This is a genomic window from Lentzea sp. (assembly GCF_036380075.1).
Classification (GTDB): domain Bacteria; phylum Actinomycetota; class Actinomycetes; order Mycobacteriales; family Pseudonocardiaceae; genus Lentzea.
In genome coordinates this window covers 1-45,271 of sequence record NZ_DASVFL010000181.1, presented here as the reverse complement: position 1 = coordinate 45,271, position 45,271 = coordinate 1, and the positions used below count along the sequence as shown (strand labels likewise).

The 45,271-nt window shown below is 70.7% G+C and carries 46 protein-coding genes and 1 rRNA gene; 37 read left to right on the top strand and 10 right to left on the bottom strand.

The window, feature by feature from the left end:
• Window positions 1–36: 36 nt before the first annotated feature.
• The 13 genes from rrf to VF330_RS20630 all read left to right on the top strand — a co-directional run bounded on the left by rrf (window position 37) and on the right by VF330_RS20630 (window position 11,527).
• Window positions 37–153 (top strand): 5S ribosomal RNA (gene rrf / locus VF330_RS20690).
• 95 nt (window positions 154–248) lie between these two features.
• Window positions 249–2,639: a hypothetical protein gene (locus VF330_RS20685; RefSeq protein ID WP_330853278.1), complete on the top strand. Its 2,391-nt coding sequence runs from the start codon at window positions 249–251 to the stop codon at window positions 2,637–2,639.
• Window positions 2,636–3,430 (top strand): HAD-IIA family hydrolase, encoded by a 795-nt coding sequence (locus tag VF330_RS20680; protein ID WP_330853277.1) that lies wholly within the window; start codon window positions 2,636–2,638, stop codon window positions 3,428–3,430. The genes VF330_RS20685 and VF330_RS20680 overlap by 4 nt, the downstream gene beginning before the upstream one ends.
• Window positions 3,431–3,434: 4 nt before the next feature.
• Window positions 3,435–3,602: a hypothetical protein gene (locus tag VF330_RS20675; protein ID WP_330853276.1), complete on the top strand. Its 168-nt coding sequence runs from the start codon at window positions 3,435–3,437 to the stop codon at window positions 3,600–3,602.
• Between the two features lie 6 nt (window positions 3,603–3,608).
• Window positions 3,609–4,406, top strand: a complete 798-nt coding sequence (locus VF330_RS20670; RefSeq protein ID WP_330853275.1) for a TlyA family RNA methyltransferase — start codon at window positions 3,609–3,611, stop codon at window positions 4,404–4,406.
• Entirely contained in the window at window positions 4,403–5,293 is an 891-nt protein-coding gene (locus tag VF330_RS20665) for an NAD kinase (RefSeq protein ID WP_330853274.1), read from the top strand. Before VF330_RS20670 ends, VF330_RS20665 begins: the two co-directional genes overlap by 4 nt.
• An 80-nt stretch (window positions 5,294–5,373) precedes the next feature.
• Window positions 5,374–7,155 (top strand): DNA repair protein RecN, encoded by a 1,782-nt coding sequence (gene recN, locus VF330_RS20660; RefSeq protein WP_330853273.1) that lies wholly within the window; start codon window positions 5,374–5,376, stop codon window positions 7,153–7,155.
• Between the two features lie 171 nt (window positions 7,156–7,326).
• Window positions 7,327–7,917 (top strand): hypothetical protein, encoded by a 591-nt coding sequence (locus VF330_RS20655; RefSeq protein WP_330853272.1) that lies wholly within the window; start codon window positions 7,327–7,329, stop codon window positions 7,915–7,917.
• Entirely contained in the window at window positions 7,910–8,482 is a 573-nt protein-coding gene (locus VF330_RS20650; protein ID WP_330853271.1) for a hypothetical protein, read from the top strand. The genes VF330_RS20655 and VF330_RS20650 overlap by 8 nt, the downstream gene beginning before the upstream one ends.
• Window positions 8,479–8,910, top strand: coding sequence for a hypothetical protein (locus tag VF330_RS20645; protein WP_330853270.1), 432 nt, complete (start codon window positions 8,479–8,481; stop codon window positions 8,908–8,910). The genes VF330_RS20650 and VF330_RS20645 overlap by 4 nt, the downstream gene beginning before the upstream one ends.
• Window positions 8,907–9,344, top strand: coding sequence for a hypothetical protein (locus VF330_RS20640; RefSeq protein WP_330853269.1), 438 nt, complete (start codon window positions 8,907–8,909; stop codon window positions 9,342–9,344). Before VF330_RS20645 ends, VF330_RS20640 begins: the two co-directional genes overlap by 4 nt.
• Before the next feature lie 63 nt (window positions 9,345–9,407).
• Window positions 9,408–10,592, top strand: a complete 1,185-nt coding sequence (steA, locus tag VF330_RS20635; protein WP_330853268.1) for a putative cytokinetic ring protein SteA — start codon at window positions 9,408–9,410, stop codon at window positions 10,590–10,592.
• Window positions 10,589–11,527, top strand: coding sequence for a copper transporter (locus tag VF330_RS20630; protein ID WP_330853267.1), 939 nt, complete (start codon window positions 10,589–10,591; stop codon window positions 11,525–11,527). Before steA ends, VF330_RS20630 begins: the two co-directional genes overlap by 4 nt.
• A gap of 168 nt (window positions 11,528–11,695) precedes the next feature.
• On the opposite strand, the gene VF330_RS20625 is transcribed toward VF330_RS20630, so the two are convergent.
• Window positions 11,696–12,379 (bottom strand): hypothetical protein, encoded by a 684-nt coding sequence (locus VF330_RS20625; protein WP_330853266.1) that lies wholly within the window; start codon window positions 12,377–12,379, stop codon window positions 11,696–11,698.
• A 178-nt stretch (window positions 12,380–12,557) separates the two neighbouring features.
• Here VF330_RS20625 and VF330_RS20620 point away from each other — a divergent pair, with 178 nt between their 5' ends.
• The 3 genes from VF330_RS20620 to VF330_RS20610 are packed head-to-tail and all read left to right on the top strand — an operon-like array spanning window position 12,558 to window position 15,265.
• Window positions 12,558–14,243, top strand: coding sequence for a CTP synthase (locus VF330_RS20620; protein WP_414675414.1), 1,686 nt, complete (start codon window positions 12,558–12,560; stop codon window positions 14,241–14,243).
• Window positions 14,240–14,860 (top strand): NUDIX hydrolase, encoded by a 621-nt coding sequence (locus VF330_RS20615; RefSeq protein ID WP_330853264.1) that lies wholly within the window; start codon window positions 14,240–14,242, stop codon window positions 14,858–14,860. The genes VF330_RS20620 and VF330_RS20615 overlap by 4 nt, the downstream gene beginning before the upstream one ends.
• 9 nt (window positions 14,861–14,869) lie before the next feature.
• Entirely contained in the window at window positions 14,870–15,265 is a 396-nt protein-coding gene (locus VF330_RS20610; protein WP_330853263.1) for a DUF2752 domain-containing protein, read from the top strand.
• On the opposite strand, the gene VF330_RS20605 is transcribed toward VF330_RS20610, so the two are convergent.
• On the bottom strand, window positions 15,262–15,882 hold the full coding sequence (locus VF330_RS20605; protein WP_330853262.1) for an NINE protein: 621 nt from the start codon (window positions 15,880–15,882) through the stop codon (window positions 15,262–15,264). The two genes, VF330_RS20610 and VF330_RS20605, sit on opposite strands and share 4 nt — an antisense overlap.
• A 155-nt stretch (window positions 15,883–16,037) precedes the next feature.
• Here VF330_RS20605 and xerD point away from each other — a divergent pair, with 155 nt between their 5' ends.
• From xerD to VF330_RS20545, 12 genes are all read left to right on the top strand, one after another.
• Window positions 16,038–16,925, top strand: coding sequence for a site-specific tyrosine recombinase XerD (gene xerD, locus VF330_RS20600; protein ID WP_414675413.1), 888 nt, complete (start codon window positions 16,038–16,040; stop codon window positions 16,923–16,925).
• 24 nt (window positions 16,926–16,949) lie between these two features.
• A complete protein-coding gene (locus tag VF330_RS20595) occupies window positions 16,950–17,279 on the top strand; it encodes an ArsR/SmtB family transcription factor (RefSeq protein WP_285644500.1) in 330 nt (109 codons plus the stop codon).
• Between the two features lie 101 nt (window positions 17,280–17,380).
• On the top strand, window positions 17,381–18,304 hold the full coding sequence (locus VF330_RS20590) for an AAA family ATPase (RefSeq protein ID WP_330853261.1): 924 nt from the start codon (window positions 17,381–17,383) through the stop codon (window positions 18,302–18,304).
• Window positions 18,301–18,612 (top strand): hypothetical protein, encoded by a 312-nt coding sequence (locus tag VF330_RS20585; protein ID WP_330853260.1) that lies wholly within the window; start codon window positions 18,301–18,303, stop codon window positions 18,610–18,612. The genes VF330_RS20590 and VF330_RS20585 overlap by 4 nt, the downstream gene beginning before the upstream one ends.
• A gap of 41 nt (window positions 18,613–18,653) precedes the next feature.
• Window positions 18,654–19,460: a segregation/condensation protein A gene (locus VF330_RS20580; RefSeq protein ID WP_330853279.1), complete on the top strand. Its 807-nt coding sequence runs from the start codon at window positions 18,654–18,656 to the stop codon at window positions 19,458–19,460.
• Window positions 19,460–20,392, top strand: coding sequence for an SMC-Scp complex subunit ScpB (gene scpB, locus VF330_RS20575; RefSeq protein ID WP_330853259.1), 933 nt, complete (start codon window positions 19,460–19,462; stop codon window positions 20,390–20,392). Before VF330_RS20580 ends, scpB begins: the two co-directional genes overlap by 1 nt.
• A complete protein-coding gene (locus VF330_RS20570; protein ID WP_330853258.1) occupies window positions 20,385–21,119 on the top strand; it encodes a pseudouridine synthase in 735 nt (244 codons plus the stop codon). Before scpB ends, VF330_RS20570 begins: the two co-directional genes overlap by 8 nt.
• Window positions 21,120–21,248: 129 nt before the next feature.
• Entirely contained in the window at window positions 21,249–23,981 is a 2,733-nt protein-coding gene (locus tag VF330_RS20565) for a helix-turn-helix transcriptional regulator (RefSeq protein ID WP_330853257.1), read from the top strand.
• 81 nt (window positions 23,982–24,062) lie between these two features.
• Complete coding sequence (locus VF330_RS20560; RefSeq protein WP_330853256.1) at window positions 24,063–24,806, top strand: ABC transporter permease; 744 nt, start codon at window positions 24,063–24,065, stop codon at window positions 24,804–24,806.
• The gene (locus VF330_RS20555) at window positions 24,803–25,570 is read left to right on the top strand and encodes an ABC transporter permease (RefSeq protein ID WP_330853255.1); all 768 of its coding nucleotides are present in this window, start codon (window positions 24,803–24,805) and stop codon (window positions 25,568–25,570) included. The genes VF330_RS20560 and VF330_RS20555 overlap by 4 nt, the downstream gene beginning before the upstream one ends.
• Window positions 25,554–26,351, top strand: coding sequence for an ABC transporter ATP-binding protein (locus tag VF330_RS20550; RefSeq protein WP_330853254.1), 798 nt, complete (start codon window positions 25,554–25,556; stop codon window positions 26,349–26,351). Before VF330_RS20555 ends, VF330_RS20550 begins: the two co-directional genes overlap by 17 nt.
• A 7-nt stretch (window positions 26,352–26,358) precedes the next feature.
• Window positions 26,359–26,769 carry a DUF5956 family protein gene (locus VF330_RS20545; RefSeq protein ID WP_330853253.1) on the top strand — a complete coding sequence of 137 codons (411 nt, stop codon included), beginning with the start codon at window positions 26,359–26,361 and terminating at the stop codon, window positions 26,767–26,769.
• Between the two features lie 185 nt (window positions 26,770–26,954).
• On the opposite strand, the gene VF330_RS20540 is transcribed toward VF330_RS20545, so the two are convergent.
• Window positions 26,955–27,692, bottom strand: a complete 738-nt coding sequence (locus tag VF330_RS20540) for an IniB N-terminal domain-containing protein (RefSeq protein WP_330853252.1) — start codon at window positions 27,690–27,692, stop codon at window positions 26,955–26,957.
• Between the two features lie 158 nt (window positions 27,693–27,850).
• On the bottom strand, window positions 27,851–29,020 hold the full coding sequence (locus VF330_RS20535) for a 4-hydroxybenzoate 3-monooxygenase (RefSeq protein WP_330853251.1): 1,170 nt from the start codon (window positions 29,018–29,020) through the stop codon (window positions 27,851–27,853).
• Between the two features lie 200 nt (window positions 29,021–29,220).
• On the opposite strand from VF330_RS20535, the gene VF330_RS20530 reads away from it, so the two are divergent.
• The 5 genes from VF330_RS20530 (at window position 29,221) to VF330_RS20510 (ending at window position 35,055) form a co-directional block, all read left to right on the top strand.
• A complete protein-coding gene (locus VF330_RS20530) occupies window positions 29,221–30,216 on the top strand; it encodes an ABC transporter substrate-binding protein (RefSeq protein WP_330853250.1) in 996 nt (331 codons plus the stop codon).
• A gap of 299 nt (window positions 30,217–30,515) precedes the next feature.
• On the top strand, window positions 30,516–33,233 hold the full coding sequence (locus VF330_RS20525) for a nitrate- and nitrite sensing domain-containing protein (RefSeq protein ID WP_330853249.1): 2,718 nt from the start codon (window positions 30,516–30,518) through the stop codon (window positions 33,231–33,233).
• Window positions 33,230–33,652 carry a roadblock/LC7 domain-containing protein gene (locus VF330_RS20520; protein ID WP_090051261.1) on the top strand — a complete coding sequence of 141 codons (423 nt, stop codon included), beginning with the start codon at window positions 33,230–33,232 and terminating at the stop codon, window positions 33,650–33,652. Before VF330_RS20525 ends, VF330_RS20520 begins: the two co-directional genes overlap by 4 nt.
• A 26-nt stretch (window positions 33,653–33,678) precedes the next feature.
• Window positions 33,679–34,269: a GTP-binding protein gene (locus VF330_RS20515; protein ID WP_330853248.1), complete on the top strand. Its 591-nt coding sequence runs from the start codon at window positions 33,679–33,681 to the stop codon at window positions 34,267–34,269.
• 273 nt (window positions 34,270–34,542) lie between these two features.
• Window positions 34,543–35,055, top strand: a complete 513-nt coding sequence (locus tag VF330_RS20510; protein WP_330853247.1) for a snapalysin family zinc-dependent metalloprotease — start codon at window positions 34,543–34,545, stop codon at window positions 35,053–35,055.
• A 46-nt stretch (window positions 35,056–35,101) separates the two neighbouring features.
• On the opposite strand, the gene VF330_RS20505 is transcribed toward VF330_RS20510, so the two are convergent.
• The 5 genes from VF330_RS20505 to VF330_RS20485 form a co-directional block, all read right to left on the bottom strand.
• Window positions 35,102–36,934 carry a diguanylate cyclase domain-containing protein gene (locus VF330_RS20505; RefSeq protein ID WP_330853246.1) on the bottom strand — a complete coding sequence of 611 codons (1,833 nt, stop codon included), beginning with the start codon at window positions 36,932–36,934 and terminating at the stop codon, window positions 35,102–35,104.
• On the bottom strand, window positions 36,934–37,734 hold the full coding sequence (locus VF330_RS20500) for an SAM-dependent methyltransferase (protein WP_330853245.1): 801 nt from the start codon (window positions 37,732–37,734) through the stop codon (window positions 36,934–36,936). The genes VF330_RS20505 and VF330_RS20500 overlap by 1 nt, the downstream gene beginning before the upstream one ends.
• A 97-nt stretch (window positions 37,735–37,831) precedes the next feature.
• A complete protein-coding gene (locus VF330_RS20495; RefSeq protein WP_330853244.1) occupies window positions 37,832–38,275 on the bottom strand; it encodes a hypothetical protein in 444 nt (147 codons plus the stop codon).
• Window positions 38,253–38,885 (bottom strand): sigma-70 family RNA polymerase sigma factor, encoded by a 633-nt coding sequence (locus tag VF330_RS20490; protein ID WP_330853243.1) that lies wholly within the window; start codon window positions 38,883–38,885, stop codon window positions 38,253–38,255. Before VF330_RS20490 ends, VF330_RS20495 begins: the two co-directional genes overlap by 23 nt.
• 54 nt (window positions 38,886–38,939) lie before the next feature.
• Complete coding sequence (locus tag VF330_RS20485) at window positions 38,940–39,827, bottom strand: S8 family peptidase (protein ID WP_330853242.1); 888 nt, start codon at window positions 39,825–39,827, stop codon at window positions 38,940–38,942.
• On the opposite strand from VF330_RS20485, the gene VF330_RS20480 reads away from it, so the two are divergent.
• The 3 genes from VF330_RS20480 to VF330_RS20470 are packed head-to-tail and all read left to right on the top strand — an operon-like array spanning window position 39,798 to window position 44,402.
• A complete protein-coding gene (locus VF330_RS20480; RefSeq protein ID WP_330853241.1) occupies window positions 39,798–40,220 on the top strand; it encodes a hypothetical protein in 423 nt (140 codons plus the stop codon). The genes VF330_RS20485 and VF330_RS20480 overlap by 30 nt on opposite strands.
• The gene (locus tag VF330_RS20475) at window positions 40,217–42,805 is read left to right on the top strand and encodes a CHAT domain-containing protein (RefSeq protein ID WP_330853240.1); all 2,589 of its coding nucleotides are present in this window, start codon (window positions 40,217–40,219) and stop codon (window positions 42,803–42,805) included. The genes VF330_RS20480 and VF330_RS20475 overlap by 4 nt, the downstream gene beginning before the upstream one ends.
• Before the next feature lie 43 nt (window positions 42,806–42,848).
• Complete coding sequence (locus VF330_RS20470) at window positions 42,849–44,402, top strand: FAD-binding oxidoreductase (protein ID WP_330853239.1); 1,554 nt, start codon at window positions 42,849–42,851, stop codon at window positions 44,400–44,402.
• Here the strand turns inward: VF330_RS20470 and VF330_RS20465 are convergent.
• On the bottom strand, window positions 44,365–44,667 hold the full coding sequence (locus tag VF330_RS20465) for a YggT family protein (RefSeq protein ID WP_330853238.1): 303 nt from the start codon (window positions 44,665–44,667) through the stop codon (window positions 44,365–44,367). The genes VF330_RS20470 and VF330_RS20465 overlap by 38 nt on opposite strands.
• A 55-nt stretch (window positions 44,668–44,722) precedes the next feature.
• On the opposite strand from VF330_RS20465, the gene VF330_RS20460 reads away from it, so the two are divergent.
• Window positions 44,723–45,052 (top strand): TfoX/Sxy family protein, encoded by a 330-nt coding sequence (locus VF330_RS20460; protein WP_330853237.1) that lies wholly within the window; start codon window positions 44,723–44,725, stop codon window positions 45,050–45,052.
• The last annotated feature ends 219 nt before the right edge of the window (window positions 45,053–45,271 follow it).

The window sequence follows — 45,271 nt, the reverse complement described above, 5'->3', positions numbered from 1 at the left end:
GCTGGTTCGGGGTTCGGGTTGTGAATTCCATAGTGTTTCGGTGGTTATAGCGTTGGGGAAACACCCGGTCCCATTCCGAACCCGGTAGTTAAGCCCTTCTGCGCCGATGGTACTGCACTGGTTACGGTGTGGGAGAGTAGGTCGCCGCCGAACTTTACTTCCCTGAAGGGGCTTGTGATCGCGGGGCACAATTACAGTGCTTTGCTCACAGGCCCCTTTCAGCGTGTCCACAGTAGTAGGAGGAATTGGTGTCCAGGTTCGGGGATCGTCCCGGCGACCGTCAGCGTGGCCAGGGAGACCGACCGCGCCGTTCCGAGGGTGGCCGTCCCGCAGGCGATCGGAAGTTCAGCAGCAACTCACAGCGTGGTGAAGGCTCCGGCGACCGCACCAGTAGCGGTGACCGTCGAGACAACCGCGCCGGCTCCGGTGACCGCGGTGGCTACCGCGGGCAGGGGGCCAGCGACCGCGGCAGCTACCGCAAGGACGACTCCGGCGATCGCGGTGGATACCGCGGTGACCGTTCGAGCGACCGCGGTGGCTACCGGAAGAGCGACTCGGACCGCGGTGGCTACCGCGGCCAGGGTTCCGGTGACCGTCCCGGTTACCGCAAGGACGACTCGAACGACCGCGGCGGCTACCGCAAGAGCGATTCGGGTGACCGCGGTGGTTACCGCGGTGACCGTTCCGAAGACCGTGGCGGGTACCGCAAGAGCGACTCCGGCGATCGTGGCGGCTACCGCGGCGAGCGTTCCGGTGACCGCGGCGGGTACCGCGGCCAGGGTTCCAGCGACCGCGGCGGCTACCGCCGTGACGACTCGAACGACCGCGGTGGTCGTCCGGGCGGGTTCCGCAGGGACGACTCCGGTGACCGCGGCGGCTACCGCGGTGGTGACCGGTCCAATGACCGCGGTGGCTTCCGCAGGAGCGACTCCGACCGTGGTGGCTTCCGCGGCGAGCGTTCCGGCGAGCGGTCGAACGACCGTGGCGGCTTCCGCCGTGACGACTCGAACGACCGCGGCGGCTACCGGCGCAGCGAGGGCTCGGGCGGCGGTTTCCGCTCCGACCGCGGTGGTGACCGCGGCGGGTTCCGCCGTGACGACTCGGGTGACCGCGGTGGGTACCGCGGGTCCAACGACCGCGGCGGCTACCGCGGTGACCGTTCCGACGACCGCGGTGGCTTCCGCAAGAGCGAGTCGAGCGACCGGGGTGGCTACCGCGGTGGCGAGCGGTCCAACGACCGCGGTGACCGCGGTGGGTTCCGCGGCGAGCGCTCGGGTGAGCGCGGCGGCTACCGCCGGGACGACTCGAACGACCGGGGCGGGTACCGCAAGCCCGACGACCGCGGTGGCAACCGGGGTCAGGGCTCTGGCGACCGCGGCGGGTACCGCAAGAGCGACTCCGGTGACCGGGGTGGCTACCGCGGTGGTGACCGGTCCAACGACCGCGGTGGCTACCGCAAGGACGACTCGAACGATCGCGGTGGCTACCGGCGCGACTCCCGCACCGACGACCGTCGTGACTCGCGTTCCGACGACCGCCGCGACTCGCGCACGGACGACCGTCGTGACGAGCGCAGCCGTGAGCGTGCGGCGCGCTTCCAGGAGCGTCGGGCCGACCAGGAGAACACCGGCCAGGCGGCTCCCGCCGAGGTGAGCTCCGAGGCGCCGACCGGCGAGCGCGCCGGCTACCGCCTCGGTGACGGTGCCGCGGCCAGCCGTGCCGCCGCCGGTCGCGAGCAGGTCTCCGCGGACGAGTCCGACGAGGCCGAGGTTCGCGCCGACGAGGACGCCGACGCCACCACGGCCACCGAGGCCCCGGCCGCCGACGACACCGACGACGAGTCCGGTGACGACGAGGACGGCGCCGCCCAGGAGGCCGGCGACGCCCGCGGTGACGCCGACGAGCCCCAGGCCGAGCGCGACGAGGCCCCCGCTCCCCGCGGTGGTCGTCCCGAGCTGCCGGAGGAGGCCGACCTCTCCCTGCTCGACCCGGAGATCAAGGCCGAGCTGCGCAGCCTGCCCAAGGGGCTCGCGGAGATCGTCGGACGGCACCTGGCCGCGGCCGGGCTGCTGATCGACGAGGAGCCGGAGCTCGCCCTGGAGCACGCCCGGTACGCGCGCAGCAAGGCGGCGCGGGTCGGTGTCGTGCGCGAGGCGGCGGGTCTCACCGCCTACTTCGCGGACGAGTGGGCCGAGGCCCTCAGCGAGCTGCGGGCCGCGCGCCGGATGATGGCCGGACCGGGCCACCTGGCGATCATGGCCGACTGCGAGCGGGCGCTCGGGCGTCCCGAGCGGGCCATCGACCTCGCCAAGGACCCGTCGGCCAAGGAGCTCAGCCAGGAGGACGAGATCGAGCTGCGCATCGTCGCGGCCGGCGCTCGTCGCGACATGGGCCAGCTCGACGCGGCCGTCGTCGCACTGCAGGGGCCGGACCTCGACCCCGGGCAGCGCACGCCCTACTCCGCGCGGCTCTTCTACGCCTACGCCGACAACCTGGCCGCGGCCGGCCGCACCGAGGAAGCCGTCAAGTGGTTCCTCAACGCCGCCGAGGCCGACGACGAAGGGGAGACGGACGCCGCCGAGCGCGCGTTCGAGCTGACCCAGGACGACACCGTCCCCGAGGAGAACGGGCAGCAGTGAGCGAGACGTTGGTCGACCGGTACGACGCCCTGCTGATCGATCTCGACGGCACCGTGTACCGCGGCGAAGAGGTCGTGCCGGGCGCGGTGGAAGCCGTCGCGAAGGCGAGAGAGCACGGCGTCGGGATCCGGTTCGTCACCAACAACGCCTCCCGCTCCCCGCAGGCGGTCGCCGACCACCTCCTCGAGCTCGGGTTCGACACGAGCGTCGAGGAGGTCAGCACCTCCTCGCAGGCAGGCGCGGCGATGCTCGCCGAACGCCTGGACCGGCGGTCCACCGTGCTCGTGCTCGGCACCAAGGCCCTCGAGGCCGAGGTGCTCAAGCGCGGGCTCGTCCCGACCGACACCGCCGACGGCGCGGTGGCGGTCCTGCAGGGGCTGTCCATGGACCTCGGCTGGCGCGAGCTGGCCGAGGCCGCGGTCGCCATCCGCTCCGGCGCGCTGTGGGTGGCGTGCAACGTCGACGCCACCCTGCCCACCGAACGCGGGCTCCTGCCCGGCAACGGCTCCCTGGTCGCGGCGCTCAAGACCGCCACCGACCAGGAACCGCTCGTCGCCGGCAAACCCGCCACGCCGCTGCTCCAGCAGGCGGCGAAGGACCTCGGCGCGCAACGGCCGCTCGTGGTCGGCGACCGGCTCGACACCGACATCCTCGGCGCGGTCAACGCGGGCATGGACTCCCTGCTCGTGCTCACCGGCGTGTCGACGGAGGAAGACGCGCAAGCGCTTCCGGCCGAGCAGCGGCCCACGTACGTCGGCGCCGACCTCTCCGCACTCCATCGGCTACCGTAGATCCGTGAACTACCCCCTGCCCGGACCGCCGCCCGACCCGGCCGCCGCCATCGCCGGCGCGCTGGAGCGGCTCGACGGGCTCGAGACCGTTCCCCTCGCCGAGCACGTGGCGCGGTTCGACGCCGTGCACGCGACGCTCACCGACGCACTGTCGAGCATCGACAAGGTGTGATGCACAGTGCCTCGCAGAGTGCGGCTCGACGCCGAACTCGTGCGCAGGGGGCTAGCCCGGTCCCGTGAGCACGCCAGCCAACTCGTCGCGGACGGTCGCGTGAAGGTCCGCGGCACCGTCGCGACGAAACCCGCGACCGCCGTCGAGACCTCCGACGCGGTCGTCGTCAAGGACATCGACAACGACCCCAACTGGGCCTCCAGGGGCGCGCACAAGCTCATCGGCGCGCTCGACGGCTTCAAGATCGACCCCACCGGCAGGCGGTGCCTCGACGCCGGCGCATCCACTGGCGGTTTCACCGACGTGCTGCTGCGCAAGGGCGCGCGGCAGGTCGTCGCGGCCGACGTCGGCCGGGGTCTGCTCGACTGGAAGCTGCAGACCGACGACCGGGTCGTGGTCAAGGACAAGACCAACGTCCGCACCCTCACGCCCGAGGACATCGGCGGCACCGTTGAACTCGTGGTGGCCGATCTTTCGTTTATCTCGTTGAGGCTGGTGCTCCCCGCACTGGCCGCGTGCCTCGACGAGGAGGGCGATCTGCTGCCGATGGTCAAGCCGCAGTTCGAGGTCGGCAAGGAACGACTGGGCTCGGGTGGCGTGGTGCGCGACCCGGAGCTGCGGGCCGAGGCCGTCCTCGAGGTGACCGGGGCCGCGCAGGAGCTGGGCCTGGCCGTGCACGGGGTCGTCGCGAGCCCGCTGCCCGGTCCGTCCGGCAACGTCGAGTACTTCCTCTGGCTCCGCAAGGGCGACCCGGTCGACCCCGCGGAGATGGTGCGCACCGCCGTCGAAGAAGGGCCCCAATGAGGGAAGTCCTGCTGGTCGTCCACACCGGGCACCAGAGCAACATCGATCTCGCCCGTCAGGTGGCCGGCCGTCTCGCGGTCGGGGGCGTCACGACGAGGGTGCTCGACGACGAGGCGCGTGACCTCGGCCCGTCGTGCTGCACCAAGGTCGTGCCCGCCGACGACCACGCCGCCGAGGGCACCGAGCTGGTGCTCGTCCTCGGCGGTGACGGCACGTTCCTGCGCGGTGCCGAGCTCGCGCGTCCGGCGCGGGTGCCGGTGCTGGGCGTCAACCTCGGCCGGGTCGGGTTCCTCGCGGAGGCCGACTCGGACGCGGTCCACGAGGCCGTCGGTCACGTGCTGGAACGCGACTACTTCGTGGAAGAGCGCATGACGCTCGACCTCGTGGCGACGGTGGGCGGCGAGGTCGTCGTGAAGACCTGGGCGCTCAACGAGGTCAGCGTCGAGAAGCTGATCCGCGAACGCATCCTCGAGGTCGTCATCGAGGTCGACGGACGGCCCGTGTCGGCGTTCGGCTGCGACGGCGTGCTGTGCGCGACGCCGACGGGTTCGACGGCCTACGCGTTCTCGGCCGGCGGACCGGTCGTGTGGCCGGACGTGCAGGCGATCCTCGTGGTGCCGAGCAACGCGCACGCGCTGTTCGCCCGGCCGCTGGTCGTGTCGCCGAAGTCGCACGTCGCGTTCGAGATCGAGGCCACGGGGCATCCTGCGGCGTTGTCCGCGGACGGCCGGCGCACGTTCGAGCTGCCCGCGGGCGCGCGGATCGAGATCGTGGAGGGCGAGGTGCCGCTCAGGCTCGTGCGGCTGCGCCAGGCACCGTTCACGGACCGGCTGGTCGAGAAGTTCGATCTGCCGGTGAAGGGATGGCGGGGACCATCGGCAGGCTGATCGCGCCGCTCGGTGCGTCGGCACTGTCTCGTTACGGTGCCCGCGAGGAAATGTCGGACTCGACAAGTAAGGTTCGCCCTGTGCTGGCCGAGATGCGCATCAATGGCCTTGGCGTGATCGACGAGGCCACCCTGGAACTAGATCCCGGATTCACCGTGGTCACCGGTGAGACGGGCGCGGGCAAGACGATGGTCGTGACCGGGTTGCACCTGCTCGGCGGTGGCCGTGCGGAGGCGTCCCGCGTGCGCACCGGAGCGGACAAGGCGGTGGTCGAGGGCCGTTTCCAGGCCCCGGCGGGCAGCCCTGCCGCGAAGGTGGCCGAGGAGGTCGGCGGCGAGGCGGACGAGGACGGGTCGCTGATCGCGATCCGCACCGTCGGCGCCGACGGCCGCTCCCGCGCGCACGTCGGCGGCCGTTCCGTGCCGGTCGGCGTGCTGTCGGAGCTGGCGGAGCAGCTGATCGCCGTCCACGGGCAGAACGACCAGCTGCGGCTCATGCGCCCGACCGAGCAGCGCGGTGTGCTGGACCGCTTCGCCGGCGAGGACGTGGCGGAGCCGTTGCGCTCCTACCAGTCCGTGCGCGAGGAGTGGCTGCGCGTCTCGACGGAGCTCAAGGAGCGCACCGAACGCTCCCGCGAGCTCGCGCGCGAGGCCGACCTGCTGCGGCACGGCCTGACCGAGATCGACGCGGTCGACCCCAAGCCGGGCGAGGAGGCCGAGCTGCACGACGAGGCCCGCCGCCTCGCCGACGCCGACCAGCTCCGCGAGGCCGCCCAGGGCGCGCAGTACGCGGTGTCCGGCTCCCTGGAGGGCGACCCGGACAACCCCGGCGCGCTCGGCCTGATCTCCGAGGCCGCCCGCCGCCTGTCCTCGTCCGAGGACCCGAAGCTGCGCGAGATGGAACCGCGCCTGGTCGAGGCCGCCACGCTGCTCGCCGACGTCGGCGCCGAGATCTCCGGCTACCTGGACCACCTCGAGGCCGACCCCGGTCGTCTCGAAGCGGTGCTGCAGCGCCAGGCCGAGCTGAAGGCGCTCACCCGCAAGTACGCGGCGGACGTCGACGGCGTGATCGCGTGGGCCGCCGACGCCCGCGCCCGCCTCGACGGGCTCGACACCTCCGAGGAAGCCCTGACCGGTCTCGCGCAGCGCCGCGACGCGCTGGCCGTGGAGCTCGCCGGCCTGGCCGAACGGGTCACCGCCGCGCGTGGCGAGGCCGCCCTCGAACTGGGCAGGGCCGTCACCGAGGAGCTCGACGGCCTCGCGATGCCGCACGCCTCGGTGGAGCTGGCCGTGCGCCCGCGCCACGCCGAGTCGGGCGACGCGCAGGCCCTGCCGGTCGGCCGCTCGATCCTGCACGCCGGCGCGTCCGGCGTGGACGACGTGGAGCTGCGCCTGATCTCGCACCCCGGCGCCCCGGCCCTGCCGGTGCACAAGGGCGCGTCGGGCGGCGAGCTCTCGCGCGTGATGCTGGCCCTGGAAGTGGTGCTGTCGCACTCCGACCCGGTGCCGACCCTGGTCTTCGACGAGGTCGACGCGGGCGTCGGCGGCCGAGCGGCCGTCGAGGTCGGGCGCCGCCTCGCCCGGCTGGCCCGCTCGCACCAGGTCATCGTCGTGACGCACCTGCCGCAGGTGGCGGCGTTCGCCGACCGGCACCTGGTGGTCGACAAGTCGGCCGACGGCACGTTCACGCGGTCCGCGGTGCGCAAGCTGGACGAGACGCAGCGCGTGGTCGAGCTGGCCCGCATGCTCGCGGGCATGGACTCGACCGACACCGGCCGCGCGCACGCCGAGGAACTGCTGGCGGCGGCGAAGGCCGACAAGTCGGCGGCCCCGGTGGTGCGGCGGCGCAAGAAGAAGGCCTGACAGCACGGCCTCGAACGACGTGGTGGCGCGGTACCCGCAGAGGTGCCGCGCCACTTCTCGTTTCCCGGCGCCCTGATCCGCTGTTCCGCCCGATCTTCGGCATGATGGGTTCGTGACCGATCACCGGTCAGCGGACGCACGCGGTCGTGCGGTGGAAGGTGGACCGGATCTGTGACCACGCGCCGGGTGTTCGGGGCGGTGCTGGTGTTCGTCGCGGCCGGGCTCGCGGTGGCGGCCACGTTCCTGCCCGCCTACGCCGTCCAGGTGCCGTTCAGGAACCGCACGTTCCGGTTCGAGAGCACGCTCTGGGCGGTCGAGCGGGACGACCTGGGCGACGCGTTGATGCTCTCGCCCCTGGAGCTCGGCACGGCGGTCGTCGTGGCCGCGCTGGTCATGGTGCTGTCGGCGGTCCTGGCGTTCCGGGTTCCCGCGGCGCGGGTGGGATCGCTGCTCGGGGCCGGTCTGCTGGCGGGCGTGGCCTGGTCCGCGGTCAGCGGCGTGCAGACGGTCGTGCGCAGGCTGCGGGACACCGACGTGCCCGTGCCGGTGCCCTTCGAGGTCGAGCAGGGAGCCGGGATCACGCTGCTGGTCGTGGCGGCCGGGGTGGCCGTGGTGTCGGCGGTGCTGCACCAGGAGCTGCCGCGCGGTCCCGAGCCCGAGCCGTCGGACGGCGTGGTCATCCACCAGCTCGAGGAGCCTCCGGACGACATGGAGACGCCGCCGTACGGGTTCCCGGTGGTGGTGGAGCCCAAGAATGACTGACCGGCGGAAGATCGCGCCGGTGCTGCTCGTGCTGGCGGCGGCGACGGTGGTCGTCGGCAGCTTCCAGACCACCTACGAGATGGTCTTCCACGGCTACGGACCCGACCGGTCGGTGTCGACGTCGCTGTGGGTGGTCATGTCCGACACGCCGGTCGTCGGGCAGGACGACGAGGTCGCCTACTACGCGGCCGGGACGCCGGTCGCGCTCAGCGCCGCGCTGCTCGTCCTCGCGGCCGTGCTCCTGTTCCGGGACAGGGGACGCGCGCCGGCACTGGTCGGCGCCGGAGCGCTGGCCGGGATCGTGTTCTACTACGTCACCCAGGTCCTGCACGAGCGGACGATCAGGGAGTCGTGGCCGGGCGGCGGCGAGTCGTTCGAGTACACCTTCAAGGTCGGTACGTACCTGCTGGTCGCGGGAGCGGTCGTCGGGCTCGTGGGCGCCGTGCTCGCGCAACAGCGGAAACAGCAGCAACCCCACGAGGAAGAGGCGGTTGTCGTGCACCAGCTCGACGCCGACGACGACACGCCGCCCTTCGGCATCGAGCGACAGCAGGAGCCGCAGTGATCGGAAGACCTACGGCGGTCGCGCTCATCGCGGCCGGGGTGGTGCTGACCGCGACGGCCATGGTGCTGCCGTGGTACTCGACGGTGTACGCGGGTGGCGTCGAGGTCGTGGTCAGGGCGTGGGGCACGGAGGTCCTGAACAAGCCGGGCGACTGGCCCGCCGGTGACCTGTCGCCCTGGTACGGCGTGCCGATCGCCGTCAGCGCCGCGCTGCTCGTCGCCGGCATCTGGGTCAGCAGGGCCGCACTGGCCGGAGCCGCCGCCCAAGCCGGTGCCGTCGGCGTCACCGCCGCGCTGCTGGTCTCCGAACGCGGCCACGCCGTCGAACAGCAGGGCGACTTCGCGCTCGGCTTCGGGCTGGTGTTCCTGGTCGTCGGCACACTGGTCGCGCTCGTCGGCGCCGTCGCCGTCCAACGGGAGGCGGCGTGAGGATCCTCGGCATCGCGCTCCTGGCGGTGGCGGCGGCGGCCGCCGTGGCGGCGACGTTCCTGCCGTTCTCGGAACTGCTCATCCGGCTCGCACCCGGCCAGCCGCAGACCGCCTACGTCACCACGGGCTGGAGCACGCACTTCGGCGGCACGAAGGACGAGCACGGCCCGTTGTTCGCCATCCCGGTCGTCGTCGCGGCCGCGACGGTCCTGCTCGGCATCCGGTGGCGGAAGGCCGCCTACGCCGGAGCGGCGGCGCTCGCGGGCGTCACCGGAATGCTGTTCGTCTACCTGCTGAACGCGATCAGCTTCCACCGCGAGGGCAACATCGCGATCGACCCCGCGCTGGAAGCGGGGTTCGGCACCGGGATCTGGGTCCTGCTCGCCGCGGTGGTGCTCGCGTTCGCCGGCGTGGTGGTTCACCCCGACGACTGACCAGCCGCAGAACGCCCGGCGTGCCTCACCTGTCGCGTGCGCACCGTGAGCCACTATCGGCGCATGAAGCTATCCGGGCTGCTGAGCCGCACCAACCACGAACTCCCCGGTGTCACGGGCGTCGCGCGGGTTGATCGGCGCGCGAGCGACCTGGTGCGGCGGATCAGTCCCGGCGACGTCGCCGTGTTCGACCTCGTCGACCTCGACCGGCGCACCGCGGAGGCGCTGGTGGCGGCCGAGGTCGTCGGTGTCGTGAACGCGTCGCCGTCCATCTCCGGGCGCTTCCCCAACCTCGGCCCGGAGCTGCTCGTCGACGCGGGCATCCCGCTGATCGACAACGTCGGCGCGGTCGCGCTGCGGGAGATCAAGGAAGGCACCAAGGTCCGGCTCCTCGACGGCGTCGTCTACGCCGGCGAACGCGAGGTCGCCAGGGGCACCGAGCAGAACGCCGAGAGCATCGCCGACGCGATGATCGAGGCGAAGGCAGGCATGTCGGCGCAGCTGGAAGCCTTCTCCGCCAACACGATCGAGTTCCTGCGCCGCGAACGGGCGCTCGTGCTCGACGGCGTCGGCGTGCCCGAGGTCTACGTGCCGATGCGCGACCGGCAGGTGCTCGTCGTCGCGGGTGGGCCGTCGCACGCCGAGGAGCTGCGCAAGCTCCGCAAGTACATCCGCGAGTACCGGCCGGTGCTGATCGGCGTCGACGCCGGCGCGGACACCCTGCACGACGCCGGGCTCAAGCCGGACATCATCGTCGGCGACCCCGACGGCATCGGCACGGCGTCGCTGCGCGAGGCCACCGAGGTGGTCGTCCCCGCGCAGACCGACGGCCACGCGCCCGGCCTGCAGCGGATCCAGGACCTCGGCATCGGCGCGGTGACGTTCCCCGCCTCCGGCAACGCCGAGGACCTCGCGCTGCTGCTCGCCGAAGCACACGGCGCGTCCCTCGTCGTCACGGTCGGACTGCGCGCCACGCTGCGCGAGTTCCTCGACCGCGGGCACTCCGGTTCCAACCCCTCCACGTTCCTCACCAGGCTCAAGCTCGGCAGCAAGCTCGTCGACGGGGAGGCCGTCGCGACGTTGCACCGCAGCCGGGTCTCGCTGGGCGTGATCGTCCTGCTGGTGGCCGCCGCGGTCGCCGCCATGGCCGCCGCGCTCGCGGTGTCCGGTGTCGGTCACGTCTACGTCGACGTCGTGGTCGACGGCTGGCAGTCCGTCGTCAACTGGTTCAAGGGGTTCTTCTCGTGATCACGCTGCGATACCACATAGTTTCGATCACCGCGGTGTTCCTCGCGCTCGCGGTGGGGGTCGTGCTGGGGTCCACCGCGATCAGCGGTCGGCTGCTGTCGGGCCTGAGCGACGAGAAGAACTCGTTGGGACAGCAGGTGAACGACCTGCAGAACGACCGCAACGCGTTGAACGCCAAGCTGAGCGAGGCGGACGAGTTCGCCGCGTCCGTCGGGCCGCTCGCGGTCAAGGACCGGCTCACCGACCGCACGGTCGTCATCGTCACGACCTCCGACGCGCGTCCGTCCGACCGGGACGCGCTGGCGGGACTGCTGAAGTCCGCGGGCGCCACCCTCACCGGCGAGATCCAGCTGACCGACGCGTTCACCGACCCGTCCCGCGGCGACCAGCTGCGCGACCTCGTGGCACGGCTGCAGCCCGCCGGCTCGCAGCTGCCGACCGCCGTGGACCCCGGCACCCGCGCCGGTGGCCTGTTCGGGACCCTGCTGCTGCTCAACCCGTCCAACAACGAGCCGCAGGCCACGCCGGACGAGGCGGCGTCCGCGCTCGCGGGCCTGACCAACGCGGGGTTCGTGAAGGCGACCTCGGGCATGAAGCCCGCGCAGCTCGCGATCGTGCTGACCGGTGGTGCCGCGACCGGTGACTCGGCGGCCGACCGCGCGTCGACGATGGCCCGCTTCTCGACGCAGCTCGACCGGTCCGGCGCGGGCGTCGTGCTGGCGGGCGCCGGCGGGTCCGCGAACGGCACCGGCGCGATCGGCGTCGTCCGCGCGGACACCAACGCCACGTCGATCCTGTCCACCGTGGACAACGCCGACAGCCCGGCCGGGCAGGTCGTCGTCGTGATGGCGTTGCGGGAACAGCTGGAGGGCCGCTCCGGCCGGTACGGCGTCGCCGGCAACGCCGAGGCGTCCTCGCCCGGGACGGCCGGCTAGTGCGGTGATCACGAACCCTTGCCGGGTTGCGACCGGTCCAGGGCGATGCATCGTGGTGCCTCCCCCACGTCCTCGTACTGGTGGTACGGGGGCGGGGGGGAGGTGCCGCGAGGCGTCCACCTGGGCCGCGCGCAACCCGGTGAGGATTGTGGTCACCGCACTAGGCGCTCAGTACTCCGTCGTCCAGTCGCCGGGGACCCGTTCGAGCAGCAGCTCCAACGCCTCCGGCGTGCGGGCGCGAGCCCACAGCCACTCGTCGGTGTCCTCGCGGACGATCACGTCGTCCCCGGCGAACCAGCGGGTGCCGGGACTGCGCACCGGCAACGCGACGAAGTTGTCGTGCAGCAGGGAGGTGTCCGCACCGGACATCTCCCTGTCGGCCGTCTCGGCCCCGTCGCGGAACAACGCCTCCGACAGCACCATCTCCACGCACGCCAGCGAGAACCGGGGCAGCCAGGCGTCCCAGTGCTCCTCCCGCTTGTCGACGAGGTCGAACTTGACCAGCACCTCCGGGTCCTCGCCGGCGAGCGCCGCGCCCCACGCGGCGACGGACTGGTTCTCGTCGCGGAAGACCAGCACGTCGTCCTCGACGCGCAGCTCCGACGGCACGAGCAGGCGGTCCTGGTTGCTCGTCAGGTCGGGGCGCTTGCCGAACAGCGCCAGCGCCTCCTTCACCGCCTCGGGGACGCGCACGCCGAGCCGGTCCTCGGTCTCGGCGAGCTCCCGGCGGGTCCAGCCGTCCTGGGCCTCGATCGGGTCGGCCCACGCGGCCGCGAAGCCCTCGATGAAACGCCACGCCGCCGAACGGTCGTGCACGGCCAGTGCGGCGCTCCCCGCCACGTCGAAGGTCACGTGACAACTTTTCCTGATGCCGGGCTGTGCCGTGGGAGGTTCGGAAAACCCCTCGCTGCGCCGATCGGGTGATGTGATCTGCCGGGTCGTGGTGCGCTGAGTGACCGGCGGCGTGTTAGCGTTATGGCCCGTGGATAGGGGGATTTCGGCCCCCACGATTTTCACGGGAGCCCCGTTGGTGCAGCAGGCACGTACGACCAAGCACGTCTTCGTCACGGGAGGCGTCGCGTCCTCCCTGGGCAAGGGGCTCACGGCCTCGAGCCTCGGCCAGTTGCTCACCTCGCGCGGCCTGCGGGTAACGATGCAGAAGCTCGACCCGTATCTGAACGTCGACCCCGGCACGATGAACCCGTTCCAGCACGGCGAGGTCTTCGTGACCGACGACGGCGCGGAGACGGACCTCGACATCGGCCACTACGAGCGGTTCCTCGCGCGGGACCTGAGCGGCGACGCGAACGTCACCACCGGCCAGGTGTACTCCGAGGTGATCGCCAAGGAGCGGCGCGGCGAGTACCTGGGCGACACGGTGCAGGTCATCCCGCACATCACCGACGAGATCAAGCGCCGCATCCGGGCGATGGCCGAGCCGGACGCCGACGGCGTCAAGCCCGACGTGGTCATCACCGAGGTCGGCGGCACGGTCGGCGACATCGAGTCGCTGCCGTTCCTGGAGGCCTGCCGCCAGGTCCGCCATGACGTGGGCCGCGACAACGTCTTCTTCCTGCACGTCAGCCTGGTGCCGTACCTGGCGCCGTCCGGTGAGCTCAAGACCAAGCCGACGCAGCACTCCGTCGCGGCGCTGCGCAACATCGGCATCCAGCCCGACGCGATCGTGTGCCGGGCGGACCGCGAGATCCCGGACTCGCTCAAGCGCAAGATCGGCCTGATGTGCGACGTCGACACCGACGCCGTCGTCGCCGCCGTGGACGCGCCGTCGATCTACGACATCCCGAAGGTGCTGCACGCCGAGGGCCTCGACGCCTACGTCGTGCGCCGCCTCGACCTGCCGTTCCGCGACGTCGACTGGACGGTGTGGGGCGACCTGCTGGAGCGCGTGCACAACCCGTCGGAGACGGTGAAGATCGCGCTCGTCGGCAAGTACGTCGACCTGCCCGACGCGTACCTGTCGGTCACGGAGGCGCTGCGCGCGGGCGGGTTCGCCCACCACGCCAAGGTCGAGATCAAGTGGGTGCCGTCCGACGAGTGCCAGACGCCCGAGGGCGCGGCACGCGCGTTGTCCGGCATGGACGCGGTGCTGATCCCCGGCGGGTTCGGCGTGCGCGGCATCGAGGGCAAGATCGGCGCGCTGAAGTACACCCGCACGCGCGGGGTGCCGACGCTGGGCCTGTGCCTCGGCCTGCAGTGCATGGTCATCGAGGCCGCGCGCAACCTCGCGGGCATCGAGGACGCGAACTCCAGCGAGTTCGAGGAGGGCGGCTCGCCGGTCATCTCGACGATGGCCGACCAGCAGGACGTCGTCTCCGGCCAGCGCGACATGGGCGGCACGATGCGGCTCGGCGCGTACGTCGCGAAGCTGACGCCGGGCTCGGTGGTCGCGAACGCCTACGGCGCCACGGAGGTCTCCGAGCGCCACCGCCACCGCTACGAGGTCAACAACGCCTACCGCGCGAAGCTGACCGACGCGGGCCTGGTGTTCTCCGGTGTCTCGCCGGACGGCCGCCTGGTCGAGTTCGTCGAGCTGCCGGCCGACGTGCACCCGTTCTACGCGGCCACGCAGGCGCACCCGGAGCTCAAGTCGCGTCCCACGAAGCCGCACCCGCTGTTCGCGGCGTTCGTGAAGGCCGCGATCGACTACCGGGTGGCCGACCGCCTCCCCCTGGCGACGGCGGGAGCCACCAAGTGACGGCGCGGCACGACTTCCGCACGGTCTCCAGCGAGGACCTCCACGTCGGCAAGATCCTGGCGCTGCGCGTCGACGAGGTCGAGATGCCCGGCGGTGGCACGGCCAAGCGCGAGATCGTCGAGCACACCGGTGCCGTCGCGGTCGTCGCCGTCGACGACGAGGGCCAGGTCACGCTGGTCCACCAGTACCGGCACGCGCTGGGCAGGCACCTGTGGGAGCTGCCCGCCGGACTGCTCGACCACCAGGGCGAGGAGCCGGTCGTCGGCGCCCGCCGCGAGCTGGCCGAGGAGGTCGGGCTCGACGCCGAGCGGTGGCACGTGCTGGTCGACGTCGCCGCGTCACCGGGGTTCACCGACGAGGTCGTGCGCGTGTTCCTGGCGCGCGGGCTGTCCGAGGTCGACCGCGACGTGCAGGGCGAGGAAGAGGCCGACCTGGAGGTCCACCGCTTCGGAGTCGAGGAGGCCGTGCGGATGGTGCTCGCCGGCGAGATCGTCAACGCCTCGTCGGTGGCCGGGCTGCTCGCGGCCCGCGAGGTGCTCGACGGACGGGCCGAGCCGCGTCCCGCCGACGCGCCTTTCCGCGACAAGCCGACCCGGTTCGTCGCGCGCGAGAAGTAGGTTGGGCTCATGCAGACGCTGACGGGTGCCTTCGCACGGCTGAAGGCACCCCTCGGCGTTCTCGCGGCGGGGGGCGCGGGTGCGGTGCTGTTGCTGTTCGTCGACCCGAACAAGCCCGGCAACCTGCTGCCGAAGTGCCCGTTCAACTGGCTCACGGGACTGGAATGCCCTGGCTGCGGTGCCACGCGCATGGTGCACGCGCTGCTGCACGGTGATGTCGTCGCCGCGTTCCACTACAACGCGGTGCTGCTCGCGCTGGGCGTCCCTCTGGCCGTGTGGCTTTTCGGGCGGTGGACGCGCGGAAAGTGGACCGGGGAACGGCGATCCGTGCCGAAGTCGGTCGGTGTCGCCGTTCTCGTCGTCGCCGCCGTGTGGGGCGTCGGCCGGAACCTCGCGGGGATCTAGTCGCGCAGCTTGCGGCCCTGGGCGTCCGTGCCGCCGTTGACCAGGATGATGATCCCGTCGATCAACGACCAGATGCCGCAGCCACCGCAGGTCAGCAGCTGGGCGACCGCGATGCCCACGTGCCCGGTGTAGAACCGGCCGATGCCCAGGTTGCCCAGGAACAGCTGCAGCACGCCCGCGGCGACCTTCGACTTGTCCGACAGCGGCACGCCGGTCATCGGGTCGAAGCCGTACGGCGCGGCCGGGTTCCCGTAGCCCATGCCGGGCGGCGGCATCAGACCGGGCGGGGGCGGCGGCGGGCCGACGTACTGCTGCGGCCCGGTGGGCGGCGGGTAGTACGGCTGCGTGGGCTGCGGCGGGAAACCGGGAGGGGGCGGCGGCACGGCCGCGAACGGCACCGACGGCGGTGCGAGGAACGGCGGGTGCGGCTGCGGCAGGTCGCGGAACAGCTCCGCGAGCTCCTGGTACGACTGGGCGCCCGACGCGCGGTTCACCCTGTCCTGGTACTCCGTGATGTCGAGCCGCGCCATCGCGAAGTGGTCGTTGAGCGCGGTGATCGCTTCCTCGCGCTGCTGGTTGCCGATGCGCTGCTGCTCCGGCCCGAATGCTTCTGACACGACTCAGCACGGTATCCGATGCGGCGGGCCGATATCGGCAATACGCTGCGACGACGCCGGTCGGTGTCCCAAAGGAGATCAAGGACGAGGCCGCCGGGGGCACAGGTCCGTGTTCTACTGCGTCGCTCGTACGTCGTCGTGCTGAAAGGGCTGGCGTGATTGAGGAACTGGTGGCGACCTACCTCGACCACCTCGCCGTGGAACGCGGCACCGCCCGCAACACCCTCGACTCCTACACCCGCGATCTGCGCCGGTACACCGAACACCTGGAATCCACCGGTGTGACGGACCTGGGTGCGGTGACCGAGACGCACGTGAGCGAGTTCCTGGCCGCGTTGCGGGAAAGCGGCCTCGCGGCGTCGTCGGCGGCACGGACGTTGGTCGCCGTGCGCGGGTTGCACCGCTTCGCACACCGTGAAGGTGTTGTGCCCCATGACGCAGCACGTGCCGTGCATCCCCCTTCGCCGCCGAAGAGGCTGCCGAAAGCCTTACCTGTCAACGATGTGCTGACCCTGCTGGACAACGCGGGAAGCCTCAGGGACAAGGCGCTGCTGGAGCTGCTCTATTCGACGGGAGCGCGCATCTCCGAGGTGGTGGGCCTCGACGTCGACGACGTCGACGCGACCGAGCGGACCGTGCTGCTGGACGGGAAGGGCGGCAAGCAGCGGCTGGTGCCGGTGGGCAGGCCCGCGCTGGCGGCGGTCGACGCCTACCTGGTCCGCGCCCGTCCTGCGCTCGCGGCCAAAGGCCGTGGCACGCCTGCGTTGTTCCTCAACGCGCGCGGCGGACGGCTCTCGCGGCAGAGCGCGTGGACCGTGCTGAAGACCGCCGCGGAGGAGGCCGGCATCACCGCCGCGGTGTCCCCCCACACGTTGCGGCATTCGTTCGCCACCCATCTGTTGGAAGGGGGTGCGGACGTTCGGGTGGTGCAGGAACTTCTCGGGCACGCATCCGTAACGACCACTCAGGTGTACACACTGGTAACCGTTACGACTTTGAGGGAGGTCTACGCAACTGCACACCCTCGGGCCACTGGAACATGAGGCTTCCACGGGTACGGTGGGCAGGTGCCGAACTTGGACGAGCCGTCCCCACAGGCCATTGATCTAGCCGCTGTGCTGCACGCGCTGAGCGACCCGACACGGCTCGCGGTCGTTCGCCAGATCCAGTCGAGCGGTGAGAGGTTGTGCGGGGCCTTCGAGGTCGACGTCGCGAAGTCGACCCTCTCCCAGCACCTGCGCGTGTTGCGCGAGGCGGGCATCACGCGGACACGCTGCCGCGGCAACCAGCGCTGGGTGTCGCTGCGCCGCGATGACCTGGATCTTCTCTTCCCGGGCCTGCTGGACGTGGTGCTCTCCGCGGTGGACAGGCGCACACGAACGGATGTCGCTGTCTGACCAAGTCTTGACAAACACCGGCGAGGCGCGTTGCCGCTCGCACGGGTGCGGCCTACGCTGCGCCCGGAGAGACGACTACGAGCAGTGAGGGACCGCCAGCCATGTCGACACCGGAGCACGCTTTCGCGCCCCGTGCCGACCTGAACCTGGCCCCGCACGCCGCGCCGGTGGACGACGTCGCCCACGAGCAGCTGGACGGCATCGGACCGACCGGCCGCCCGCGCCGGCACGTCCCCGACCCGCCGCCGTTGCTGCACCACGGCCCGGCGAAGATCCTCGCTGTGTGCAACCAGAAGGGCGGCGTCGGCAAGACGACGACGACCATCAACCTGGGCGCGTCGCTCGCCGAGTACGGCAGACGGGTGCTGCTCGTCGACTTCGACCCGCAGGGCGCGCTGTCCGTGGGCCTCGGCGTGCACCCGCACCAGCTGGAAACCACGATCTACAACGTCATCATGGAGAACCACACCGCGGTTCCCGACGTGATCCGCAAGACCATGATCGACGACATGGACCTCCTGCCGAGCAACATCGACCTGTCGGCGGCCGAGATCCAGCTCGTCTCCGAGGTGGGCCGCGAGCACACCCTCGTGCGCACCCTCCGCCCGGTGATCGACCACTACGACTACGTGCTGGTCGACTGCCAGCCCTCGCTCGGCCTGCTCACGGTGAACGCCCTCGCGGCCGCGGACGGTGTGCTGATCCCGCTGGAGTGCGAGTTCTTCTCGCTGCGCGGGGTGGCGCTGCTCATCGACACCATCGAGAAGGTCAAGGAACGCTTGAACCCCAAGCTCGACATCACCGGCATCCTCGCCACGATGTACGACCCGCGCACGCTGCACTCGCGCGAGGTCATGGCCCGCGTCGTGGAGGCGTTCGGCGAGATCGTGTTCGACTCGGTCATCAACCGCACGGTGCGCTTCCCGGAGACCACCGTCGCCGGCGAGCCGATCACCCGCTGGGCCCCGCGCTCGTCCGGCGCCAACGCGTACCGCGCGCTGGCCCGCGAGGTGATCGCCCGGTGACCCGTCGCCCCACCCTGCCGGGCGCGGCCGAGTTGTTCCGCTCGACCGCCGCACCCGCAGCAGAGCCCGTCGACGCGCCCGTGCAGCGCCGCGGCTCCGGCCGGACCAAGCACACCACGAAGATCACGGTGTACGTGTCCGACGAGGAGCTGCTGGCGCTGGAGCAGGCGCGGTTGTCGTTGCGCGCGTCGTACTCGCTGGGCGTCGACCGCGGCCGCGTCGTGCGCGAGGCGATCGCGATCGTGCTGGACGACCTGGAGGCTCTCGGCGCGGAGTCGTTGCTGGTACGCAGGTTGCGCGAGCAGTGACCGAGGACGTTCCCGCTGACGTCGTCCCCGCGCAGGCTCCCGTGCCCGCTCCGGACGACGGCAAGTTCAAGGTCAGGCTCACGAACTTCGAGGGCCCGTTCGACCTGCTGCTGCAGCTGATCTCGCAGCACACGCTCGACGTGACCGAGGTGGCGCTGCACCGGGTCACCGACGACTTCATCGCGCACATCCGCGGCATGGGCGACTCGTGGGACCTCGACGAGACCACCGAGTTCCTGGTGATCGCCGCGACCCTGCTGGACCTGAAGGCCGCGCGGCTGCTGCCCACCGGCGACGTCGAGGACGAGGACGACCTCGCCCTGCTGGAGGCGCGCGACCTGCTGTTCGCGCGGCTGCTGCAGTACCGGGCGTACAAGCAGGTCGCGGCCCTGTTCGCCGAGCTGGAGCAGGGCGCGTTCCGGCGCTACCCGCGGTCGGTGTCGCTGGAACCGCGCTTCGAGGGCCTGCTGCCCGAGGTGATGCTCGGCGTGACACCGCCGAAGTTCGCCCTGATCGCGGCCGCGGCGTTCCGGCCGAAGCAGAAGCGGACCCTCTCGGTCGCGCACATCCACCAGCACCGCGTGTCGATCCGCGAGACGGCGGACATGCTGCGCGCGTTGCTGATCGAACGCGGCACGGCGTCGTTCGCGGAGATCGTCGCCGACTGCACCGAGACGATGGAGATCGTGGCGCGGTTCCTCGCGCTGCTGGAGCTGTACCGGGAGAAGTCGCTGGCCTTCGAGCAGGAGGACCCGCTCGGGCCGCTGCAGGTGACGTGGGTCGGCGGGTCGTTGGAGCAAGCGCAGGCGCAGGTGCACGCCGGCGACGAGGATGAGGACTACGGCTGATGAGCGAGCCACTGGTCGGGCCGGACGCGGCGGAGATCGAGAAGCCGGGACCGGCGTTCGACGGGGGCGAGGGCGCTGAGCCCGAGGTCACCGCCGAGGAGCCCGCGGACGCCGCCCTGTCCGACGCGGCCCCCGCGCCCGTCGTGCTCGACGGGCCCGCGATCGCCGCGGCGCTCACGCCCGGGGCCCGGAAGCCCAGGAGCAAGGCCGCGAAGCCCGGGCCCGAGCCGGACGCCGCCCTCGACGACGTCGCGCCCGCCCCGGTCGTGCTCGACCGGCCGGAGGCTGCCGAAACCTCCGAAGCCGATGCCGAGGACGCCGCCACCCTCGAGGCGCAGCTGCTCGCGGCGGCCCCCGAGGAGGCCATCGAGGACAGCGGCCTGCCCGACCTGACCGACGACGCGACGTTCGAGGCGGCGCTCGAGTCCGTGCTGCTCGTCGTCGACAGCCCGATCGCCGAGGACCAGCTCGGCAGCGCCCTCGAGCAGCCGGTGCGGCGGGTCAAGGCGGCACTCCGTACACTTTCCACCCGGTACACCGAGTCCGGCAGCGGCATCGACCTGCGCAGGGCGGGGGACGGCTGGCGGTTCTACACGCGGGACCGGTTCGCCCCGTTCGTGGAGAAGCTGCTGCTCGACGGCCAGCGCGCGAAACTCACCCGCGCTGCCCTGGAGACGCTCGCGGTGATCGCCTACCGGCAGCCCGTCACGCGGGCGCGGATCGCGGCGGTGCGCGGCGTCAACGTCGACGGTGTGATCCGGACCCTGGTCGCACGGGGGCTCATCGAGGAGACGGGCACCGACAGCGACACGGGTGGGATCCTGTACCGCACGACCGAACTGTTCCTGGAGCGGTTGGGGCTGTCGTCGCTGAGCGACCTGCCGCCAATCGCGCCGCTGCTGCCCGAAGTGGATGCGATCGACGATGTCTGAGAACGAGGGCGTGCGCCTGCAGAAGGTGCTCGCGCAGGCGGGGATCGCCTCCCGCCGTGCTTCGGAGGAGCTGATCGACCAGGGGCGGGTGCAGGTCGACGGCCAGGTGGTGCGGGAGCAGGGGCGGCGGATCGACCCCGAGACCGCGGTCGTGCACGTCGACGGCGTGCGGGTGCAGATCCGCGAGGACGTCGTCACGATCGCGCTCAACAAGCCGTTCGGGATGCTCTCCACGATGGAGGACGACCTGGGCCGCCCGTGCGTGGGCGACCTGGTGCGCAACCGCGCCGAGCGGCTCTTCCACGTCGGGCGGCTCGACGCCGAGACCGAGGGCCTGCTGCTGCTCACCAACGACGGCGAGCTCGCGCACCGGCTCATGCACCCGAGCTACAACGTCAAGAAGACCTACCTCGCCGAGGTGCCCGGCCCGGTCGAGAAGGGGCTCGGCAAGAAGCTGAAGGCGGGCGTCGAGCTCGACGACGGCCCGGTCAAGGTCGACTCCTTCAAGCTCATCAGCGCGGTGCCCGGCAAGGCGCTCGTCGAGGTCGTGCTGCACGAGGGCCGCAAGCACATCGTCCGCCGCCTGCTCGAGCACGTCGGCTACCCGGTGCAGTCGCTGGTGCGCGTCGCGGTCGGTGACGTGTCTCTCGGCAACCAGCGCCCCGGTTCCATGCGCGTCCTCAACCGCCAGGAAGTCGGCGGCCTGTACAAGCTCGTCGGTCTCTGACCGCCGCGGCCGGGGCGTCGTCACCCACCGGGGTTGGGCGGTCACGAAGCACACACCGATGTGGTGGGTGGTTAGCGGGCCGTTAGACGGCGGCCGAACCTCTGGTGGACAATCCGGCCAGGAGGCGGCATGCCACGAGGGGAACGACCGCTGGGTCCGGAGGACACCGCGTTGCTGCGGTTCGCCGGTGACCTGCGCAGACTGCGTGACCAGGCAGGCAAACCGAGCTATCGCGAGCTGGCGGGGCGCGCGAACTACTCGCCGACCGCGTTGTCCGACGCGGCCGGTGGGCGGAAGCTGCCGTCGCTCGCTCTGACGCTCGCGTTCGTCAAGGCGTGCGAGGCCGACCCCGGGCCGTGGACGAAGCGCTGGCGCGAGCTCGCCGCCGAGCACCTGCAGCCGTCACAGCCCAACTCCCCGTACCCCGGCGCCGAGCCGTTCGGCGAGGAGGACGCGAAGCGGTACTTCGGGCGGGAGTACCTCGTCGAGCAGATCGCCGAGTCGGTCCGGTCGAAGCCGCTCACCCTCGTCCTCGGCGCGTCCGGGTCCGGCAGGACGTCGTTGCTGCACGCCGGGGTGAAGCCCGCGCTCGACGACGCCGTGGTGGTCACGCCGCGCCACGACGACCCGATCGGTGACCTGGCCGCGGCGCTCGCCGGGGTCTTCGAGGACGTCACGGCCGAGCAGTTCGCGGACGAGCTCCGGCAGGACCTCGGCCACCTCGGGTCCCGGATCCGCCGGCACCGGCCCGGGCTGGTGCTGCTCGTCGACGACGCCGAGAAGGCGCTCGGCTCGGACGCCTTCCTCGCGGCCGTCACACGCTGCCCGCACGTCGTGCTCGCCGTGCGTGCCGACCAGCGGCAGCGGTGCCTCGACCGGGGACTGGCCGGCAGCGAGATCACCGTCGAGCCGATGAGCGCGGACCAGCTGCGCCGCGCGGTCACCGAGCCCGCCGCCAAGATCGGCGCCACCGTCGAGACCGCGGTCGTCGCGCAGCTGGTCGCCGACGCCGCGAACCAGCACGTGCTGGCGCTGGTGCAGCAGGCGCTCGTCGAGACGTGGCGGCGCAAGCGCGGCATGACGTTGTCGCTGGCCGGGTTCGAGGAGGCCGGCGGTGTCGGGCACGTCGCCGTGAGCGCCGCGGAGGCGTTCTTCGACGGGCTCGCCGAGGCCGACCGCGCCGCCGCCAGAGGGGTCTTCCTGCGGCTGGTCTCCGTGCAGCGCAACGGACTCGCGCAACGCCGCACCCGCAGGCCGGACGTCGAGCCGCACCTGCTGGAGCAGCTCGTCAAGGCGAGGCTCGTGACGGTCACCGACGACGGCGTCGCGCTCGCCCACGACGCGTTGCTGCGCTGGCCGCGGCTCGCGGCGTGGGTCGACGAGGAACGCGACAACCTCAGGACCCACCAGCAGCTCGTCACCGCGATGGAGCTGTGGGAGGCGAGCGACCGCGACCCGCTCGCGCTCTACCGGGGCACGCGCCTGCGCAAGGCCAAGGAGCTCGGCGAGTTCCTCACCGTCCAGGAACGCAGGTTCGTCGACATCAGCACGAGGCGCGAGACCCGCCGTTCGACGGCGCTGATCGCGGTGATGGCCGTGCTGATCGCGTTGGTGCCCGGCACGGTCGTGTACGCGCTTTCCAACGAGCGCAAGCTCGTCGCGGCGCACGACCGCGAGCTCGGCGGCAAGGCGATCTCCGAGTCCGAGGCGCTGATGGAGCAGCGGCGGCCGTACGCGGACAGGTACGCCCTGGTCGGCTACAAGGTCAACCCGTCGCCCGAGGCGGAGAAGGTGCTGCGGCTCGCCAACGCGGTCGCCCGCGGCATCCCGTTCACCGGCACGCCGAAGGACGACGCGGACGTGCTCGTCGCACCGCGCGGCGAGATGGCGGCGGTGACCGACGAAGACGGCACCGACCGCATGTGGAGCATCGACGAGGACCGCGCGTCGCCGGGCAAGAAGTTCGCCGACCACCACCGCGTCGTGAAGCTCGCCGAACGCCGTGCCATCACGAGGGACGCCACGGGCCGCGAGTACCTGTGGGCCGTCAACGACGCGAACGACATCACCTACCTCTCGGCGCTGCCGGACCGGTTCAGGACGCTCGACCTCAGCGCGGACGGCTCGCGCGTCGTCGGCAAGGTCGGGGACGCGACCGACGTCGGGCTGCCGACGCCGGACGAGTCCGAGCACGCCGAGCTGTTCGACCTCGGCGACCCGCGGTCCCCGCGCAAGCTGCCGATGCCGGTGCGCAACCCCGAGACCCTCGCGCTGAGCCAGGACGGCCGCGAGCTCGCGACCGCCGTCCTGGACGCGGCCACCGGCACCACGACGATCGAGTTCTGGCGCATCGGCGGCACCGTCGAACCCGCCGCGCCCGCGCTGGCGCAGCAGGTCTACGTCCGCGGCATCACCTACAGCGGCGACGGCCGGTGGCTCGCCATAGAGCGTTCGCCGGAGTCCGTCGTCGAGGTGTGGCAGCGCGTGCCGAGCGGCACGCCCGTGCTGCGCGCACGGCTCGACAGCGCGTTGCGCTACGGCGCCCGCGTCACGTTCTCCGACGACGACCGCATCGCCGTGGTGCGCGACAACATCTTCGAGGTGCAGCGGCTCTACACGACCGACCGCGCTCCCGACCGGCTCGTCTACGTCGTCGGGCACGGCAACTCGACGCGCGCGGTGTACCGGCCGCAGTACGGGGACTTCCTGGTGCGCAGCGGGGGACAGGACCCCGAGCTGCTGCCGTACGACCTCGACAGCGGGCACATCATCAAGAAGATGTGTGAAAAAGACGGTGCGCGACTGACGGACTCCGAATGGGTGAAGAGCTTCGGCGAAGTGGAGCGCGTCGAGGTCTGCTGAACCGCCGTGCTGTGCCGAGAACTACCTGAAGTTGAGCATTCACGCATTGTGAACCCGAGGCCCACTCTCTAGGGTGACCGAGTGCGTGCGTTCACAAGGGGAATTATCGGCATTGCCGGGTTCCTCGTGCTGTGGGAGCTCCTAGGACGCTCCCCCCTCCTCCCTGCAGACGCGCTCCCCCCACCGTCCGTCGTGGCCGGTGAGCTCGTGCGGCAGCTGTCCTCTCCTACGTTCTACGGCCACGTCGTGGCGACCCTCCTGGCGTTGCTGATCGCCATCGGCATCGCGATCGCCATCGCGGTGCCCGCCGGACTCGTGCTCGGCAGCGTTCCCGCGGTCCGCCACGCGACGCGCGCGGTGATCGAGTTCCTGCGTCCGATCCCTTCCGTGGCACTGATTCCGCTCGCGCTGGTGATGCTGGGCTTCGGGCCGGAGACCAAGATCACCCTCGCGGTGTACGCGGCGTTGTGGCCGATCCTGTTCAACACCATCTACGCGCTCGACGAGCTGGACTCGCTGCAGATCGAGACGGCGCGGGTCTTCGGCGTCGGGCGGGCCGGTGTGCTGGTGCGCGTGGCACTGCCCAGCGCGCTGCCGTTCATCTTCACCGGCATCCGGCTCGCCGCCACCACGGCGCTGATCGTGATGGTGAGCGTCGAGATCCTCGCCAGCAGCCAGCTCGGCATCGGGTTCTTCATCATGGAGGCCCGCAGCGGACCGGGCCGGATGGACCAGGTGCTCGCCGGCACCGTGGTCGCGGGCGTGATCGGCCTGCTGCTCAACAACGGTCTCGAGCGGATCCAGCAACGTTGGGTGGCCTGGTGACCAAGTTCCTCCAGCGGTGGGTCGTCTTCGCCGGTCTCGTCGTCGTCTGGCAGCTGAGCGCCTGGCTGGCCGACAACCCGTACTTCCCGCCGCCGTCCGACATCGTCACGGCGGCCTGGGACTGGTGGGTGGTCGAGCCGGAGAACTTCACCGACAACGTCATCCCCTCGATCACCAGGATGCTGACGGGGTGGGCGATCGCCTCGGTGATCGGCGTCTCCCTGGGACTGCTGCTCGGCCGGTCGGACCGGGCGATGGAGTACGCGAACCCGCTCCTGGTGTTCCTGCGCTCGATCCCCCCGCCCGCGCTGGTGCCGGTGTTCCTGCTGCTGTTCAAGACCGGCACGGCGACCCAGATGGCCACCATCATCTTCGGCGTGGTCTGGCCGGTGCTGCTCAACAGCGTCGACGGCGCGCGGTCCGTCGACGTGACCAAAGTGGACACTTCGGCGGTCTTCCAGATCCCGCGCTGGCAATGGGTTCTCGGGGTGGTGCTCCCCGCCGCCTCGCCGAAGATCTTCGCGGGCCTGCGGGTCTCGCTCTCCCTCTCGCTGGTGCTGATGGTCATCTCCGAGCTCGTGAACACGGAGAACGGCATCGGCATGCAGCTCATGCAGGCACAGCGCGAGTTCGACAACGAGCGCATGTGGGCCGGGATCGTCCTGTTGGGCGTGCTCGGATACGTACTGAACACCGCGTTCCTCGCCGTGGAGCGCAGGGCGTTGGCGTGGCAACCGAGGAGTCGGGATGAGCAACATGCTTGAGGTGGCCGACCTCGGCCACACCTATGGCGACTACGAGGCCATCGGCGGTCTCACGTTCGACGTGCGCGCCGGCGAGCTGGTGTGCGTGGTGGGACCGTCCGGGTGCGGCAAGTCCACGCTGCTGCGGACGATCTCCGGTCTGATCAAGCCCTCGCGCGGCAACGTGAAGCTGAACGGCTCGCACCTCGCGGTGGTGTTCCAGGACTACCAGCGGTCGCTCTTCCCGTGGCTCACGGTGCAGGGCAACGTGGAGTTCCCGCTGCGCTCCCTCAAGCGCGCCGAGCGCCGCAAGAGGGCGGCGGAGGCGTTGGAGTGGGTCGGGCTGTCCGGGGCGGCCCGCAAGCGCCCGTGGCAGCTTTCCGGTGGCATGCAACAGCGTGTGGCCATCGCGCGCGCCCTGGCGTTCCGGCCCGCTTTGCTCCTGATGGACGAGCCGTTCGCCTCGGTGGACGCGCAGACCCGATTCGAGTTGGAGGACCTGTTGCTTCGCGTACGGCGTGAACACGACACGACCGTCCTCGTCGTCACCCACGACATCGACGAGTCGGTGTACCTGGGCGACCGGATCCTGGTGCTCAGCAGCTCTCCCGCGCGGCTGGTGGCGAACCTGGAGGTTCCCCTGCCGGCCGAGCGCGACCAGGTGACCACGCGGACCGCGGACGGCTTCGTCGCGCTGCGGTCGAAGGTGGCGCGCCTGCTCAACGTCGGCAAGCCGTCCATGGACGTCGAGAAGTGGGCCGCCGCGGAGCGCGAGTCGCTGAGCGAGACCGTCGCGCACTGATCCCCCTGTGACGGACTGGAACCTGTTCCTGGTCGTCGACGCGGAGCCCGTCGAGGTGTCGGGCGGGCCGGACCGGGTGGTGCTGCTCGAAGGCCGGCGGCTGCTCTGCTTGCCGGACAACGGGTACCCGCTGCTGCTGGCGTGGGCCGCCGGTCCGCGCCGGGTCGTCCGCACGCCCGTGCCGATCCACCCCGACCAGGAGATCGTCGACGCGTTCGTGAACTCCTACCTCGTGGAGGCCGGTGTGCCACCGCGGCCGCGGGGGTTCGCCTGGTACCTCGACCTGCCGGACGGTGTGGAGCCCTCGGACGTGTGGCGTGCGGCCGACGGGGGCGGGGCGCACGGGTCGTCTGTGGACCTCCACCGCGTTCGCGGTGCGATGGAACGGGGTCTGACGGCGCTCTACAGGGCGAGCTGACGTAACAGCCGCGAAAACGTTGTGTGACAACAGAAGAAAGATCAGCCCCGGACCCGCCGCGGTCCGGGGCTGATCTTTTTCGTGCGCACATAGGAGGGTGTGTGCACTGAGGGGATCGGCGGGCCGGCGCGCTCGGGGGCAGAACGCGGGCGTGCGCCGTCAGATCCCCTTGTCCGGCAGGTGGATCAGAGGTGCAGACCGAGGTCGTTGCCGTTGCCGACGCCGTGGTCCAGCACGTCCAGGTCGCCGATGTTGCCGATCTGGCCGATGTTGATGTCGCCCACGACGTCGCCGACGACGTGGTGCACGTCGCCGACCTGGCCGACGTTCTGCACGACGTCCGTCACGTCCGCGACGTCCGCGATGTCGACCACGTCGGTGACGCCCGTGACCGTGCTGACGACCGAGTCGGCGTTCACGACGTCCTTGAGCAGCACGTCGGTGTCCAGGTCCTGCACGAGGCCGTCGGTGACGTTGTGGACGTCCACGACGTCGGTCACCGCGGAGGTGACCGGGGCGACCGCGGAGACGCTGGAGACGACGTCGGTGGCCTGGTGGACGGTGGCGTCCAGGGTGGACGACACGTCGCCCACGCCGGCCACGTCGGACACCAGCGCGGTGACCGCGGTGGGGGACGCGAGGCCCACGACGTCCGTGACGCCGCCGACGTTGCCCGCGATCAGCTTGAGGCTGTCGACGGCGTTCAGGTCGCCCGCCTCGACCAGGAGCTTGTCCAGGCCGTCGACGTTCGCGACGGACGCGCTGTCGAGCACCAGGGGCAGGATCTCCTGGATGTCGAGCGGCGAGATGTCACCCAGACCGGCGGCCTCGAGGGCGCCCTCGGGGTCGACCTGGAACGCGTCGCGGGCGTCGAGGTCGCCGAGCAGGTTGAGGGTGAAGTCGTGCAGCGTCTGGGTGGCCATGAAGACTCAAGCTCCTGAGATGGGTGGATCGGGGGGTGTCGGTGTGAACCGTATGGATGAACGACACCCCCCGGCATCGGGAGTTGGCCCCAGATTGTGACGTCTTTATAACCTTAGGGGATCGATGTCACCCCGTTAGGGGAACGGGGATTTCACCCTTATGGACCGACGTAGTTCTCGGCGAACGTCGCCTGGTAGGCGGGGGACTCCGCCAGGTGCTCCAGCCGGGCCTGGGCCAGGCGGCCGAAGAAGGGGGAGCTCACGTCGGTGTGGATCATGTTGACCATCCACTGCGAGAACTCCTGGGCCCGCCACACGCGACGCAGGCAGTCCTCCGAGTAGGTCTTGAGCCCGGTCTCGGACCCGGTGCCGTAGAAGTCGATAAGCGCACGTCCGAAGGTTGCGGAGTCGTTCATCGCGAGGTTCATGCCCTTGGCGCCCACCGGGGTGATGATGTGTGCTGCGTCACCCAGCAGGTACAGCCGGCCGTAGGACATCGGCTCCACCACATGGCTGCGCATGTCGAGCACGCGCTTTTCGATGATCTTTCCCTCGGTCAGCGACCACGACGAGTCGTGCAATGCGAACCGTTTGTGCAGCGCTTCCCAGACCCGTTCATCGGTCCAATCATCGGCATTGGTCCCGACCGGTACCTGCAAATAGAAGCGAGAAATTGTGGGCGAGCGGAGCATGTGTCCGGCGAAACCGTCGGCGTGCAGCGCGTAAATGATCGCTTTAGTCGACGGAGGGGTCTCGGCGAGAATGGAGAGCCACTCGATCCCGTGCTGGTGCGTGAATTCCGTGAGCACCCCCTCGGGAATGGAGCGGCGGCTTATTCCGTGAAACCCGTCACATCCGGCGACGAAGTCCGCGGTGAGGGTCTCCCTGACCCCGTCTGCGCTGGTCCAGACCACGGAGGGCTGCGACGACGTCAGATTCCGCAACTCCACGTCGCTGACCGAGAACCGGATGTCACCCCCGGCGCTCAAGAATGACCCGATGAGGTCCTTGACGACTTCCTGCTGTGGGTACACGTAGTGCTGGCGTCCTCCGTACAGGTCGCTGTACGCCACCTGGAAGGCTTGGCCGTTGACTCGGAATTCGCACGTACCGTGACGGTCTGCTTCCATCAGCAAACGATCAGCCAGTCCGAGTGACTCCAGCATCGTCACCGAGCGGTGTTCCAGGACGCCTGCGCGTGCACGTGTTTCCACATGGCTGCGACTAGCTCTTTCGAGCACAACGCAGTCGATACCTGACTGCTGGATCAAGTTTGCCAAGGTCAGACCGGCCGGCCCTGCGCCGATCACGGCCACTGAGCGCTTCAATTGGGGTTCTCCTAGCCCTAGACCTGTTGTGCTTAGATGCTCACCGCAGGTAGTGGACTGGAACCTGCTCGTGTCGGTCAACTGGGGTCTTTTGGAGCAACATCCTTACTCTGAGTGGTTGACCGTCGCGACTTTCTCCCCCGCAACGACGACACCGCTCCGACAGGAGAGTGCTCCCGATGACTCGAAGAGTCCGCCGCATGGCCATCCGTGGCATCGCACTGGCTGCCGTGCTCGCCACAGTGGCGAGCTGTAGTGCGCTCGGCGGCAAAGAGCAGGCGCCCCCGGCCGACTCGAACACGAGCGGCCCCGTCGAGAAGTCCAAGATCACACTCGGGGTGATCCCGGTCGTCGACACGGCGTCGGTCTACATCGCGCAGAAGAAGGGCTACTTCAAGGCCGAGGGCCTCGAGGTGGAGCTCAAGACGATCCAGGGCGGTGCCGCCGGCATCACCGCGGTGATCGGCAAGGAGCTGGACTTCACGTTCGGCAACTGGGTCTCGTTCATCGCCGCCCAGGCGAAGGACACCGCGAAGCCCGTCGACGGCCTCAAGCTCATCGCCGACGGCTACCAGGCGAAACCCGACATGTTCCTGATCTTGGCGGACGGGAACTCGGCCATCAAGTCGCCGAAGGACCTCGCGGGCAAGACCATCGGCATCAACACGTTCAGGAACATCGCGGAGCTCACCGCGAAGGCGACCCTCGAGGCCGCGAACGTGGACGTCAGCACGGTCAAGTTCAAGGAGATGGCGTTCCCCGACATGCAGGCCGCGGTCCAGAACAAGACCGTCGACGCCGCCTTCATGGTCGAGCCGTTCATCACCCGCGCGCAGCGCGCGGCCGGTCAGATCAAGGTGCTGGACGCCGCGTCCGGCCCGACCGACAACATCCCGATCGCGGGTTACGGAACCAGTGGCAAGTTCGCCAAGGAGAACCCCAAGACCGTCGCCGCGTTCCAGCGCGCGATGGCCAAGGGCCAGGCCGACGCCGCCGACCGCCCCACGGTCGAGCCGCTGATCGTCGAGTACGCCAAGGTCGACAAGGAAACCGCTGGTCTCGTGCACTTCGGCGCCTACCCGACCACGCTGGACGCGACGCGTCTGCAGCGTGTGGCGCAGCTGATGCAGCGCTACCAGATGCTGGACAAGGAGATCGACGTCAAGTCGATGATCATCCAGCCCTCCGGTAGTTGACGAAACGCACGGGTGGCTGTGATCGGGCCGTGATCGCGGTCACCCGTGCACCTTGTTTCCTCCGTATGAATTATCGCTTCAGGGCCGTTTAGCCGCCCACTTCAAAGTTGTTGATTCTCGAACCAGCTGTTTTGTCGTCCGAACGGCGGTATGAGAACGGTGCTTTTTACTCCAAGATCCACCAGGTTTGCAGCTATTAAACGGGGCGGGGAGTGTTGACGGTGCGCGGTCGTGAGGACCAGCGAGGCATCGACCGGTTCCGCCTACGCAACTGGCGGTTGCGGAGCAAGCTCGCGGTTGTGTTGCTAGTTCCGGCTCTGAGCACCGCGACTCTCGCGGGCCTGCGCCTGAACACCCAGCTCGACGACGTCGAACTCTTCGACACCGTCCAGCGCGAGCTCGCGGTCAGCCACCAGGCGGCGAAGGTGGAGAACGCGCTTCAGGTCGAGCGCGACTACGCCGTGCAGTGTGTGGCAGCAGGCAGGCAGAACGCGTGCCCCGAGCACGCGGCCCGCACTGGGCTCACTGACACGGAACTGGGCAAGTATCGGGACTCGGGCGCGACGGCCACGGCCTTGAGCGCGCCCCTTCAGGAGTCGTTCACGAAGTCGCTCGAGTCCCTCGACGGACTGGCGAGCTTGCGTGTCACGCTGCTGAGCACGAAGTACCCCGACATCGCCGTTGTCGGTGCGTACAACCAGATCATCGCGCAGCTCAGCCAGGTGCACCGCGCCGCGGTGTCCAGCCTGAGCGAGCCCGAGATCGTTCCGCTGGTCTCCGCGGCGCAGGCGCTCTACAACGCGCAGGAACAGCTCGGCGAGCAGAACGCGATCCTGGTGTCCACCGCGCTGCGCAAGGGCTTCGCACCCGGCGCCGCGGACGAGCTGCGCGCCGCGCAGTCCCGTCTGGACGCCGCGTTCCGCGAGTTCAACGACGCCGCGTCGGTGGCCAACCAGCAGAAGTTCCAGGACATCGTGTCCGGTTCGGCCGTCGACGGCCGCAACCGGCTCGTGAAGCTCGCGCTCGCGCAGGACGCGGAGCGCGAGCCGGTGACCATCACGGACGCCGACGTCCTCAAGATCGGTCAGGACACCGCGAACCTGGTTCGCCAGGTCTCGACCGAACTGGAGAACCAGGCCAACGCGACGACCACGCGTCTCGCGGACCAGGCCCGGTCGGACGCCTGGCGCGACGCCGGTCTGGTGGCCGTCACGCTGCTGCTCGCGTTCGGCCTCATGGCGATGGTCGCGCAGTCGATGCTGCGGCCGCTGCGCGTTCTGCGCCGCAGCGCCCTCGACGTCGCCCGCAACCAGCTGCCGGAAGCCATTCGGCGCATTCGTTCGCACCGCGAGCCGGAACGGGCCGCGGAAGAGGCGATCGTCCCGGTGCCCATCAACACGACCGAAGAGGTCGGCCAGGTGGCGCGGGCGTTCGACCTCGTGCAGCGCGAGGCGGTCCGCCTCGCCGTCGAGCAGGTGGCACTGCGCGCGAACGTCAACGACATGTTCATCAACCTGTCGCGGCGTTCGCAGGCGTTGGTGGAGCGGCAGATCAGCGTGATCGACCGGCTCGAGCAGGACGAGCAGGACCCCGACCACCTGGCGTCGCTGTTCGAGCTCGACCACCTCGCGACGCAGATGCGGCGCAACAGCGAGAACCTCCTGGTCCTGTCCGGCACGACGGTCAACCGCCGCGTCACCCGGCCCGTCGCGATCTCCGAGGTGCTCGGCGCCGCGGTGTCCGAGGTCGAGAAGTACGCGCGCGTCCAGATCGCCCCGACGCCGGACCTGATGGTGCAGGGACGCGTGGTCAACGACCTCGCGCACCTCGTCGCCGAGCTGCTCGACAACGCGACGGCGTTCTCCAAGCCCACCACCAAGGTCACCGTGCGCACGATCGAGACCCGCAAGGGCGAGGTCGCGATCCGCATTCACGACCGCGGTGTCGGCATCCAGGAGGACGAGGTCGGCGAGTTCAACCAGAAGCTCGCCGAGCCGCCGGAGGTCGACGTCTCCGTCGCCCGCGAGATGGGCCTGTACGTGGTCGGCCAGCTCGCGAAGCGCCACGAGATCCGCGTGACGCTGGCGAACAACGACGACATCGAGGGCGGTGTCACCGCCCAGGTGATCCTGCCGGTCTCGTTGCTGCACAAGGGCTCCGCGCCCGCACTGCCGCTGCCGGCCGCGGCCCCGGCCGCCGTGCCGGGTGCCGAGACCACCGGCGAGGGCCTGTCGGGTGTGCCGAAGTGGACGCCGGAGCACCCCGTGGTGCTGCCGTCGGCCACCGCCGAGCCGGAGGAGAACTCCGGCCGGCACCGCATCGAGCAGACGTCCACGGACGGCCTGTTCACCGCGCGGATCGAGGCGGACGAGAAGTCCGCGGAGGACGGGTACTCCTACGAGCCGCCCGTCGAACGCCCGGCCGAGCAGAACGACCCGGCCACCGAGATCTTCCCGGCCGTCGTGGTCGACGACGACGAGCCGCTGATCTCCCCCGACGCGCTGTCGCGGTGGTTCCAGACCCCCGCGGCTGATGAACCGACCGTCATCGCACAACCCGCCAGGGGCGTTCCAGCGGAACCGGAGCGCGTCGAGGAAGAGTCAGAGCCGGCCACGGTGAACGGCCTGCCCAAGCGGCAGCGGTCCGCCGAGCCGGTGAAGACCGAGGCACCGACGGCGGTGCCCCGCGCGGTCGCCGACTTCGCCGACTCCGAATGGGGTTCGGCGGACGACGGATGGCGTGCCGCCGGCGCGCTCGGATCCGGCGAAACCGCGCAGACGACCGAGAACGGCTTGCCCAAACGCGTTCCCAAGGCACGTCTCGTGCCGGGATCGCTTCCCTCGCCGTCGTCACCCGCACCCCAGCTGGCGACCGCCGCGGCACTGCCCGCACGGTCCGCCGACAGGTTGCGCCAGCGGTTCGCCACGTACCAGAAGGGTGTCCAGATGGGCCGTGAGTCGCTCTTCGACTCCGCCGTCGGCGGCATCCCCGTGATCGCAGAAAGGGAACGCCAGTGACCACCGCGACTGAGGAACTGGACAACTTCAGCTGGCTGGTCGAGGACTTCGTCAGCAGGGTCGCCGGTGTCGCGCACGCGATCGTCGTCTCGGCGGACGGACTCCTGCTCGCTTCGTCCGACCGCCTCCCGCACGACCGCGCCGAGCAGCTCGCCGCGGTCTCCTCCGGGCTCGTGTCGCTGAACCAGGGCGCCGCGCGCTGCTTCGAGGCGGGAGAGGTGAAGCAGACCGTCGTCGAGATGGAACGCGGCTACCTCTTCCTGATGTCCATCAGCGACGGGTCGTGCCTCGCCGTGCTCGCCGCGCCGAACTGCGACATCGGGCTCATCGGTTACGCGATGACCCGGCTCGTGGAGCGGGTCGGTCTCCAGCTCACGCCGGAGATCCGCGCCCAGCTGCACGTCTCCATGCGGGCCTGACAGGTGCAGAGCAGAAGGAAGTTCCCATGAGCAACGGTGGTCCGGGTCGTCCGGGGTCACGAGAGCTGGCCACGACGTCGGCGAAGATCGTCGTCGCCGGTGGCTTCGGGGTCGGCAAGACGACGTTCGTCGGGTCGGTCTCCGAGATCACCCCGCTGACCACCGAGGCCGTCATGACGCAGGCCTCGGTGGGCGTCGACGACCTGTCCCTGGTCCCCGACAAGGTCACCACGACGGTGGCCATGGACTTCGGCAGGGTGTCGCTGGACAAGGACCTGATCCTGTACCTGTTCGGCACGCCCGGCCAGCACCGGTTCTGGTTCATGTGGGACGACCTGGTGCGCGGTGCGATCGGCGCGGTCGTCATGGTCGACACCCGCAGGATCGACGACGCGTTCGCGCCCATCGACTTCTTCGAGGACCGCGACCTGCCGTACGTGATCGCGGTGAACTGCTTCGACGGCCTGATGCACCACCGGGCCGAGGAGATCCGCGACGCGCTCACGATCTCGTCGGCCGTGCCGCTCATCCCGTGCGACGCGCGGAACCGGCAGTCGACGAAGCAGATCCTGATCGCGCTGGTGGAGCACGCCATGCGCCAGCCGTCGTTCGCCTAGTACGCCGCACGAGCTTGACGCCCTCCGGACCATCAGGTCCGGAGGGCGTCAACGTTCATGCCCGTCTTCTCCGGACACCGGGGTGGCGGCACGAACGTCTTCGGTAGGGAGCGTTTCCGCTCTCCACGGGCCTGCCGGCGGGTCGTGCCCGTGCGCCGACCTACGAACGCACTTGACCGTGCCAGCGCGGCTTCACACTTGACTCTTCTTGTGCGCCAACGCATCGGCGATACAGTCGGGGTTGCTCTAACCCTGCATTGCGAGGAGATCCCTGTGTTCCTGCGCAAAACCATCGCTGTGCTGTCCAGCGCCGCCGCCCTGTCTCTCGGCGTCGTGGGCACCGCACAGGCGGCCACCACCCTCACCTACAACTCGACGGGTGCCGCGGCGTACGCGGCCGAGATCGACGCCGGGGCGCAGGTGTGGAACACCAACGTGAAGAACGTGCGCCTGGTGAAGACCACGGGCCGCGCGAACATCACCATCGTGTCCGACCCGGGCTGGCCGCGGGCGCAACCGACCACGCTCGGCAACGGCAAGATCTGGATCGGCAAGCAGGCCGTGGACGAGGGCTACAACAAGGTCCGGATCGCGGCCCACGAGATCGGCCACATCCTCGGCCTGCCCGACGTGAAGCCCGGCCCGTGCTCCAGCCTGATGTCCGGGTCGACCGGCGGTGTCTCGTGCACCAACGTCAACCCGAACGCGTCGGAGAAGTCGCGGGTCGAGCGGAACTTCGCCGGCACCGCCCAGGCCGACCTGTCCACCGCGGTGGACGCGGCCTAGTTCGTCCCCGAGCGGGTCGTGGCCGACCCTGACGGCCACGACCCGCTCAGCGGGACACCACGAGGTCCACGCCGAGCGCCAGCAGCTCGTCCCGGTCGCCGGGACCGCCGATCACGTGCACGCCCGCCGACCGCAGCAACGGCACCAGGAGCGCCAACCCCTGGCGCGCCAGCCTTTCCGGCGGCGGTTGTGCCAGCCGGACACCCCACACCGGACTGCGGTCCACAGTGGACAATCCGCCGAAGCCGCCGCCGAACTCGTGCAGCAGCACCCGCACGCCCATGTCGTGCAGCACCTCCAGGTTGTCCTCACCGTCGGGCAGCACCCGCACGTCGAGCGCCAGGAAGAGCGACGAGGCCGGCAAAGCGCAGGCCCGCAGGACCGACCGCACGTGCGCCGCGAGGTCCGGGTCGCGCGACAGGTCCCCGGACAGCCGGACCAGCACCGGCTCGCCGCGCGAACACGCCTCCCGCAACAGCATCAGCCCGAGACGCCCCGCCAGGCCGAGCGCGTCGGCGTGGGCGACGACCTCCTCGTGCCGGGCCGCGCCCCAGCGCAGCGAGGCCTCGACGAAGGCGAGCCCGCCGGACACCCACGACACCGGCGTGAGCTCCACGGAGATCTCGCCGTTCTCGAAGGCTCCCGGCATCGCCGCGATCCGCGCGAACCGGGCGCGGCGGGCGGTGTCCGCCTCGTGGTCGTAGAGGGCCCACTGCCTCTTGCCGCCGGTCTCGGCCCGCCGCAGCGTCGAGTGCGCCCTGCGCAGCACGGCCGTCGGGTCCACCCCGGGACCGGACACGTGCACGAACCCGATCGACGTCGACACCGCGACGCCCGCACCCTCCAGGTACACCGGCTCGGACAGCTCCTCGTCGATCATCGCCGCCAGCGCCGCGACGTCGGGCGAGCCGTGCACCAGCACGACGAACTCGTCGCCGCCGACCCTGGCGACCACGGCGTCGGGCAGCACGAACCGCAGCCGCCGAGCGACCTCCACCAGCACCGCGTCGCCCGCCACGTACCCGAGTCCGTCGTTGACGATCGTGAGGCTGTCGACGTCCAGGTACGCGAGGGTGTGCGGGTCACCGGTCGCCAGCGCCGACTCCAGCTTGTCCGTGAACGAGGCGCGGTTCGGCAGGCCGGTCAGCAGGTCCGTCAGCGACTGGTGCCGCAGCCACTCCTGGAGCATGCGCTGCTCCGTGACGTCCTCGACCAGCGCCACGTGGAACTTCGGCAGCCCGTCGGAACCGCGCAGCACGGACAGCACGACGTTCGCCCACACCGTGTCACCGTTGCGGCGCTCGAGCTCCCACTCGCGGCGGTCGATGTCCACAGAGGACTCGACCATCCGCTCGCAGGCCGCCGCCAGCGCCACGGCGTCCGCGTCGGCGAACAGCTCCTTCGGCATCTCCTCGTGCCCCAGGATCGCGGCGAGGGCGTCGTTCGCCTCGACGACGGCGCCGTGCAGGTCGAAGATCGCGATGCCGACCGCGGCCGACGCGAAGACCTGGGCGAACCGCGCCTCGCTGTCGTGCAGGTCGCGCCGGGCGTCCTCGACGGCCTTCAGCAGCGCGTTCTTGACCTTCTCCTGCTGGGCGAACAGCTCGTCGCGGGTCGCCCGCACGTACCCGGCCGCGAGCTCGCCCAGCACGGCGGGGGAGACCTCGCCGGACAGCACGCCGACCGTGCGCGAGAGCGACTCGGGACCGGTGAAGCGCTTGCGCACCAGCCATTCCCCGACCTCGGCGGGGTCGTCGCCGGCCCGCAGGCGGGCGGCGTGCTCCTCGAGGTGCTGCGTCAGCGTCCGCCGCGACATCGGCGAGTACGCGCTCTCGATGAGCTCGGCCGCCCAGCGCCGGGCGAGGGGCTCGGTGGCCATCAGGGCTTGCGGCCCACCGCGGCGTAGAGGTTCGCCTTCGACGGGTCGGTGCCGACGTCCTCCGGCGTCTCCGGCCGCCACTGCGGCGTGAACACGACGCCGGGCTCGACGATCTCCGTGCCCGCCAGCATGTCCGCGACCTGGGCGCGCGTGCGCGGGGTGATCGGCTCGGCGGTCCTGGCGAAGATCTCCTTCCCGGCCGCCATCGCCGCGGGCATGCTGTCGGCGGTGAAGTGCGACAGCGCCAGGTACGAGCCGGACGGGAGCGCGTCGACGTAGCGGGCCAGCACGCCCCACGGGTCGTCCGAGTCGGGGATGAACTGGAGGACGCCGACGACCAGCAGCCCGACCGGCTGGGAGAGGTCGAGCACCGAGGACGCCTGGCGCACCACCTTCTCCGGCTCGCGCAGGTCGGCCAGCACCGCCGTCACGTCCGGCTCGCCGGCCAGCATCAGCTCGGCGTGCGTGATCGCGACCGGTTCGAAGTCGACGTACACGACCTTCGACCCCGGGGCGACCTCGTGCGCCACCTCGTGCACGTTCCCGACCGTGGGAATGCCGGAACCGAGGTCGAGGAACTGGCGAATGCCGAGACCTGCCAGTTCCAGGACGACCCGGCGCAGATAAGCGCGGTTGCGCCGCGCCATGTCGCGCACCGGCAGCACTTTGATCAGAGCTTCCGCAGTCGCGCGGTCCGCCTCGAAGTTGTGCCCGCCACCGAGGAGGTAGTCGTAGATCCGGGCGGAACTCGGAACGTCGACGTTCACGCCTTCCGGTACCCAGCTGACTCGATCGACCACGGCACACACCTCTCGCGATGCGAATTAGGAGCGTGCTGACCCTATCGGTCGAACGTGTGGGCCGAACGAGCGAATTCCGTCGTCACACGAATGACAGTCAGAGGATGAACCAATCGGTGCAGCCACCGGTGAACCGGAACCGCACCGGCCCGCGCGGTGCCGCGTCCATCACGAACGTGCCGAGCTCGTCGACCTCCGCCGTCTCGTGGTCGCCGCTCGGCGTCACCAGCGTGACGGACCCGGTCGCCGGCACCAGCTGACCGGTGATCCCGGCCGCCGACACCTCGACCTGCAGCATCACGCCGTCCGCGTCGAACACCAGCTGGCGCGCCGTCGCCGTCGCCCGCGCACGGGCGAACAGCGTGTCGTCCAGCACGGAGTCGTACGACGTGATGAGCAGCAGTTCCTCGTCGATGGTGCGCCAGGTGAACGCGGCCTTGGCGGCTTCGACGAACTCCGGTGGGACGTCGTCGGGCGGTGTGCTCACCGCGTCGCGCAAAGCGTCGAGCAGTACTTCGTCACTGTCCCAGTCGTGCCGCACCCAGCACACCTCCTCTCTGCTGTGCCGGCGTCCGCTGGGGCGAACCCAGGAACGCGGCGACCGCCGGGGTCTTGCGCAACTTCTCCAGGCAGCGGATCCGCGTGGGCCCGATGCTGCCGACCGGCATCGCGAGCTCGTCGCTCACGACCTGGTAGCTCGGCGGCGGGTCGGTCATCAGCTTCGTCAGCAACCGCTTGCACTGCTCGGTGAGCTCGGCGAACCCGTCCCGCAGCGCCTGCCGCCGCTCCACCGCCAGCAGGTCCGCCTCCACGTCCGCGTCCACCTGCTCCGACTCCAGCGCGTCGGAGGAGGTCAACGGGTCGTAGAGGTGCGTGCGCTGCTGCACCCGCAGCACGCGCAGGCACTCGTTGCGGGTCGTCGTCATGATCCAGCCCGGCAACGCCTCCGGCTCGCGCAGCCGTCCGATCTGCTCCACGAGCCGCAGCCACAGCGTCTGGTTCACGTCGGCCGCATCCGCGGGGCGCAGCCGGTGCTTGTAGATCACCGACACCACCAGGGGCGTGTAACGGTCCACGATCTCGTTCCACGCCGACTGGTCGCCCTCGGCCGCCGCGCTCACGAGCGCGGCGATCGGGGATGCAGAGGTCACGTCGACTCCTTGCGGTCACACCTGGCGGAGGCGGAGGTCGCCCGCCAGATACAACTATTTGACGAAAACACCGTAGCCGGGGTGCAGCTCTGGGCCACTCAGCAGTTTGTCACGGGCCTGAGCTGCGGTGATGCCGTCCGACACCATCGTGGCGGCGATCCGGCCGGTGACGAGCGGCGCCGCGAACGACGTGCCGTACCAGTAGGCCCACAGCGCGAACGGCGTCGCGTCGGCCTCACCGGCCAGGTGCCACTCGCCCTTGAGGTAGGTCGAGGCGCGGTTGCCGACCGCGCTCGCGTCGACCCAGTGGCCCCAGTTCGAGTAGGAGGCGGGCACGACCGAGCCGTCCGGCTTCTGCTCGGCGGCGGCCACGGCCGTCACCTCGTCGAGCGCGGCGGGCCAGCTCGGCCGCTGCGTGCCCTGGTTGCCGGCCGAGGCGACCACGACGACGTCCTTCGGCAGGGCCGCGATCGTGCGCCGCAGCGGTTCGGAGGCCACGTCGTCCTCGGTGAAGCAGCCGAGCGACAGGTTGAGCACGCTGATCTTCTTGCGGCCCAGCTCGGTGATCTTGCGGCAGAGCCGTTCCTCGTCGCCGAACCCGTTGGGGTCGAGGCCGACCTCGGGGTCGAACGTGACGCCGGGCGCCGCGTTCTGGATGACGCCGGCGACGAACGTGCCGTGCCCGCCCTGCAACGCGAAGACGTCGCCACCGCTGTAGGCGGGGTCGACGTCGTCGGCCTCCTCGGCGTAGCGGCCGCCGAACCAGTCGGCGTGCTCGCTGGAGGCGCCGGAGGAGATGCCGGTGTCGATGACGCCGACGCGGACCTCCTTGAGGCGGGCGTCGTACTTCGGGGCGTCGAGAGGGTCCGCCGGGTAGGGCCGGTCGCCGGGGTTGCCCATGATGAGGCCGCCGTGGCCGACGACGACGTGGTGCGGCTGCACGAGCGGCACGCGCTGGTTCGGCCAGGTTCGCTGGTCGCGCAACAACCGGACGATCCGCGGAATCTCCTCGGCGTTGTTCGGCAACGTCAAACGGGCCAAACCTGCGAATGGTTCGCCGGGCCGGGAGACGATGTTGTTTTCCCGGAGCTTTTCGGCGACGCGTTGTTGATCCTCGGCGCCGACGAGCAGCTGGCCGGGTCGATAAAGGAATTCACGCCCGCGTTCGGCGTGGAAGCTGATGTTCTTGTCCTCGGCGATGAGCTGCAGGAAAGCTCTTTGGTAAAGCTCCGCGCTTTCTGGCGTTTTCGACACCACGGCCTCACTAAAGCAGCGTTGACGGGCACCCCGACCGAGCTTGATCAAGCTACCACAGCGGATAAAGTGTTGCCGTGACCGACTTTTCCGCGGAGGACGCGCTGGAGGCCAGGCAGCGCAACCCGCGCGCGGCCGTGGAGATGGCCCGCGCCGTGCTCCGCACGACGGAGGACAGGGCGGAATGGTCGATCGCCGAACGCGCGATCGGCCTCGCGTTGCGCGAGATGCACGATTTCCCCGGTGCCGCCCGGCACCTGCGCCGGTCGATCAAGATCGCGTCTTCCGCCGGCCTGCCCCGGTTGTCCGCTCTGGCGCAGATGAGTCTCGCGTGGGTGCTCGTCTACACGGGCAAGCAGGGGGCCGCGCTGAAGGCCCTGGACGACGCGATGCCGGAGCTGACCGGTGCCGACGCGGTCGCCGCCCTGATGCAACGCGGTGTCGTCTTCCACTACCTGACCCGCCACGACGACGCGCGGCGCGACTACACCGCGGCCATCGCCGGTGCCCGCCGCGTCGGCGACCGGCTGGTGGAGGCCCGCGCCCTCAACAACCGAGGCCTGGTGCGCGCCTACGTCGGCGACATGCGCGAGGCGTCGGCGGACTTCGCGCTCGCCGCGTCCCTGCTGGGGGAGCTGGGGCAGGAGCTCGGCGTCGCGGACGTGCACTGGAACGCGGGCATCATGGCGACCCGCGGCGGTGACGTGCCCGCGGCGCTGACGTTGTTCGACAAGGCGGAGGAGGTGCACCGCCGGCTCGACGTGATGCGTCCGGTGCTGCTGGTGAACCGCCTGGAGCTGCTCGTCTCCGTGCCGCTGCTGGACGAGGCTCGTGCCGCCGCCGACCGCGCGATCGTCGAGCTGAAGGCGTTGCGGAACCCGCTGGGCGTCTCGGAGGCGCTGTACTTCCGCGCGCGGATCGCCCTGCTGGACGACGACCCGGACGCGGCGCACGGGTTCGCAGCCGAGGCGCGCCGCCGGTTCCGCCGCGAGCAACGCCTGCTGTGGGCGGCGGGTGCCCGTTACCTGGAGCTGCACGCGGCGGTGCTGCGCGGCGACCGGTCCCGGCCGTTGCGGCTGGCGTTGTCGCGCGTGGCCTCCGAGCTGGACGCGATGGACTGGCGGCTGCCCGCGCTGGAGGCCCGGATCGACGCCGGTCTGGTGGCCGCGGACCTCGGTCACCGCGCCCGTGCCGTGGCGGAGCTCGGGGTGGCCGCCGCCGCCCGGCTGCGCGGTCCGGCCGGGCTGCGCGTGCGCGGCTGGTACGCGGAAGCGTTGCGGCGCAAGCTCTCCGGTGACGTCCGGGGCACGTCGTCCGCGCTGCGGCGGGGGATCGGGCTGCTGGACGAGTACCGGGTCTCGCTGGGCGCGGCCGAGCTGCGCGCGTCGGCGGGCGTGCAGGGCCAGGCCCTGGCGCTGGAGGGGCTGCGGCTGGCCGTCGCCTCGGGCAACGCGGCGCGCGTGCTGTCGTGGACCGAGAGCTGGCGCGCCGGTGCGTTGCGGATGAAGTCCGTCTCGCCGCCGGACGACCCGCGGCTGGAGGACGCGCTCGCGTCGTTGCGCGCGGTGTCGGCCGACGTCGAGTCCGCCGTGCTGGCGGGCAAGCCCGCCGGGTCGCTGCGCGCGCAGCTGGTGCGCGCCGAGCAACGCGTCCGCGACCTGACCCGCCAGGTGTCCGGCGAGGTCTCCGTCTTCAAGCCGCCGTCGGTGCCGGCCCTGGCGGCGGCACTCGGCACATCGGCGCTGATCGAGTTCGTCGAGTACGACGGCGCGTTGATGGCCGTGGTGCTGGCGGGCGGCCGCGCCTCGCTGCACTCGCTGGGCGCTTTGGAGGGGGCGGTGCGCGAGATCCGGTTGCTGCGCTTCGCGTTGCACCGCCTGGTCACCCTGCCGCCGCAGCTGCCGAACCTCGCCGTGGCCCGGTCGTCCGCCGCGCACGCGGCTTCGTTGCTGGCGCGGCGGTTGCTGGAACCGCTGGCCGCGCGGATCGACGGACGCCCGCTCGTCGTCGTGCCGACCGGTGCCCTGAACGGCCTGCCGTGGGCCGTGCTGGGGCGCCAGGTGACGGTCGCGCCCTCGGCCTCGGTGTGGCTGCGCGCGTGCTCGGTCGCCGACGCGTCCGGTCCGGCGGTGCTGGCCGCGGGACCCCGCATGGCCGCCGCGTCCGCCGAGATCAAGGCGATCAGCGCGCACGTCCCGGGCCGCGTGCTCGTCGACGCGGAGGCGACCGTGAGCGCGGTGTCGTCCGCAATGGACGGTGCGGCGCTGGCCCACATCGCCGCGCACGGCTCGTTCCGCGTCGACAACCCGCTGTTCTCGGCCCTGGAACTGGCCGACGGCCCGCTGACCGTCTACGACATCGAACGGCTGCGCACTCCGCCGACGCGGGTGGTGCTGTCGGCCTGCGACACCGGCCAGTCCGCGGTGCGCCCCGGCGACGAGCTGATGGGCTTCACCGCCGCACTGCTCGGCCTGGGCACCCGGACGTTGATCGCGCCGGTCGTGCCGGTGCCCACCGACGGCACCGCGCCGGTGATGGTGGAGCTGCACCGCGAGCTGGCGGCCGGGACGGCCCCGGCCGAGGCGCTGGCGTCGGTGCAACGGGCGGCGGCCGACGACGCCGCCTACGCCGCCGCCGTCGGGTTCGTGTGCTTCGGCGCCGGCTAGGAGCTGTTCCAGAACTTCAGCGTTTCGCTTAGGGTTGCTCGCCATGACGACGAGGTCGTGGTGGGGCTGGGGGAACGTCGAGGACGCCGTCACCCCGCAGGAGCGTGCTGCGCTGGTTGGCCGGGTCCGGGCGGTGCTGCCGGACGCGGACCTGACGTTCCACGAGCCACCGGACCCGTCGGCCCTCGACCTCCCCGCGTCGCGCGTCGTGCCGCCGGGCGAGATCTACTCCACCGACCCCGTCGACCGCCTCACCCACGCCCGCGGCCAGGCCTACCGCGACGTCACCCGCAACCTCGCCGGCGACGTCGGCCCGCTGCCGGACGCCGTGGCCCGCCCGCGCACCGAGCAGGACGTCGTCGACGTCCTCGACTGGTGCTCGTCGAACGACGTGTCCGTGATTCCGTTCGGTGGCGGCACTTCCGTCGTCGGCGGCGTCGAACCACGCGACCTCGGCCGCGTCGTGACGCTGGACCTCTCGGCGCTGGACCGCGTGCTGGAAGTCGACCCGACGAGCCGTGCCGCGCGCATCCAGGCCGGCGTGTTCGGCCCGTCGCTGGAGGCGCAGCTCAAGGAACATTCCCTGACCCTGCGGCACTTCCCGCAGTCGTTCGAGTTCTCGACGCTCGGCGGCTGGCTGGCCACCAGGGCCGGCGGCCACTACGCCACGCTCCACACGCACATCGACGACCTGACCGAGTCGCTGCGGGTCGTCACACCGGCGGGAACCTCGGAGTCGCGCCGCCTGCCCGGCTCGGGCGCGGGCCCGTCCCCGGACCGCCTGTTCCTGGGCTCCGAGGGCACCCTGGGCGTGATCACCGAGGCGTGGATGCGCCTGCAGTCCCCGCCGGCCCACCGCGCGGCCGCGTCCGTGCGCTTCGACTCGTGGGACCGCGCCGTGGAGGCGACGCGCCTGATCGCGCAGTCCGGTCTGCACCCGGCGAACTGCCGCCTGCTGGACCCGGCGGAGGCGTTCCTGAACGCGGGCTCGCCGCAGTCGGTCCTGGTGCTGGCCTTCGAGTCGGCCGACCATCCGGTGGACGCCCTGCTGGCCCGCGCCCTGGAGCTCTGCGGCGACGGCGAGGTCGTGGAGGGCGCGTCGGCCCGCTGGCGCAAGTCGTTCCTGCGCATGCCCTACCAACGCGACGCGATGGCCCAGCACGCGATGATCACCGAGACGTTCGAGACGGCCTGCACCTGGGACCGCTTCCCGGCCCTGCACGCGTCCGTGGTGGAGGCCGCCACCACGGCCCTGCGCGAGGTCTGCGGCCTCGGCATCGTCACGTGCCGCTTCACCCACGTCTACCCGGACGGCCCGGCGCCGTACTACGGCATCTACGCGCCGGGCACCCGGGGCAGCCTCACGACCCAATGGGACGAGATCAAGGCAGCCGTCTCCGAAGCCCTGCTGGCCGCCGGCGGCACCATCACCCACCACCACGCCGTGGGCAGAGATCACCTGCCCTGGTACACCCGCCAGCGCCCGGACGTCTTCGCCACGGCCCTGACCGCGGCCAAGACCGCACTGGACCCCGCGAACATCCTCAACCCGGGCGTCCTCACCACACGATCGACCGCAGGATCAACGCGGCGATGAACACGACGGTGAACGCCAAGTCCAACCCGAACCCGCCGAACCGCACAGGCGGCAACACCCGCCGCACCGGCGACAACACGGGCTCCGTGACACCGTGCGTCACCCGCCGCACCTTCCACACCCAGTCACCACGAGCCTGGAAGGTGACCGCCCAGTCCACGATCATCCGGCCGATCATCACGATGATGAACAGCGTCAAGAGCCAACCGATCACCCAGCCGACCACGCCGAACAAGATGGCCTCCTCTATGTCCTGTATGTCCATGAAGCCACACGAACCTGAGAGGCGCCTGGCAACGCGCTGAGACATGATTCAGCCCGTGGCGTACGACGAGGCCCTGGCCCACCGCCTGGGAGACGCGCTGACCCCGCTACCGGGCATCAGCACGAAGAAGATGTTCGGCAGCCTGGTGTTCCTGTGGAACGGAAACATGCTGGCAGGCGTCCTGGGCCCGGACCTGATCGCCAGGGTGGGCCCGGAGGCCCAGCCAGACGCCCTGGCCCAGCCGGGCACACGGGTCTTCGACTTCACGGGCCGCCCGATGAACGGCTGGGTGGTGGTGGACGGCGCGGCCGTGTCGGAGGACGAGGCGCTGGACGACTGGATGGCGAGGTGCCGCGACTTCGTGGAAGCCCTACCCCCGAAGTAGCCCTTCCCCCTTCATCGAAGCCGAAGGCGAGCCCACCGCGAGGCCGAAGGCGAGCCAACGCGACGGCGAAGCCGAGCCGTCGCGAAGCCGAAGGCGAGCAGTCTTGGCTTGTGCTCTTGGCTTTTTCCATGCCTGGCAGGTGGGGTGGTCCCGTCACGAGCAGTGCTGACGCGTTGTGCCGCGCCCGAGGGGAGAGGTCAAGTCGCACGCTTTTCGCGA

What these genes read in the sequence shown, in the direction of transcription:
- VF330_RS20665 (WP_330853274.1), top strand. Translation starts at nt 4,403, where the DNA reads ATGAGGGAAGTCCTGCTGGTCGTCCACACCGGGCACCAGAGCAACATC.
- VF330_RS20650 (WP_330853271.1), top strand. Translation starts at nt 7,910, where the DNA reads ATGACTGACCGGCGGAAGATCGCGCCGGTGCTGCTCGTGCTGGCGGCG.
- steA (WP_330853268.1), top strand. Translation starts at nt 9,408, where the DNA reads ATGAAGCTATCCGGGCTGCTGAGCCGCACCAACCACGAACTCCCCGGT.
- VF330_RS20610 (WP_330853263.1), top strand. Translation starts at nt 14,870, where the DNA reads ATGCAGACGCTGACGGGTGCCTTCGCACGGCTGAAGGCACCCCTCGGC.
- VF330_RS20590 (WP_330853261.1), top strand. Translation starts at nt 17,381, where the DNA reads ATGTCGACACCGGAGCACGCTTTCGCGCCCCGTGCCGACCTGAACCTG.
- scpB (WP_330853259.1), top strand. Translation starts at nt 19,460, where the DNA reads ATGAGCGAGCCACTGGTCGGGCCGGACGCGGCGGAGATCGAGAAGCCG.
- VF330_RS20570 (WP_330853258.1), top strand. Translation starts at nt 20,385, where the DNA reads ATGTCTGAGAACGAGGGCGTGCGCCTGCAGAAGGTGCTCGCGCAGGCG.
- VF330_RS20565 (WP_330853257.1), top strand. Translation starts at nt 21,249, where the DNA reads ATGCCACGAGGGGAACGACCGCTGGGTCCGGAGGACACCGCGTTGCTG.
- VF330_RS20550 (WP_330853254.1), top strand. Translation starts at nt 25,554, where the DNA reads ATGAGCAACATGCTTGAGGTGGCCGACCTCGGCCACACCTATGGCGAC.
- VF330_RS20540 (WP_330853252.1), bottom strand. Translation starts at nt 27,692, where the DNA reads ATGGCCACCCAGACGCTGCACGACTTCACCCTCAACCTGCTCGGCGAC.
- VF330_RS20530 (WP_330853250.1), top strand. Translation starts at nt 29,221, where the DNA reads ATGGCCATCCGTGGCATCGCACTGGCTGCCGTGCTCGCCACAGTGGCG.
- VF330_RS20515 (WP_330853248.1), top strand. Translation starts at nt 33,679, where the DNA reads ATGAGCAACGGTGGTCCGGGTCGTCCGGGGTCACGAGAGCTGGCCACG.
- VF330_RS20505 (WP_330853246.1), bottom strand. Translation starts at nt 36,934, where the DNA reads ATGGCCACCGAGCCCCTCGCCCGGCGCTGGGCGGCCGAGCTCATCGAG.
- VF330_RS20470 (WP_330853239.1), top strand. Translation starts at nt 42,849, where the DNA reads ATGACGACGAGGTCGTGGTGGGGCTGGGGGAACGTCGAGGACGCCGTC.
- VF330_RS20465 (WP_330853238.1), bottom strand. Translation starts at nt 44,667, where the DNA reads ATGGACATACAGGACATAGAGGAGGCCATCTTGTTCGGCGTGGTCGGC.